Origin of the sequence: Paenibacillus segetis (assembly GCF_014639155.1) — a bacterium.
GTDB classification, from domain to species: Bacteria; Bacillota; Bacilli; order Paenibacillales; family Paenibacillaceae; genus Fontibacillus; species Fontibacillus segetis.
In genome coordinates this window covers 576,715-634,385 of record NZ_BMFT01000002.1, presented here as the reverse complement: position 1 = coordinate 634,385, position 57,671 = coordinate 576,715, and the positions used below count along the sequence as shown (strand labels likewise).

Annotated in this window: 46 protein-coding genes (1 of these 46 running past the window's edge); 1 reads left to right on the top strand and 45 read right to left on the bottom strand. The window is 41.4% G+C overall.

What is annotated here, in order from left to right:
- The 37 genes from IEW05_RS19010 to IEW05_RS18830 all read right to left on the bottom strand — a co-directional run.
- A protein-coding gene (locus IEW05_RS19010; protein ID WP_188541503.1) for a YitT family protein crosses the window boundary here: on the bottom strand, positions 1-695 show its 5' portion. 154 nt of this gene lie to the left of the window's left edge; the window shows 695 of its 849 coding nt (coding positions 1-695); it begins with the start codon at positions 693-695; its stop codon lies beyond the left edge, outside the window.
- A 144-nt stretch (positions 696-839) separates the two neighbouring features.
- Positions 840-1,953, bottom strand: a protein-coding gene (gene prfB / locus IEW05_RS19005) for a peptide chain release factor 2 (RefSeq protein ID WP_188541412.1) whose coding sequence is annotated in 2 segments (ribosomal slippage) — positions 840-1,880 and positions 1,882-1,953 — 1,113 coding nt in all. Because the reading frame shifts where the segments join, the coding sequence is not laid out codon by codon here.
- Positions 1,954-2,000: 47 nt separating this feature from the next.
- Positions 2,001-4,508, bottom strand: coding sequence for a preprotein translocase subunit SecA (gene secA, locus IEW05_RS19000; RefSeq protein ID WP_188541411.1), 2,508 nt, complete (start codon positions 4,506-4,508; stop codon positions 2,001-2,003).
- A gap of 218 nt (positions 4,509-4,726) precedes the next feature.
- Complete coding sequence (gene hpf, locus IEW05_RS18995) at positions 4,727-5,287, bottom strand: ribosome hibernation-promoting factor, HPF/YfiA family (protein ID WP_188541410.1); 561 nt, start codon at positions 5,285-5,287, stop codon at positions 4,727-4,729.
- A gap of 186 nt (positions 5,288-5,473) precedes the next feature.
- Positions 5,474-6,400: a DUF2920 family protein gene (locus IEW05_RS18990; RefSeq protein ID WP_188541409.1), complete on the bottom strand. Its 927-nt coding sequence runs from the start codon at positions 6,398-6,400 to the stop codon at positions 5,474-5,476.
- A gap of 278 nt (positions 6,401-6,678) precedes the next feature.
- Positions 6,679-6,876, bottom strand: coding sequence for a cold shock domain-containing protein (locus IEW05_RS18985; protein WP_188541408.1), 198 nt, complete (start codon positions 6,874-6,876; stop codon positions 6,679-6,681).
- Between the two features lie 145 nt (positions 6,877-7,021).
- A complete protein-coding gene (gene pseC, locus IEW05_RS18980; protein WP_188541407.1) occupies positions 7,022-8,218 on the bottom strand; it encodes a UDP-4-amino-4,6-dideoxy-N-acetyl-beta-L-altrosamine transaminase in 1,197 nt (398 codons plus the stop codon).
- Positions 8,219-8,245: 27 nt separating this feature from the next.
- On the bottom strand, positions 8,246-9,193 hold the full coding sequence (locus IEW05_RS18975; protein WP_188541406.1) for a dTDP-glucose 4,6-dehydratase: 948 nt from the start codon (positions 9,191-9,193) through the stop codon (positions 8,246-8,248).
- A gap of 102 nt (positions 9,194-9,295) precedes the next feature.
- Positions 9,296-10,342 (bottom strand): pseudaminic acid synthase, encoded by a 1,047-nt coding sequence (gene pseI, locus IEW05_RS18970; RefSeq protein ID WP_188541405.1) that lies wholly within the window; start codon positions 10,340-10,342, stop codon positions 9,296-9,298.
- A 44-nt stretch (positions 10,343-10,386) separates the two neighbouring features.
- Positions 10,387-11,070 (bottom strand): HAD family hydrolase, encoded by a 684-nt coding sequence (locus tag IEW05_RS18965; protein WP_188541404.1) that lies wholly within the window; start codon positions 11,068-11,070, stop codon positions 10,387-10,389.
- The gene (locus IEW05_RS18960) at positions 11,067-12,968 is read right to left on the bottom strand and encodes an NAD-dependent epimerase/dehydratase family protein (RefSeq protein WP_188541403.1); all 1,902 of its coding nucleotides are present in this window, start codon (positions 12,966-12,968) and stop codon (positions 11,067-11,069) included. Before IEW05_RS18960 ends, IEW05_RS18965 begins: the two co-directional genes overlap by 4 nt.
- Positions 12,955-13,539: a GNAT family N-acetyltransferase gene (locus IEW05_RS18955; RefSeq protein WP_188541402.1), complete on the bottom strand. Its 585-nt coding sequence runs from the start codon at positions 13,537-13,539 to the stop codon at positions 12,955-12,957. Before IEW05_RS18955 ends, IEW05_RS18960 begins: the two co-directional genes overlap by 14 nt.
- Positions 13,540-13,595: 56 nt before the next feature.
- Positions 13,596-14,324 carry a cytidylyltransferase domain-containing protein gene (locus tag IEW05_RS18950; protein WP_188541401.1) on the bottom strand — a complete coding sequence of 243 codons (729 nt, stop codon included), beginning with the start codon at positions 14,322-14,324 and terminating at the stop codon, positions 13,596-13,598.
- 11 nt (positions 14,325-14,335) lie between these two features.
- Positions 14,336-15,091, bottom strand: a complete 756-nt coding sequence (locus tag IEW05_RS18945) for a TylF/MycF/NovP-related O-methyltransferase (RefSeq protein WP_229753526.1) — start codon at positions 15,089-15,091, stop codon at positions 14,336-14,338.
- 27 nt (positions 15,092-15,118) lie between these two features.
- Positions 15,119-16,009, bottom strand: coding sequence for a class I SAM-dependent methyltransferase (locus tag IEW05_RS18940; protein ID WP_188541400.1), 891 nt, complete (start codon positions 16,007-16,009; stop codon positions 15,119-15,121).
- Positions 16,010-16,065: 56 nt separating this feature from the next.
- The gene (locus tag IEW05_RS18935; RefSeq protein WP_188541399.1) at positions 16,066-17,061 is read right to left on the bottom strand and encodes a UDP-N-acetylglucosamine 4,6-dehydratase family protein; all 996 of its coding nucleotides are present in this window, start codon (positions 17,059-17,061) and stop codon (positions 16,066-16,068) included.
- The gene (locus tag IEW05_RS18930) at positions 17,058-18,938 is read right to left on the bottom strand and encodes a motility associated factor glycosyltransferase family protein (RefSeq protein ID WP_188541398.1); all 1,881 of its coding nucleotides are present in this window, start codon (positions 18,936-18,938) and stop codon (positions 17,058-17,060) included. Before IEW05_RS18930 ends, IEW05_RS18935 begins: the two co-directional genes overlap by 4 nt.
- On the bottom strand, positions 18,935-19,531 hold the full coding sequence (locus tag IEW05_RS18925) for a DUF8042 domain-containing protein (protein WP_188541397.1): 597 nt from the start codon (positions 19,529-19,531) through the stop codon (positions 18,935-18,937). The genes IEW05_RS18930 and IEW05_RS18925 overlap by 4 nt, the downstream gene beginning before the upstream one ends.
- 126 nt (positions 19,532-19,657) lie before the next feature.
- Positions 19,658-20,473 (bottom strand): flagellin N-terminal helical domain-containing protein, encoded by an 816-nt coding sequence (locus IEW05_RS18920; protein WP_308420447.1) that lies wholly within the window; start codon positions 20,471-20,473, stop codon positions 19,658-19,660.
- Positions 20,474-20,590: 117 nt separating this feature from the next.
- Positions 20,591-20,890, bottom strand: a complete 300-nt coding sequence (locus IEW05_RS18915; RefSeq protein WP_188541396.1) for a flagellar protein FliT — start codon at positions 20,888-20,890, stop codon at positions 20,591-20,593.
- A gap of 112 nt (positions 20,891-21,002) precedes the next feature.
- The gene (fliS, locus tag IEW05_RS18910) at positions 21,003-21,392 is read right to left on the bottom strand and encodes a flagellar export chaperone FliS (protein ID WP_188541395.1); all 390 of its coding nucleotides are present in this window, start codon (positions 21,390-21,392) and stop codon (positions 21,003-21,005) included.
- A 21-nt stretch (positions 21,393-21,413) separates the two neighbouring features.
- The gene (fliD, locus tag IEW05_RS18905; RefSeq protein ID WP_188541394.1) at positions 21,414-22,898 is read right to left on the bottom strand and encodes a flagellar filament capping protein FliD; all 1,485 of its coding nucleotides are present in this window, start codon (positions 22,896-22,898) and stop codon (positions 21,414-21,416) included.
- A gap of 20 nt (positions 22,899-22,918) precedes the next feature.
- Complete coding sequence (locus IEW05_RS18900; protein ID WP_188541393.1) at positions 22,919-23,299, bottom strand: flagellar protein FlaG; 381 nt, start codon at positions 23,297-23,299, stop codon at positions 22,919-22,921.
- A gap of 25 nt (positions 23,300-23,324) precedes the next feature.
- Positions 23,325-23,564 carry a carbon storage regulator CsrA gene (gene csrA, locus IEW05_RS18895; RefSeq protein ID WP_188541392.1) on the bottom strand — a complete coding sequence of 80 codons (240 nt, stop codon included), beginning with the start codon at positions 23,562-23,564 and terminating at the stop codon, positions 23,325-23,327.
- Positions 23,565-23,990, bottom strand: a complete 426-nt coding sequence (fliW, locus tag IEW05_RS18890) for a flagellar assembly protein FliW (protein ID WP_188541391.1) — start codon at positions 23,988-23,990, stop codon at positions 23,565-23,567.
- Positions 23,987-24,385, bottom strand: a complete 399-nt coding sequence (locus IEW05_RS18885; protein ID WP_188541390.1) for a DUF6470 family protein — start codon at positions 24,383-24,385, stop codon at positions 23,987-23,989. Before IEW05_RS18885 ends, fliW begins: the two co-directional genes overlap by 4 nt.
- A gap of 37 nt (positions 24,386-24,422) precedes the next feature.
- Positions 24,423-25,310, bottom strand: coding sequence for a flagellar hook-associated protein FlgL (flgL, locus tag IEW05_RS18880; RefSeq protein ID WP_188541389.1), 888 nt, complete (start codon positions 25,308-25,310; stop codon positions 24,423-24,425).
- A 21-nt stretch (positions 25,311-25,331) separates the two neighbouring features.
- Positions 25,332-26,894, bottom strand: coding sequence for a flagellar hook-associated protein FlgK (gene flgK, locus IEW05_RS18875; protein ID WP_188541388.1), 1,563 nt, complete (start codon positions 26,892-26,894; stop codon positions 25,332-25,334).
- A 29-nt stretch (positions 26,895-26,923) separates the two neighbouring features.
- On the bottom strand, positions 26,924-27,427 hold the full coding sequence (locus IEW05_RS18870) for a flagellar protein FlgN (protein WP_188541387.1): 504 nt from the start codon (positions 27,425-27,427) through the stop codon (positions 26,924-26,926).
- Positions 27,428-27,436: 9 nt separating this feature from the next.
- Positions 27,437-27,721 carry a flagellar biosynthesis anti-sigma factor FlgM gene (gene flgM, locus IEW05_RS18865; protein ID WP_188541386.1) on the bottom strand — a complete coding sequence of 95 codons (285 nt, stop codon included), beginning with the start codon at positions 27,719-27,721 and terminating at the stop codon, positions 27,437-27,439.
- Between the two features lie 133 nt (positions 27,722-27,854).
- Entirely contained in the window at positions 27,855-28,280 is a 426-nt protein-coding gene (locus IEW05_RS18860; RefSeq protein WP_188541500.1) for a TIGR03826 family flagellar region protein, read from the bottom strand.
- A 120-nt stretch (positions 28,281-28,400) separates the two neighbouring features.
- Complete coding sequence (locus IEW05_RS18855; protein ID WP_229753524.1) at positions 28,401-29,267, bottom strand: ComFC family protein; 867 nt, start codon at positions 29,265-29,267, stop codon at positions 28,401-28,403.
- A 5-nt stretch (positions 29,268-29,272) separates the two neighbouring features.
- Complete coding sequence (locus tag IEW05_RS26135; protein WP_444543952.1) at positions 29,273-31,252, bottom strand: ATP-dependent helicase ComFA; 1,980 nt, start codon at positions 31,250-31,252, stop codon at positions 29,273-29,275.
- Between the two features lie 941 nt (positions 31,253-32,193).
- Positions 32,194-32,616 carry a vWA domain-containing protein gene (locus tag IEW05_RS18845; RefSeq protein ID WP_188541383.1) on the bottom strand — a complete coding sequence of 141 codons (423 nt, stop codon included), beginning with the start codon at positions 32,614-32,616 and terminating at the stop codon, positions 32,194-32,196.
- Positions 32,617-32,682: 66 nt separating this feature from the next.
- Entirely contained in the window at positions 32,683-33,414 is a 732-nt protein-coding gene (locus tag IEW05_RS18840; protein ID WP_188541382.1) for a response regulator transcription factor, read from the bottom strand.
- Positions 33,415-33,418: 4 nt separating this feature from the next.
- A complete protein-coding gene (locus tag IEW05_RS18835) occupies positions 33,419-34,579 on the bottom strand; it encodes a sensor histidine kinase (RefSeq protein WP_188541381.1) in 1,161 nt (386 codons plus the stop codon).
- A 51-nt stretch (positions 34,580-34,630) separates the two neighbouring features.
- On the bottom strand, positions 34,631-37,339 hold the full coding sequence (locus tag IEW05_RS18830) for a stalk domain-containing protein (protein WP_188541380.1): 2,709 nt from the start codon (positions 37,337-37,339) through the stop codon (positions 34,631-34,633).
- 625 nt (positions 37,340-37,964) lie between these two features.
- Between IEW05_RS18830 and IEW05_RS18825 the strand changes: the two genes are divergently transcribed.
- Positions 37,965-38,639, top strand: a complete 675-nt coding sequence (locus tag IEW05_RS18825; RefSeq protein ID WP_188541379.1) for a hypothetical protein — start codon at positions 37,965-37,967, stop codon at positions 38,637-38,639.
- 81 nt (positions 38,640-38,720) lie between these two features.
- On the opposite strand, the gene IEW05_RS18820 is transcribed toward IEW05_RS18825, so the two are convergent.
- From IEW05_RS18820 to IEW05_RS18785, 8 genes are all read right to left on the bottom strand, one after another.
- The gene (locus IEW05_RS18820; RefSeq protein WP_188541378.1) at positions 38,721-42,722 is read right to left on the bottom strand and encodes an Ig-like domain-containing protein; all 4,002 of its coding nucleotides are present in this window, start codon (positions 42,720-42,722) and stop codon (positions 38,721-38,723) included.
- A gap of 228 nt (positions 42,723-42,950) precedes the next feature.
- Positions 42,951-44,153 carry a methionine adenosyltransferase gene (gene metK, locus IEW05_RS18815; RefSeq protein ID WP_188541377.1) on the bottom strand — a complete coding sequence of 401 codons (1,203 nt, stop codon included), beginning with the start codon at positions 44,151-44,153 and terminating at the stop codon, positions 42,951-42,953.
- Positions 44,154-44,391: 238 nt separating this feature from the next.
- Positions 44,392-44,661 (bottom strand): alpha/beta-type small acid-soluble spore protein, encoded by a 270-nt coding sequence (locus IEW05_RS18810; protein WP_188541376.1) that lies wholly within the window; start codon positions 44,659-44,661, stop codon positions 44,392-44,394.
- A 125-nt stretch (positions 44,662-44,786) separates the two neighbouring features.
- A complete protein-coding gene (locus IEW05_RS18805; RefSeq protein WP_188541375.1) occupies positions 44,787-45,311 on the bottom strand; it encodes a hypothetical protein in 525 nt (174 codons plus the stop codon).
- 138 nt (positions 45,312-45,449) lie between these two features.
- Positions 45,450-47,972: a DUF4832 domain-containing protein gene (locus IEW05_RS18800; protein WP_229753522.1), complete on the bottom strand. Its 2,523-nt coding sequence runs from the start codon at positions 47,970-47,972 to the stop codon at positions 45,450-45,452.
- A gap of 468 nt (positions 47,973-48,440) precedes the next feature.
- On the bottom strand, positions 48,441-52,067 hold the full coding sequence (locus tag IEW05_RS18795) for an S-layer homology domain-containing protein (RefSeq protein ID WP_188541373.1): 3,627 nt from the start codon (positions 52,065-52,067) through the stop codon (positions 48,441-48,443).
- Positions 52,068-52,562: 495 nt separating this feature from the next.
- Positions 52,563-52,904 carry a hypothetical protein gene (locus tag IEW05_RS18790; RefSeq protein WP_188541372.1) on the bottom strand — a complete coding sequence of 114 codons (342 nt, stop codon included), beginning with the start codon at positions 52,902-52,904 and terminating at the stop codon, positions 52,563-52,565.
- Positions 52,905-53,044: 140 nt separating this feature from the next.
- Positions 53,045-57,232 (bottom strand): S-layer homology domain-containing protein, encoded by a 4,188-nt coding sequence (locus IEW05_RS18785; protein WP_188541371.1) that lies wholly within the window; start codon positions 57,230-57,232, stop codon positions 53,045-53,047.
- Between the last annotated feature and the right edge of the window lie 439 nt (positions 57,233-57,671).

The following is a 57,671-nucleotide window of genomic DNA, read 5'->3' as shown; positions in this document are numbered from 1 at the left end:
TAACCACCTTGCGCTGATAGCTTCGTAAGTCCACGATCCAGCTCATTTAACACCGCCTCTGTAATTTCATCCGTCTTATTCGCGATGATATATGCTACCTTCGTGTAGTTTAGTCCCAGCTCAATCATATCAATGATCTTCCCTGTAATATATAATCCAATCAACGCGTAAAGAGCCTTCTCTGGCGATAAAATAAATCCTGCCATCGTGATCACGATTCCATCCATCAACATGACACACACGGATAAGCTGAGTCCCGAATATTTCTGAATGATCTGTGCCAAAGTGGATAATCCACCGGTTGAACCACGGCCGCGGAACACAATACCTAGACCTATCCCAACTCCAATACCACCGTAAAGTGAAGCCAGTAACATATCTGTCGTCGGTACAGACCAATCTTTCGTCAAGTATACAAACAGAGGTAGCACAATGGTTCCCAGTAATGAGCGTATCGCATAGTTTCGCCCCAACGCCAGGAATCCTGCAACGAATAACGGGATATTTAATGCCCACTGTGTAAATGCTGGTTCAATTCCAAACAGCGACTGAGCTATAACCGATAATCCTGATACTCCCCCAGAAGCAATATGGTTCGGCACCAGGAATAAATTGAAGGCCAAAGCAGTAATAAACGAACCCACCAAGATCATCGACGTGTCTATGATATGACGTCCTGGTCCTGTAAGGGGCATTTTTTCTCTAATTCTCCGTATCTTTGGCGGCACTGTGCCTCCTCCTCACTGACTCCAAAAAAATTCCTACACATTCTGCAGTCTGGCCAGAAGTAGTAACTTCTTAACCGAACTGTTGAAGTGTAGGAATATTGTTCTTAAATTTTACTGAGTTTCAACTCGTATTTGACTTCGTAAGTAACCGTCGATAAAGGCATCCAGGTCCCCGTCCATCACAGCGCCAACATTACCGCTTTCAACCGATGTACGGTGGTCCTTAACCATACTGTAAGGATGGAAGACATAAGACCGGATTTGACTGCCCCACGCAATATCAGACTGTTCACCGCGAATCTCATCAAGCTCCTTCTGCTGTTCTTCGAGCTTACGTTCATATAACTTAGAGCGGAGCATGGTCATCGCCTGTTCCCGATTCTTGATCTGAGAGCGTTCATTCTGACAGGTTACTACGATCCCCGTAGGTAAATGTGTGATCCGCACCGCGGAATCCGTCGTATTGATATGCTGCCCGCCCGCACCCGTTGCACGATAGGTATCAATCTTGAGATCCTCCGTCCGAATCTCTACAGTCACATCATCGGTAATTTCCGGAACAACATCACACGATACAAATGAAGTGTGTCTCCGCCCGGAGGAGTCAAACGGAGAAATCCGTACTAAACGGTGTACACCCTTCTCCGCTTTCAGGTAGCCATAGGCATTATAGCCTTTGATCAACAGCGTAACACTCTTGATGCCCGCCTCATCACCCGGCAAATAATCCAATGTCTCTACCTTGAAACCATGCTTCTCTGCCCAACGAGTATACATCCGCAGCAACATTTGGCCCCAATCTTGCGACTCGGTACCACCTGCACCAGGATGTAGCTCAAGAATGGCGTTGAGCTTGTCATATGGTTCACTAAGAAGCAACTGGAGTTCGAAATCCTCTAATTTCTTCACCAGTGAAGCAACGGAATCGGAGATTTCTGCTCCTAGCGACTCATCGCCTTCTTCCTCAGCAAGCTCAAGCATCATCTCGGCATCGTCATATTCTTGCTGCAATCCCAAATACTTATCCACGAAAGACTTAACGGCATTCATTTCCGCGATTAAAGTCTGTGCCTTATCATTATCATCCCAGAAATCTGGTGCAGCCATCTTCTCTTCGTAATTCGCGATCATTTCCTGTTTGAGGTCTAAGTCAAAGAGACCCCCTAAGGTTGGATAATTTCATCGTAATCTCGCGCATATCGTGTTTGACACTTGGGTCGATCATGTTGCTTCGTCACCATCCTAAATTAGATAAGTTTCAGGCCGGCACTCTTATGCATTCTGGCCGTGGCAGTGTTTGTATTTCTTACCGCTACCACACGGGCAGAGATCGTTACGTCCGACTTGATCTCCGCGTTGAACTGGACGCTTCTCAGCTGGCTCACCACTAGTGGAAATCTTATCTTCGTCAACTACCGCTTGACGCTCTTGGTTCGTCTCTACTTGTGCCTTCATAATATATGTTGCAACTTCTTCTTGGATCGTAGCAACCATTTGGTTGAACATCTCGAAGCCTTCAAATTGATACTCGCGAAGAGGATCGGTTCCGCCGTATGAACGAAGGTGGATACCTTGACGCAGTTGATCCATCGCATCGATGTGATCCATCCATTTGCTGTCTACAGAACGTAGAGCAATTACTTTCTCAAATTCGCGCACCATTTCAGGTCCAAGTGCTTCTTCACGTTGATCATATTTTGTCATGACCTTTTCAAAAATATAATCAACGATCTCATTTGGCTCTTTGCCCCATAGCTCATCTTTCGTGATAGACCCTACATCCAGCAGCTTACTGGTTACATAGTCAACCACTTCTTGTAATTCCCACTCTTCAGGAATCTCTGAGCTTGTATGAGCTTCAACGATCCGTTCAATAACAGGTTTGATCATATCAATGATAATTTGCTTGATATTATCCGATTCTAATAGTTCACGACGTTGTTTATAGATAATCTCACGTTGTTGGTTCATAACGTCATCATATTGAAGGACGACTTTACGAACGTCGAAGTTGTTACCTTCAACCCGTTTTTGCGCCGATTCAACCGCTCTAGTGATCATCTTGCTCTCGATTGGCTGATCTTCTTCAAAACCTAGACGATCCATCATGTTCAGCACGTTATCCGCACCAAACCGCTTCATCAACTCGTCCCCAAGGGATAAGTAGAATTGTGTTGAACCTGGGTCGCCTTGACGTCCCGCACGTCCACGCAACTGATTATCAATCCGGCGTGATTCGTGACGCTCTGTACCGATAATGTGTAATCCTCCAACTTCGGATACACCTTCACCAAGCAAGATGTCGGTACCGCGGCCCGCCATATTCGTAGCAATCGTCACAGATCCAGGTTGACCTGCACGCGATATAATCTCAGCTTCTTCCGCATGGTATTTCGCATTCAATACTTTATGCTGAACACCTTTACGTTTTAGCATTTCAGAGACGCGTTCTGAATTCTCGATCGACACTGTACCAACCAATATAGGTTGATTATCTTTGTGACGTTTCACGATTTCTTCAACAACCGCTTTGAATTTGCCTTCTTCACTCTTATATACAACATCCGGCATGTCTTGACGCATGTTCGGCTTGTTTGTTGGTACTTGAAGAACCTCAAGACCGTAAATCTTCTTGAACTCTTCTTCCTCGGTCTTCGCTGTACCCGTCATCCCCGCTAACTTGCGGTACATACGGAAATAGTTCTGGAAAGTAATCGTAGCAAGCGTCATGCTCTCATTCTGTACTTCGATACCTTCCTTCGCTTCAATGGCCTGATGAAGTCCATCGCTATAACGACGACCCGCCATGAGACGACCCGTAAATTCGTCAACGATAAGAACTTCGTCTTCTGTCACTACATAATCTACGTCACGACGCATGATAACGTTCGCCTTCAACGCTTGGACTACATGGTGGTTAAGCGTAATATTGTTGTGATCGTATAAGTTCTCAATTCCAAAAGCACGTTCCGCCTTGCCGACACCCTTCTCCGTCAGAGACACAGCTTTGACTTTGATGTCCACTGTATAGTCTTCTTCCGGTTCAAGGCGCTTCACGAAGCGATCAGCTGCATAATATAGCTCAGTAGATTTCTGAGCTTGTCCAGATATAATAAGCGGTGTACGAGCTTCATCGATCAGAATGGAATCGACTTCATCAATGATACAGAAATGAAGCGGACGTTGAACCATCTGCTCTTTGTACAACACCATGTTATCGCGAAGATAGTCAAAACCAAATTCATTATTTGTTCCATATGTGATATCACAAGCGTAAGCTGCTTGTTTATCCACGTGCTCCATACCATTGAGGTTGACCCCAACCGTCATACCTAAGAAGTTATAGATTTGAGCCATCTGCTCGCTATCACGTTGTGCCAAGTAATCATTAACGGTAACGACATGCACACCTTTACCTGTGAGTGCATTCAAATAAACCGGTAGGGTTCCGACCAATGTCTTCCCTTCACCGGTTTTCATTTCAGAGATACGCCCTTCGTGAAGCGCCATACCTCCAACGAGCTGTACATCAAAATGACGCATACCCAGCGTTCTCTTAGAGGCTTCTCTAACAGTAGCAAAAGCTTCTGGAAGAATTTCTTCTAGCGTTTCTCCCTTTTCTAGACGTTCACGGAACTCCGCAGTCTTTCCTTGTAATTCTTCGTCAGAAAGCGCCTCAAATTTGGGTTCTAATGTATTGATAAGGTCTACCGTCTTCATGAGACGTTTGACATCACGTTCATTGATGTCGCCAAATATTTTCTTAACTAATCCTAGCATGATTAACCCCTTTCACGGCAAAACAGATCATTTGCCTAAATTGTAACAGTTTGTAAGGGTTGTCGCAACAGACACCATCACCACTGTTCCGTGGTAAACTCTTATATCTATTAATAAAGAGCCCTACCCGCAAGCGGATAAGGCTCGTTTCCTTAAAAATTCAATTGCAAGAATTTCCACCTGCATTCATACAATCGTCATGATTGGATACGTTATCACTAACCCTGCTCGATTAAACCGTACTTGCCATCGTCACGTTTATATACAACATTTACGTCCCTAGTGTCGATGTTAGAGAATACGAAGAAATTATGACCTACCATATTCATCTGTAAAATCGCTTCTTCAACATCCATCGGTTTCAAGAAAAAGCGCTTCGTACGTACTACTTCCAAATCATCCAAGTCATAGTCAGCTTCATCGACCATAACCGAACCGCTGGATGCACCTTCAACGAACAATTTCTTCAAACTACCTTCTTGACGGAACTTACGGTTAATTTTGGTCTTATGTTTGCGAATCTGACGTTCCAGCTTGTCCGCAACTGCATCCATTGATGCATACATATCTTCGCTTCGATCCTCAGCGCGGAGTACAACGCCAGTAAGAGGGATAGTTACCTCCACCACGTGCAAACCTCGTACAACACTTAGTGTGACGGTACCATCTGAGGTGGGGGGTGCATCAAAGTACTTGTCTAGTCTACTGAGCTTCTTGTCAACGTAATCTCGCAAAGCATCAGTCACTTCAATTTGCTGTCCACGAATACTAAAATTCATAGGGCACTCCTCCTTTGTTTGCACCTTTATTATACCATAGATGTTAGCCCAAAGTAAAAAGTGTAAATTCAAATTCAGCACATTGTAAAAAAATAAAGACCCTAGGTTCCCCCAGGGTCTAATGCTAGCGAATCTTCAATTGTTAACCATCGTACCGTTTATATGTAGGTCGGCTGTGCCGGATGATTATAAAATATACTCTAATGCTATTAGTCCAGAGGAAAAATCAAATCTATAGCCACACTTTTTCGTACTAAATTCCGTTCTAGATAATTCATACTTTTTATCTTTCTCAACTACACAATTATTAATTACCCAATCAAAGAGACGCAAAAAATCCGCTCCCAACCCGTGCTCTGTTGAGGAAAAAATACCACCAGAGGCAGTAGGATCTTTAATTAGATATATCGTACAATTCTTAATATCATTACAAAAACGTTCTTTATCCGAATGATGTATCATATTATCGTTGATTCCATGGAAGCATACAATATTAGCAGTATTGCAAAAATCTGTATATAAATATGGGAGATACAGAAGGGAGTCGTCCATTTCAATCCTTTTAACGAAATAATTAAAATTCAAGTTTAATGACGGAAGACATCGAGTTGCTTTCAGATACACCGGGTAGATATACGCGGAATTATCAATAATTAATGAAAACAAATCTGGTACAAATCTATTACATTGGAGAGCAAGATACCCCCCATGTGATTGACCGTAACAAATAATCTTCTTTTCATTAAAAACAAGATTATTCTCTTTCAACATAGAAATAACAGCTAGAACTGAAGTTATATTATCAAGTGACTGCATAATCGACATATCATTAAAATTATCAATACTTTCATGTTTAACTTCTGCCTGCATAAACTCATAACCAAAGTAATCACACTGAATACAAACCAAATTATACAAATCTGCAAATTGTTTTCGCATTTTTACGTATACATTAGAGCCTGCATGTCCACCGTATCCTGCAATAAATAATAATACCCCTGTATCTTCGTTTACCCCTGCATCTGGCTCACTAAAATAAACTTTCAAATCTCGATGCTCGCCGGTGTAAATATTTGGATGACCAGCCATAGTAAAATCATAATCTCTTGACATATTTCCTCCTGATCGTAAACTGTATTTCTACCTATTCCACTCAGTCCATTGTTCTATCCATACTCCAAGAGTATTCATATAATTATATCGGCTGATCCTTTACAGAAGGTTATTTTTTTCCTAGCTCTTCAAATCGTTTATGTAGCTCAGAGAATTTCTTATCAACAAAGTAGTTATTCCAAAAATAAAGACCCTAGGTTCCCCCAGGGTCTAATGCTAGCGAATCTTCAATTGTTAACCATCGTACCGTTTATATGTAGGTCGGCTGTGCCGGATGATTATAACTTGATTACGTTAGCTGCTTGTGGTCCACGAGCGCCTTCAACGATTTCGAACTCAACCGCTTGTCCTTCGTCCAAGGATTTGAATCCGTCTGTTTGGATAGCTGAGAAGTGTACGAATACGTCTCCGCCCTCTTCAGTTTCGATGAACCCGTAACCTTTTTCTGCGTTGAACCATTTAACTTTACCTTGCATGCACTAACATTCCCTTCGTTATCAAATAAGAGTGTGAATCTAGCTCACATTTCTGAATATACCACCCAAACTTCGTAGCTGTCAATTGGAAATGATTAGGTTTTACTGTAAATAAATTGTAAATCTTTGTCGAAGTAGTGAGCGCTTAGTTTAGACAGAAATGTGCATGTATTTTATTAACCGCTTTAATAACGTCTGAAACATCGGAATCTGTCATTTTTGGGAATAGAGGCAACGTTATTGCAGATGAATAGTATTTTTCCGCATTAGGACATAATCCCTGAGCGTAGCCCATTTTCTGATAATAAGGCTGCAGATATACAGGAATATAATGGACATGAACTCCTATTCCTTCGGTACGAAGCGCTTCGAACCAATCACGGCGGTTCCCGTGAAAATAATCTGGCAGAAATCGTATTACATAGAGATGCCAACTAGACTCTGCATCAGGATGTTGTCCTGGAATAACAATTCCCGGCAGCATCCCCAGCTTTTCATTATAAATCGCTGCTATTTCTCGTCTTCTTGCCACAAAAGAGTCCAATTTGTCCATCTGGCTCACGCCCAGCGCTGCTTGCATATCTGTCATCCGATAGTTATAGCCCAATTCCTGCATCTCATAATACCAAGGACCATCATTCTTAATTAATTTTTCTGGATCTTTGGTCATTCCATGACTTCGGAACAATACTAGTTTACGATAGTATTCTTCGTTATCGGTTGTAATTATACCACCTTCCCCAGTGGTTACATGCTTAACCGGATGGAAGCTAAACATCGTCATGTCAGCCCAAGCTCCAACTCTGCGCCCCGCATAACTAGCTCCTAATGAATGAGCGGCGTCCTGAATTAGTACGAGGTTATGGTCATGAGCAATCATGGAGATTCGATCGATCTCAACTGGCTGCCCAGTAAAGTCTACTGCTATAATGGCTTTTGTCCGCTCAGTAATTTTCGATTCAATTTCTGCTGGAGCGACATTATATGTATCCATGTCAATATCTACAAATACTGGCGTTCCACCTTGGTAAAGTACACAATTACTGCTAGCCAAAAAAGTAAGTGGGGTTGTAATTACTTCGTCCCCTTCACCAATTCCAGCGGCAAAGCAAGCAGCATGTAGTGCGGCAGTTCCATTGGTAAAAGCTACTGCATACTTAACCCCTACATAGTCTGCAACCTTAGTTTCAAATGCTTCAATTGCTGGTCCTTGGGTTATAAAGTCACCCCTAAGTACTTTTACCACCGCTTCAATGTCCTGCTCGTCAAGCCACTGCTGCCCATAAGGCAGTAGTGTTGAGCGAATTGGCTTGGACGATGATGGATCAGATGAATCTTTCATCACGGTCTCCTCCTTAGTCATTAACGATTAGTCGAGACCGCCGGACTTAATCCACTCGGTCGTACGTGCTATTCCTTCTTCCAAAGTAACTTCTGGTTCCCAATGTAGTAGGCGCTTAGCTTTGGTAGAGTTGCATAGCAGCTTTTGTATTTCGCTCTGAGGATGGATATGTTCTACATGCTTGATTCGTAAGGAATCTCCGGTAATTTGAAGTGCTAATTCATTGATGGAGATATCTCTACCAAGCCCCGCATTCACAATCTCGCCGTTGACTGTATCCGAAAAACCAGCGGAAACCACAAATCTAGCACAGTCTTCAACGTAGAGGAGGTCACGAGTCTGAGTCCCTTCTCCATATATATTTAGGTCTTTACCACTTAAGTGATTTTTAATGAAAATGGCTACAACCCCACCTTCGCCACCTGTCTTTTGAAAGGGGCCGTACGTATTAAACGGACGAATAACTACTGTCGGTAAATTATATGCATAGTAATAAGAGAGTACCATATTCTCTGCCGCTACCTTTGCACCAGCATATGGTGAAGCAGGTTTTGTCGGATGTAACTCTGTAATACCACCCTCATCGTTGCAACGGTCATAAACCATGCACGTGCTCATAAATACGACCTTCGTATTATGCTTGCGGCATTGCTCCAGTACAATAAATGTACCAACCGTATCGTTGTCGAATGTTGTCTTCGGATCATCAATTGAATCTTGTACATTGATCGATGCACCGAGATGGTAGCAAATTTCAAACTTATGTTCATCGAATAGACTAGTCATTAAGGCTTCGTCCAAAATTGTCCCCTTAATAAATTGCTGCAAATCGGGGTGAGTTTTAAATTCTTCTATATTGGCTTCGCGTCCGTTGGACAAGTCATCCAGTATCCATAACTGATGACCTTCGTCCAGTAATCTCTTGGCGACCCAGCGGCCGATAAAGCCGGCTCCTCCGGTGAGTAGGATGTTCATTCAATTAACCTCCTAAAATATCAGCTTCTTCTGACGAAGGAGTTCTGTTTAACCCCATTTTCCAAATTCAGGTCATCTCTCACAAACTTTTATCTTTAAACCTTAAATCAAATCCCAAGTAATAGCCGTACCTTTAGTAGCATCCTTACTAATCTTTCTTCCAAGCAAGTGATCCAAATACTTTGTTGGTAGTCCCATACCGGGTCGAATAGCCTTTATATTATCCCTAGTAAAAATATCTCCTTGTTTCATATTTTTAGAAATGTACAGTGAACGCCGATGTTTCATAGACTCTTTCTCTCGTTCCGTAGCACCATAAGTGATCGTACCCAATGACTGCCACGCTCGCTCCGATTCGGTTACTAAAGAGGCCATCTCTTCAGGCTCCAGTGAAAAGGTCGAGTCTACCCCGCCATCAGCACGCCGAAGCGTAAAATGTTTTTCAATAACGGTAGCTCCCAAAGCCACGCTCGCTACAGATACACCTACGCCCATTGTATGGTCGGAAATTCCAACCTGGCATTGAAACAATTGTTCCATATGAGGAATAGTTGTGATATTCGTGTTATCTGGAGGTGTCGGATAGGAACTTGTACACTTAAGGAGTACAATATGTTCAGCGCCTGCTTCTCTTGCTGCTCGAACTGTCTCATCCAATTCAGCAATGGAAGCCATCCCTGTTGAAATTATTAATGGCTTCCCCGTAGAAGCTACTTTTCGAACCAATTGGATGTCCGTGTTCTCAAAGGATGCAATTTTATAAGCAGGTACATTCAGTGACTCAAGAAAATCTACAGCTGTTTCGTCAAAAGGAGTGCTGAATGCTAACATTCCCAGCTCGTTACATCTTTTGAAGATGGGCCCATGCCACTCCCATGGTGTATATGCCTCTTGATATAGTCGGTATAAGGAATTCCCCTTCCAGAGACTACCCGGGTCTTCTATGAAAAAGTCTCCTTCATGAATATCTAAAGTCATCGTTTCTGCTGTGTACGTCTGCAACTTCAACGCATCAGCCCCTGCGCTAGCTGCAGCATCTACAATAGCTAACGCTCGATCCAACGATTGATTATGGTTACCTGACATTTCAGCGATGACAAACGGCTTGTGATTCTTGCCGATCCAGCGCTCCCCAATTTGAAAATCCATCACAAATCTCCCTCTCCCAACAAGACATCCCAAATCATTGATTATTAATCAGCACCTATTATTACCTTTTCTACTAATTCATCCAAAGTATCTATTTTTATATCAGCTTCATAATTTATCGGTTTTTGAATATCAGCGAATCCACCTCTAAGTAATCTAACGGTTTTAAACCCTAAGGGTTTTATACCTACAAAATCCTTATTTGGATTATCTCCAATGTAAACAACACTGGTTGGTTCAACCCTTTCCTTAGCGCAAATTTGCATAAAGCAATACGGTGAAGGCTTTTCGTTCTTAGTCCCAAATCTACGCGAGATGTAACACTTCTGGATACCTGGATGATCATATAGGCCAAGTGCCTTCAATTTCCGATATTGAACCCATTTGTTCCCGTCAGTAACGATATACAATGAAGTTCCCATCTCCTGTAATTGTTCTATGCACTTAATGGCGTCTTCATAGAGTTGAATCTGTGGATCATGCCTGCGGTATACACGGAGACATCCCCCAACATTTGCCTTTGAATATATCCCATTGTGGGCAAGCAAACGGTCGAAGACTTTGCCCCGACCACTAGTTTCTAATTCGCTAAGCATTATCCTCATGCTCTCATCTGGGTTAATGCAAAATTCCTGTAACAAAAACATCGCCACTGCCCGAAAGCCACTATGCACATATGTTATTTCATCATAAAGTGTATCATCGAGATCAAACACTATCACTTTCATTGGATAAGATCCTCAGTATATCGTACCAAACGCTTCTCCTTGGCTGGCCTAATGAATGGGTATTGATTCAAATCGTTGCCCTCCGCCTCAAGCAAAAACCAATAGAAACTATCCAAACCAGCCTCAACACTTAACCTGGAAGCACCACCAAAACGAGAATTACATTCAATAAAGTGATGCCCGCCATCCTGATCAATCATAACTTGAAAAACCGCATGCCCGTATAATCCTAATTTCTCCGCAAACTCGGCACATTGCTGCTCCAACACCTCATCACGGAATGTTGTAGTTATTTGTGATTCTCCGTTCACTACAAGCTCCCGCTTGCGGGCCACAACTGCCTTACATTCGCCACTCTTTTGAACATAAACATCAATACTTACTTCTATTCCCGTAATATAAGGCTGAAAGATCGGTTGCTCCAATGTCTGAGCATGATTCAACGCCTCAGCAAACTGTAGGTTCAAACCAATCGACTCTGAACCCGCCCCATATCGCTCTTTAACCACAAAAGAAGATGATTTTAAATTATCAAGCTGTTCTTCGGTAGGAATAACTGCAAATCCAAGCTCTAGCCCGCGGCGATAAAATTTAAGTTTATCCAGACAAACCTCAATTGCTTCTGGATCAGAGATCATGATGAAGATACCTTTGCGCTGCAGTTCTTGTTTATAATTAGCGAAAAATCTAAGTTCACCATCTCTTGTGGGAATAATGTACTTAATATTTTGTTCCTTACAAGTAGCCAACAATTGCTCAAAGTTCATCTGATCAAGACGTGGCATCAGCCAGAACGAATCGGTGAAATAACGCCCAATAGCATTAGGGTTACTATCCCCACCTACAACTGGAAATGATTTTCCGAGTTTTTGTATGCCTTTCATTACACATTTTAATAGGGGAACCTTTTTGGACACACTTGTTATCAGTACCGATCCAGTTTCAGCCGGTTGTAATAGAGTTCCCTCGACATTTCTATAATGGGTAATTAATTCAGGAATCGTATCTTCAATCTGCCTTGTTGGTCTCCAGCCTGTTAATGACTCAAAACGGGTCATGTCCGCCTGAGAAGCTTCGTATGGAATATCACTGTTACCCTCAACCATTTTTAAATTCGGAAAGTGCGTTCTCAATAAGTTTAATACTTCTTCCACTTTGCGAGCATGTCCATTTCCCAGGTTAACCACACCACTAGCTTCGCTAATAGCCAACCTTAACAATCCCTCTGCCACATCGTTCGCATAAATATAATCGAACATACCTTCTTTGCGGTACACTTGTATCGTTTCATCGTTGAGTAAAGCTTGGATCCATCGAGAAATGATATCTCTCGAATTTTTACCGTATACTCTGTATATTCGAGCAGATGCCGTAGTATAGTGTCCGGTTGAAAGTTGCTCCAAAAAACGAAGCTCAATTTCATGCATCAACTTCGCGGTACCACATAGATTACGCGGATAAATTGGAGCTAGCTCCGATAAACTTGTCGCAGAAGCTGCCGGTTGATCAAATTGATATAGTTCTGGGTTATAAATAAGATAACTTGATGCGAATACCACCCGCTCTAGGGAACCGCAATCCCTGAGACAGTCCATCAAATGGTGACTTAAACTTACGTTGTGACGCTCATTTTCTCCCCAGAACTCGTAGCTTTCTTCCGATCTCTCAAACGTGGCTGCTAGGTGAAAAAAATATTCCGGATCAAATTCCAGAAGCTCTTCTTTCGTAATTTCATTCAAGTCACCTTGCCGATAACGAATAGAGATAGGCCAATGGTTAGGTCTTGGCTTCAAGTCTCCTACAAAAATAGTAGCTCCCGCATCAGTAAGTTTACTTACTAGCTCAAGGCCTATTACCCCTGCTCCCCCGCTTACAAAAACTCGTTTACCCTTCAACATGTTCATAATACTCCTTTATACATCCATGTAGTAAAGAATCCACAAACCGACCATGAATAAACACATGCTCTTTCATCCGGCCCTCTAGAAGGAATCCATTATTCTGCAATATTTGTATATGTAACGGCCGTATATCAAATGTTTCTGTGTACAGCCGATTAAGTTCCAAATCATCAAAAGCAATTTTCTGAATCAAACTTAAAAAAGCAGAAAAATCCGCTGTATATTGGTCTGTATTAGCTTCTCTGCTCCGTTCCGTCTTTAGTAAATATGAGATTTCTGCTCTTTTGTTAATCCAATCAAGATTGGTCAGCCCCCCATATCCTATCAGTTCTTCATTCAATAAAAAACTGAACAACATAATACGAGTAGCTTGATCAGTGAAGGAAGGCATAATTATATGAGAGAAGTACAGCATCTGATCCTCATTCGTTAGAAGTTGACTCTGTCGAAGTACATCTATTTGTTCATTACGCCACTGCTTAATAGCAAGCATATCCTGCTCACGAATTGAAGTAACTCTATATGGACCTTGGATATAAGATTGCTGTTGTAAATGTATATACTTCATGTTTTTTTACTCCTATACCGGATCAATTATAAGAACTAACTAATAAACCCCACCCGTTATTCACCTAGCTCTTTCTGCCTTACTTCTGCATTGATTTGTGGTAATTTAGGCTCTCTTTCAAGCAGTTCAAGCATGTTCTTCCAATAAAAAATATCCCCGTTGTATAATGCATCATATATTTTTGAGATTAATTGCCAATCCTCATATGTATCCAGTGTTAATCTATACCTCGACTGATCTAAATGATTCGAGAAAGCATGAACCTTGAATTGCTCCGGATTTTGATAAATGTAAGGAGTAACATGCTCGAATTCATAATCTTTGGTTGCTTGCTCATGGGCTTGTTCCAACGCTTCAAAGGTAAACACCTCAGTATCTAAACCCCGAGGAAAAGTACGACTCAGACCGCTGCTAACATAATCATAGTCATTCATTAAAAAGTGAAGAATTACTTTCTCAGATACCTTTGGATCTAGTAATGGGCAATCAGATGTTATACGTACAACAACATCTGATTGTTCCCTTGTTGCAGCTTCATAATATCGGTTCAACACATCATCCTTACTTCCCCGGTAAACAGAGACACCATAATTTAAAGCTTCATCACATATTTCCTTGTCTTCATCTAAAGTCGTAGTTGCTACTACAATTTTGTTTATCGAGGGTATAGCCTGACAGCGTGTAATAACATGTCCCAAAACAGTACGATCTACAAGCTGTTTCATTACTTTTCCAGGTAAACGGGTTGACCCCATGCGCGCTTGAATAATAGCTGTAATATTCATATTAATTTCCTCTAAACTACTATATACGAACACAAAGGATTAAGAGGACTACGTTTAATTGCGTAAGTATTTAAACCTAATATTTCTTTTAAAGCCACAGTTTCACCTGGAAAGGCAGAACTATTCAATTCGTCAAAAGCAATAATTGACCCTTTGGTTGTATGTTCCATAATTGCCTGGAGGCAATCACGAGTCGGCTTATACAAATCAAAATCAAAATATGCCAATGAAACAATGGTTTCCGGATGTTTCTTTAAATAATCATGAATGGTTTCTGAAGCATCTCCTTTAACCAATTCATATTTTTTAATATGCGAAATTGGACTCTCACTCTCATGAAAATCTAATAACGCGCTTAGTTGCTCTTCATATCTATCGGTGACAGAATAGTCCCCGGTCTGAACCTTCTTCCCATCTTCTGGCTCTACACCAACAAAGCCCTGGAATGTATCAAATCCAACTATCTTACGATTATAGTTATATGGCTCATAAATTCCCCTAAGCGACTCAAATAAAGCTAAATTTTGTCCCCATCTTACCCCAAATTCTATTATAATCCCATGAACATCAACCATTTTTCTATAAAGTTCATCTATATAGAGAATTCTTGATAGGTTTTGTCTTCTTAAATAAAGGCCTAAATTATCTAATAATTCAGTATCAGGAATTGTAGAATTCCTCAATTGCTCCGCCACGGATCTCCGGCGATCTATTTCTCCCTTCTTTGCATTACTTAATACCTTTATCATCAAATCATCATTCTCCACAATATATCATCCTTTTGTAGTTAATATTTAATAACTGATTTTTCGATAAAAACCTGTAATCTGTCTTCCAATCCCTAACTCAGCATATATACGATATAGTTTATTCGTCTTTTCAACAGAAATACTATGAAGCATATTCTCAATCTCAATTCTTGAATTATGCGAGCTCGGACCTAATGTAGAATCTGCTTTATAATTGGAGTTAGGATTGAATAGATCAAAGTCAATAGCATAATCAGATATAATATCTAGACAATCTAACTCTGCATCTGAGCACAGATTAGTTAAACCATCTTTATTGAAATATGATATGTGGTCAGGACTTACTACCCAAAATTCTTCTTTAATAAATCCCTTTTCCAATAGTCTATTTTGAACAATTGAAAAATCGTTCGGAACCTCGATCACCAACACTCCTTGTTCTGATAACAGAAGAGAGCAATACTTTAATATCTCTAAAGGATTTTTTAGATGTTCTAGCACATTATCTAACCAGATAACGTCAAATTTTTTATTTTCCGAAATTAATTTCTTTAACGCAACCTCTGGCTCCCCTTCAGTTAAAAACTGAAGCATTTCTGGATGATGGATTGAGCATCCATATCCAGAGTACTCTAAACCCTTTACCTCCCATCCTTTAGAACAAAAAAAATCAAGCCCCCAACCTTCCCCACATCCGATATCCAAAAATCCCCTTGTATCACAGGAATGTATATTATGTTCCAGCAAAATGCTATATTTTTGCTCATATTTATTTTTGAAATATTGGATTTCTTCTTCTACATACGACTTTGAATAACTGCTTCTTGATTCTTGATAATAAATATTCTTGTAATAACTTTCTAATTCTAAATCATCAGGCTTATTTATCAATTCATAGTAGCCATATTGATTGATAGTAACTTTAGTATCATTCATATTTGTTAAGACTTCCTTTCAATAAATATTCCTTCTTTTTAATGTAAACGGTTCTGTCATAATATTAATGAGTTCAAATCGGTTAAATTCATTGGTGCATAGCTATGTGAACTATAACTTTGCACTTTTGCAGGTACTGCATTTAAATAACTATGCTGTTCTATAAATGTATTCCGTATAATGAACATACTTGCAGTTTCCAGAGCGTTCCTTGATTCTTCTTCAGTCATTAACTCTTCGTACATTTTTTCTCCCGGGCGAAGTCCTATCTGTTCGATTATTATACTTGTCGGATCAATGTTCAACCTATTACAGGTCTGATCAATAACTATTTTCGCTAGATCGATAAGCTTAATAATTGGCATCTTAAGTACAAAGATTTCTCCACCTTGTGCCAATTCCATAGCTTTTAACGTTAATTCGGTGGCCTGTCTTAAAGTCATCATAAATCGCGTCATTTCCTTGCAAGTAACTGTAATCTTTCTCTTCTCCTCAATTTGCCATTGGAAAAGCGGAATTACAGAACCCCTCGAACCCATAACATTACCGAAGCGCACAGCTGCAAATTTAGTTAGTTTAGATCCTGCCTGGTATTGTGCAGCCGCAACAAGTCTCTCAGCCATCAGTTTGGAAGCCCCATAGGTATTTGTTGGTGAAATAGCTTTATCTGTACTTGTAAAAATCACCTTTTTAACATCACACGCTAATGCAGCTTGAATTACATTTTGTGTGCCTAGCACATTTGTCTGTACCGCCTCAAATGGATTATATTCACAAGCAGGAACATGCTTCATTGCAGCGGTATGAAAGACAAAATCGATATCCTGCATCGCTCTTTCTAAACGATTGTAATCTCTTACATCTCCGATTAGATACCTTATATTACTATACTCTTTGTATTCTTGCTGCAATTGAAATTGCTTATATTCATCGCGACTAAACACACGGACTACCTCAGGACCGTCCACAAGTATTTCACACAGCAGGCTTTGTCCAATGGTACCTGTACCTCCGACAATCAAAATCTTCTTACCTCTAAATTGACTGTTCATGAAGTTTTCTCACCCTTTTCATCCAGTAAACTGTTTAAGCGATTTATGGCATCACTTAATATTTCTATCAACTCAGGAGTGAAATCATCCATCACTCTAACTAGTGTCCCCAGATGGTTCACGATAAGCGTTGACTTACTACGAACATTTTCAGTCTCTACAATCTCGGTAACATGCTTCATATAATTATTGATGTAATGCCTCAGAGAAAATGAATATACCGTTTCAAAAACGGGTTGTCTCGTAATCCGAGTCCATAATCTATCTATTTCAACTAACCTACTAGATATCGTTTTGATATTACTATTAGCTAACTTGTCTGCTAAAGTATTAATATTTGAAAGTAAATCTTTTATACGTTTTCCAAAATCTTTCGTTTGTTTAGACAACGAGTTGAACTCAACTTTCAATTGATTCAGCTTTACTAACTTCTCTTCATCTGTTAAATGTATAAGTAAGCTATGCAAATCAAAATCTACCTTTGGTAACCTCCCCCACCGTCTAGCCAAATCATCCATAGCGATCCATTCGGTTCCTTCTATGACAGCCCCATGTCTCGAAGAGTTAATAATTTTCACATTATTAAGAGATATTAGTTTAATTTGAAGTTCCATATCATCCAACGTTATTTTCATTTTCATTGTAGTGGAGTTTTGTCCACCATCCACATTGGGTATTAGCTCGGTAGCATCGCTGAGCAGTTCCGCGATTTGTTCCTCAGAAATATGTGTTACGCCCGATGAATAGAACTGCTTGTCTGGGTAAGATAGATCCTGGCCCATTAGAACGATTTCAGTAGCCCCCATATATGCAGCAACCTGAAGTGCTATTCCAGTTACCGATGTTGCTGATCTAAACACTGGAATAGCCTCAGCTTCGACAAGTTTCGGAGTAACTGAATCATAACTAAGAGCTGCCACAATTAATGGAGCATCAAAATGTTCCAATACTTTATGATTAATTTGAGGAGAATATAGTAACGGTGATTTACTCGTATCTACATTCTCAAACACTTTATAGTTCCAAATCCCTCCATCGATAGACACAACCATATGGGGAATAATGCCGTGATGTTCTAATGCTTGTATGCTCGATCCAGCTGCAATAACTAGACATTTTGACTGCAAATCACGAAGATATGAAATATCATATTGTAAAGAAGGACCCGAACCCACTATAATGACGGGCACATCCCTAGCACCTCCTTTTAACTTCGATGCAGGAGTACTTATCACAACATAAGGCAGGTTATATAAAATATTAGCCACCCATTCCCTCTGAAAAGTATCCATAGTTACTTGATTTACCATTTGAATATAAAGAGATTCTTTCATTTTATGTTGTACATTATCAATGATCGAATGAAACAATTTATTGTAAATCGGAGGAGCAATGATACTCATCGATTTATTGGCATACTCAGAAATATGCATCGTAAACTGAGTCTGAAGTAGGTCGTCCTCTCCTACTACAAATAATCGAATTCTCTGATTCGTCAATACCTTCTGAACATCTCTAGAATGTACCCAGGCGTTAAAAATATGAATGTCAGGTTCATAAACATATATGTTGGATGCTGTCGAACACTCCAGCACTTCATCCAAGTAGTATCCCATACCACAGCCAATAATAAGTAAATGCTCTACTTGGAGTAGTTCTGCACCTAAAGATATTATCCACTTCTTCGCTTCTTCAACAGCATTATATTTACTATGCAAATAAAAAGTTTTATTATCCTTAACTAAAACCAAATTAGGTTCTTGATTTTTCGTTACAGTTAGTTCATATCCAATATGCTCCGCATTTCCCTTCACTACTTTTAACAACTCGGGATAATTGGCTCTCAAATACTTGATATTATTATCTATTATTTTCATGAGAGTTCGACCTTTATCCCCCCAAATTCAATTTTATATTTCTCTAAACAGGGCACCAATTCATATTTGATGAGATCTGCGACAGCTACCAAGTCATCTCCTGATAGATTCGCATCAAGATCTTTTATAATATTTTTTAAATTGGTATAAAAGTTTGCCAGAATAGAATAATTCAACACATCCGGATTGTATAAAAATTCTAAAAACTCAAATGATTTCACAATCCATTGCAGCCCTTCTAAGCCCGACGCCAATTCTCCCCATAGTTCTGCATTCATATCTCCGTACATCCGATCAGCTATTGCATTCATTCCAGGAACAAACTTGTTCAAATACTGGGACATTTGCTCCTCAGTTTCTTGTATACTCTCAAGCTTTGAAAGCGTCTTAATTTGGATATGCTTAATTTGTTGAAGGTGTTCATGAATAAATTCCTCGTACTGGTTATATAAAACTTGACCGTCAATATCCACACTATAAATCAAACGCTCTGCCTGATAAATTTCGGATGTACATTCTAACCAGATTTTATCGAATTCCTTCTGTACTGTAGAAATAACTCTCTCTTTTATCTCATCAATTGTTATTTTCATCAATTTAACACCTCTATTATATTCTTATAATCATTTATATCGGTCTAGTGACAATAGCAATGTATAGAAAGACAAAAAAATAAGCCTCCAAAATATGGAGGCCTATTTTTTGTTTATCTTTAGGTATTATCCCAAAAGTTTCAGAACTGCTTGTGGTGCAGAGTTAGCTTGTGCCAACATTGCAGTACCAGCTTGAACCAAAATTTGGTTCTTTGTGAATGCTGTCATCTCAGTAGCCATGTCAGCATCTTTAATACGGGAGTTAGCAGCCGACAAGTTTTCGGAAGTTACACCCAAGCTGTTAATTGTGTGCTCCAAACGGTTTTGGTAAGCACCAAATTGAGCACGGTTTTCAGATACTGTGTTAATTGCAGCTGCAACTGCAGACATAGCTGCTCTCGCATTAGTGACAGTATCCACCTTAACAGCATTAACTCCCAAAGTCGTAGTATCATTCTTCTTCAAACTTACAGAAAGTTTTTCTGCATTTGAAACACCAATTTGGAAGTCTACAGTAGCTGAAGCACTCAGCAGGCTAACACCGTTAAACTTGGAGTTAGTAACAATACGATCAATTTCTGAAACAAGTTCATCAACTTCAAGTTGAATTTTATCACGGTCAGTATTTTGGTACGTTCCGTTTGCCGATTGGTTCGCCAACGTATTCATACGTTGCAACATGGAGTGAACTTCAGTCAAGTCACCTTCAGCTGTTTGGATAAAAGAAATACCATCTTGAGCGTTACGTTGAGCTTGGTTCAAGCCATTGATTTGGTAAATCATTTTCTCGGAAATTGCCAATCCAGCAGCATCGTCGGCCGCACGGTTAATGCGGTATCCGGAAGACAATTTTTCCATTGTCTTACCCATTTGTGTATTGTTGAAGCTCAGGTTACGGTTAGCGTTAATTGCGCCAACGTTAGTGTTAATAAACATACCCATTTGAAATCATCCTCCATGATTGGTTTTTATTGGCCACGTCCTTGTGGCCTATTATATATATCGGTGGAATTTTCCTTTTGTTTAGACTTTTTCAAAAAAAATTGAGAGGAAATGGAACTATTTTTTTGTATCGAAATAAAGTGGGATCTGATCAGGATTTTCCATGCCATAGTAAGCATTCATTAGCTTTCGTTGTACTCTAGCATGCCTTAAGTCAGTTCCTGTGTGTTCTGTTGATAACTCGATCAGCCTTTTAGCTTCCTCCACATTCGAAGTAAGTTGCTGAAGAAGACCCACAAGATCTTGTGAAACATATGATTGGTCTAGTCGCTTAGATTTTAGAATATTTTGGATCCCATCAATTTGTTGAGTACATTGATTCCATTCTTCAATTGAATCGGAAAATAGGCAGAACAAGTTCTCTTCCTCCCTGTCAGATGACAATAAAGATATTTGTGTCTCAGTACACTCGATCAACCTCAGAAGGAGCAGTTGTCTTTGTTCAATTAATGCAGAATATTCAACAACCTCACCCAAGCGTACCACCCTTTCCAATCTCAACCCATGCGGACTGCAATTCCTGAAGCAATGAAATCACTTCATCAATTGAGGAAGACTGTTTCTTAATATTCCCTTCGATTAAGCGGTCTATCATATAAAAGTACAGTTTTTTAAGATTAGAAGCAATCTCCCCGCCTTCCTTCTCATTGAGAGAAGATAGCAGTTCATATACGATATCTTGTGTCTTCGTAACATTCATATTCGTCCCTGCGATATCACCATTATCGATAGCCTCTTTAGCTTTACTAGCAAATTGAATTGCTCCGTTATACAGCATCAGAGTCAATCGATGTGGCGATGCAGTTTGAAATTTATTCTTTTGATAGGCCTGATAACCGGCCAGATTGGGTGATACCATTCGCATTATCCCCCTATTCCATTAATCTGAAGATTTAGTAAGAGTTTTTAACATATTCGAAACGTAATCAGACTGACTCTTTAAACTGGACAACATCACTTCCATATTTGCGTATTTCTTCTCCAAAGCCGCTTGTTTCATATTTAGCCTGTCACTCATACTTGTAATTTGTTCGCTCAAAAATGATATTTCAGAACTATAGCCTTTAATTTTTGTAGTAATAAGTCCATCAACACTATCCGTCCATATCTTAAGGTTATCCTTGAAAAGGCTCCCCATTCCACTGCTCATATCTTCAGTCGTAGAAGTTCCTGACAGCATTTTTTGTACCGCTTCAGGATTTTCTAACATTTTCTTCTTAAATAACTCACTATCAAAGGTGATTTTACCTGTCATCAGCGAAGCGCTGGTTACGCCCTTATCAATCTCTAGGCCGATATCGGACAGGAGTTTAAAACCATCTGTGTCTCCCATTTGTTGATTCATCCAACTGTTTAGCTGAGATTGCAAATCACGCAAGAGAGAATCCCCTTGCAAAGTTAGGGAGAGGGAACCATCGCTGTTCTGAGTAGATTTCGCGGTATTATCTCGAATCATCTTAACAATATCATTATATGCTGTTACAAATGTTTGAATCTGGGAGGTTAAAGCATCAACGTCCTGACTAACCTTGACCGTAGATGAACCAGTATCGGAGAGCGTTAATGTAACTCCTTCTATTGCATTTTCAATTGTATTAGATTTGCTTGTAACTTCAAGCCCATTAATTGTAAATTTAGCATCTTTAGCTTCTTGTGACTGTGTAAATATCCAATCTGAATTGAGAGTAGCAAGCTCGCTAGTAAAAGTAATTTCATTACTTTTAGAAGCCGTCAACACTAAACTTTTGTTTCCATCACTAGTTTGAATTACAGATGCCTGCACTCCCACATCCGTTAGCCCGTTAATTGCCTTTGAAATTCGGGATAGAGCATCCCCCATTGCTGTTGCATCTTCAATTCCAAGGCTTGTTAATTTATTTAATTCATTTTTTTTATCTTCATCCCCTGCATCTTCCGCGTCTTTTATCGCAGCTTTTAATGCATCCTCTGTTAAATATATCGTTTGCCCATTTATTGTCATTGTAGATGCAAATTTGCTATCTCCAAAGGTTTGGGTTGCACTAATCCCCTGGCTCGCTACAGTCTGGCTTTGAGCAAGTTGTGTAACCTTGACCGAATAACTCCCCGCCGCCGCCGATTTTTCAACAGATGCCGATAATATATTAGTGTTTGAACTAGTAGCAGCATACTTACTATACGAACTGATATCCGATAAAGCAGTAGCCGCGTCCCTTAAACTAGCCATTTTTGTATTTAAAGCCGTAAAAAAATCCTTATATGCTGTCGTGATTTCTTTTTTCGTGTTAAGGCTATTTAATGGAATTTTCTGCTCATTCATTATCGCTGTAATTAACTCTTTAGTATTTATTCCCGACCCTGATAATCCCGTTATGCTTACTCCCATTTTTGTCACCTCTTCATTGGTTATATTTTTTCATCAAAAAACATCCCGATCATTTCCTTCATTTTTAAAGAAAGATCTATTAGAAATTCTGGGGGAAGACTAGAAACGACCTCTTTTGTTTCTGAATTCAAAACCTCTACATACAGTTCATGAGCTTCATCATTATATTTAAACTTTAATTCCTTGCCTGAGGCAGCTATCGATTCGTTCAGTTTCTTAATTTGTTCCTCTAGCTTCGCTTGCTGTTCTTTCGTGTACTCCTGCGCCTTTTGATCGTTGATCTTTTGTTCGTTTACATTTGTTTTAATGTCTGACTGTGATGAGATTGCCTTTGGAGCATAAGACTCTAATGACCTAATTTTGTCAGCTGTCACACTTGATTCAACACGGTTAATATTCATCCTAAACCCACCCTCTTCAAAATGGCTACATTTTAAAATTTTTCAGCAGGTTCAGGATTTGTTCTTGCTGCATTTGACTTAGTTGCTCCTTAGCTGCCATATTCTCGGCAACGATTCCTTGATATAATTCCTGACGCAATATTTGAACCTCTTTGGGAGCCAAGAATCCTAATTTAATTTGATCGCCTTCAACTCCGAGGACTTGTACCTGTATGTCGTTACCGATCATTACGGTCTCCCCAATCTTCCGCCTTAGTACCAACATCTATCCGTCCCCCTTCTGCACTAGAGGATACCGGATCGATAAGTCTTGATCTTTAATCACATATTGACACCCTTTTAATGAATGCGGGGAGACTAGGATTGGAGCCATTAGATTCAGATAGAGTTCATCCTGCTGAATATTTACGATCAGCATGACCCCTACATCCTCCGGCGCATTTATTTCTAACAAACTAACTGCATCCTCTGCAAGTCGAAAGCTGTAATCTTGGATAGCCTGCTCAGCTGGAATTAAAACGAAACTTACTTCTTCATCTAGAGCATGAAGTATAAAGAATGGGGTATCTTCCATTGGAAACAACCCATATTGTTGTATATTCGGTATACCTAAGATGCCGGCTTCGAACGAATATAATTGGTTATCTTCAAATTCGAGCAAACCGTATGCCGTACTATGAATCTGTCTCATTTGGGGAGGACCCCTCTCGGATCAACTTGAATTTCAGGTGGATAAATGCGAAAGTCAATGTAAACTCCTTGCCTCGGAAGGGCTTCGAGTGTAACTTCCTTCTGGCCATTTCGCATATAACGTTCATGTGCAATATGACCAAATACATTTTTTTCTCCCGATGATATGTTCGCCACCCTGTCACCTTCCTGTGCCTTCAAAGCAATGTTACTCAAATATATCCCTTGCGATTGCTGTCCTATTTCATTCATTAATGAATCCGGACGTTTAAGACCTAGATCATCAAACACACTAGTCCAATCTGTTATCATTTCAGGTGACGTGAGACGAACGGTAAGCTCCGCGGGTCTATATTTCCCCCAATCACTTGATAATAATGGTTGAATCCCCGACATATCCACGCCCCCCCCTTACGCACCTACAATAGTTAACCTATCTTAGAAAATCTAATAGTGATGTCTGCATCACACGAGCCCCTGTAGAAAGTGCAGCCTGAAGTACATTTTCTTTGGTCTTCAGATCCGTAATCGCTGTCGCAAAGTCTACATCAGCTACATTAGAACGCTGTTCCTTCAAGTTCACTTGCTCACCTGAAATTCTATTCTCCATGAGCTCAAATCGGTTCATCCGTGCTCCGATTTCTGCCCAACTGACCAATAACCGGTCAGCTGCAGTATCGATCTTATCAAGACTGGCAGACATCCCTGCAGTATCATTATTATCTAATGCAGCTGTAAGATCATCTAACACTTTAAAGGTATTATCTGTTCCAGCCTGACCAAAAACGATTTCTCCAGTAATACTTACTGGAACTTTGACAGCAGGGCTAACATTTAAATAAAACAACCCCGGATCCGTAGGCTCACCTGCCGCTCCGGTAGATGTATAAGGAGCTACATCCGTTTTCTGCCCATTAAATAAATACCTACCATTAAAAGTGCTGTTACCGACAGTGACCATTTGTTCCTTCAGCTGTTTGATTTCAGCAGATATGGTGGCTCTTTGCTGAGCATCATAGGTGCCGTTAACAGCTTGTAAAGTAAGCGTACGGGCCCGCTTCAAAATATCACTTGCTTGCTGAAGCAAGGAGTCCATCGTTTTAAGAATTTCTGTACCTGTCTGGGCATTGGTCATAAACTCATCACTTCTGGCCAAATCGGTATCGTAACGCATTTGATAACCAACACCTACAGGATCATCACTTGGCTTATTAATGCGTTGACCTGTAGCAAGCTCTTGCTGGCCTTTGGTCATTGAAGTACTGATGTTCCGTATGTTACGAAGCAATTGGATATTTTGCATGGATCCTGTTACGCGCATGTTGTTCTACCCTCCTATTATTTACCGTCCTACTACACCCATCTGATTAATTACCCGGTCCAACATTTCGTCAACAGTCGTCATGTTACGTGCAGCAGCATTATACGCTTGTTGATAACGGATCATATCGGCAAGTTCTTCATCCATCGAGACTCCGCTTACGGATTGACGTTGCATCTCTAAATTGTCTACCATGGCCAACTCGTTCTCGTAGTTACGTTCAACGTTACTTGCCCGGATACCAAGGTCTCCTACTAGTGCTCGGAAATAATCATCTATTGAACCCTTCGAGAGAGAGGTAAGATTTGCCGGGAAGGTGAATAGTGCATCACGCATGCTTGCCAAAGCATTTGCAACATCGCTGTTACCGCGGATTACTTTGCCGTCAGTTCCAACTTTGGATGAAGCAGCAATATTATTCGTATTACTAAGGATGTCTGGATTGACACGAATATCATCAATCGTAAACCCTCCACCCGTTGATACAAAAAACGGCATACCAGAAGTCGGCGGTTCGGTGAGCGTATAACCTAGCTCATGAAGCCCATTGAATCCCTTCACCATGACATCCATGGATGTAGCGATTCTTGAGCCCGCTGGAATAGCTTGTCCCGCTGGAATTACTGTTCCGTCTTCTAGCTTCACCTCATTTAATGCAGTCATCTGCTGAGGCGTTACATAACCATTGCTTAAAGTAACTTTTATGTCACCCGTGACCAAGGTGCTAACCATAGCATTCAACTGGTTTCGAATTGTATCTGTTTCTTGAAGGGACTTCGTATATCCCTCTAATTGACCAGCTGTTGCTGTAGCTGCGTTCGCTGCCGTTAGATACGTCACCGCTTCGCCGTTAAGCACATCTACACCCGCTGCATTAATGTTAACCATCCCTACTTCATCCTCAGAAAACTGGATATTGACGATCGTAGACAATTGGTCTATCAGCAAATCACGTTGGTCGCGATAATCGTTAGCGTTATCTCCAAAACTTTCATTATCACGGATGATTACATTCAGCTTGGCAATATTGTCGAGTATATTGTTAGCTTCCATTACTTTCTTATCGATGTTAGAAGTAAGGTCGCTTGTCAAATTATTTAATGATTCGCTAATATGTTGCAGTGTATCTGTCATGTTACTGGCAGCACCAGCAACAGCTACCCGAGCACTTAACAGAGAGGGATCTCGATTCAGCGTTTCCCATGAATTCCAGAAATCATCCATAACCGTACTAAGCCCGCTACCAGATGGTTCATTCAAGATATTCTGAATAGATACCATACTCGCGTTCAGCACTTCCCAAGAACCTAGGAATTGATTTTCCCGCCGAAACTGGGTATCTAAGAAACCATCTCTAATCCGGGTAATACTTCCGTACTCTACACCAGTACCTAATTGACCCGGTTGCTGGCTCTTGGTCATTCCCATTGCCCAAATTGGCCTTGCTTCCGTGACATTCACCCGCTGACGTGTGTAGCCTTGCGTATTAGCATTAGCTATATTGTGTCCCAGAGTTTGCATTGATGTCGTGTTAACAAATAAGGCACGCTTACTTGTCTCTATTCCATGAAAAGTGGAGGTCATCTTCATTCTCCTTTAGTAATGCAAATATTCTATCCTCTCGTGTCGAACATGTTACTTCTAACCGATGTCTTCTTATCCTGGCTTTGGGGTCTAGAATAAGTTGCCTCATCCTCTTCCCCACCTATCATCAAATTCAGGGAATAATCGATAAAAGAAAGCGACTGACCAATAAGCTCCTGATTTAATGCGTTTATATGTTTCAAATCCATCAGACGTTTCTCGATTCTGATCCTAGTGTCGTTCAAGTGTTGCTTCTCTTCTGGATCAAACACGAGCCTCATGATTTCTGTAATTGTAAGTTCCAACTGCGATTTAATACCTTTGGATTGCAGAAAGACCTGAGCGGAAGCAAGCAGTTCCTTCTCCTGTTCTTCAATTTTCTTGAGCAACTTCGATTCATGGGATAACGTAAGAACCAGTTGGGTATAGTCATTACTTATAACTGCCTGTTTCTTATCTTTCATAATTTCAAGCAACTTGGCATACGACTCATCCATTTGATCCAGCGACTCTAATAACAATTGAACTGACATAGCAGCCCCCTAATTCTCGGTGTATGACTTGAAGTATGGAACTAACTTCTCCGCAATTTTGCCGGCGTCGACTTGATACGTACCTGTAGAGACTTGTGACTTCAGATCTGCGATACGACTGAGACGTTCCGGATCATTCCCGATTCCCTGAGCTTGTAGTAATTCCTTAGCCTCAGCAGAGATGGAAACCTCATCCTTACGGCGAGCTTTGCGATCTGACTCGTGGCGCATATTTTCGACTTGACGTTGGTAGTTATTTAAGGCCCCGACCCGTCCTGTATCATTAATTTTCATGGGCTCCACCTTTCCTTCCAAAATAAAAAAACCGATAATCTTTACTAAGTTTATCGGCGAAGGTTTAAGCTTTATTAATAGCGAATGATTGGATTTTGAAGAATATTATGCCTCTACGTATGATAATTTGTCGTTAAGAGTTGCGGAACTTGTCAACAGCTCCATAAGCTCCACCCTTTTTGGTGTTATCTTTGGACTCTTGATTCCCCTGCATCTGCGATTCCCCGCTTGTTGCCCTGGTAAACGATTTGGTAAGATGATTCCGGCATGAATCGCACATATTATTCTCGTAAATGAGAACTCCACATATTTCACATGGATACATCATATTCGGATTGTCGGCGACTGATATTCGACCTTCCTTAATAAACTTCGTAATTTGCTTGATAGAAACTTCGGTAGCTTCTGAGACTTCATTAATCGTGGCTGTCTTCTCCTTACGCAAGAATTTCAGACACTTCTCATATTCTGACTCTATATCTTTTATGCAAGCTGGACAGATATCTCTGAAACTTTTAGCAAATAATTTGCCGCAACGCGGGCAATTTCCAAGATTCATCGTCATTCGGACTCTTCCCTTCAAATAACGTGTGTTTGATGATAGATTACCCTATAATATGAGGCCCGTCCATATTTTCATACAAATTAATATGTATATTACAGTCGAAATATGTAAATTTCAGGAACGCGCCCAAGTTAAGCAGTAGACTTCTCCTTTACGGCCAAGTAGGGAACAGACTTTCAGCAACACTACTGAACATGCGTCCACTGTGCTCCCTGTCGTGTACACATCATCTATTAGTAAGAGTTTCAGAGGAGTTTCTGAAAGATTAGATAGACTACCATTCTTACCCTCACCCTTTCTACGTCGAAATAAAAAAGAAGAATCCAGCCAAGAGAGAGGTTGAGGGGCAGACACTACGGATTCTAGTCTTTCTACTGCATCGGGGAGGAACCCGAAGAGACCTTCCATATCATGAAGTCGTTCATGCCGATTCTTGAAGCTCTGCTTCTCCGTATGCCTAGTACGTTCCAGTAGGGGGAGAAGCGGAACGTTGCCGGTAGCTGCTGCTCCTCGGGCTAACCATTCCGCCTGATTAAATCCACGTTCTGCAAGTCTTGTTGCGCTAATCGGCACGAAAGTCACAGCATCAAATTGAACAGAGGCTCCCTTCTTGCCCGAAGCAAGCTCCCGCAACATTCGCTTCATTGCCCATCCCATCATTCGTGATAATACAGGACCATACGCCTCATGCCCCCGAAATTTATATTGTCCAAGCCACTCCCGCATCGTCGCATTATATGACACAGCGCTCCGGTTGAGGATGAATCCTCGAGAACTTTGCCCATGGCGACTACAATCTGGACAACCTACTGGTCGTCCACAAGTGCCACATCGAGGATTGACGATCCAAGGGATCGCAGCATAACAGGACTGGCATAATTCCGGGTACCCTCGGACTGCCATCGAAATGACTTTACCACAGGTTAAACAAGAAACTCCCCTTGGGGACAATAGATTATGCAGTGGCGTGAGTATCGTCATCTTTGTCATCCCTCCCTTTTATCCCACAAAAAGCCATTCTTTCGCGCGATGATATTCATCGATTTAATCTGGCGACAAGCCCCTCGCTGTGACTTGCTCCATTCCGGAGAAGCAAACACAACAACACCTGCCGGATCATCCTTGGACCGTCCTGCACGTCCGGCCATCTGCACCAAAGATGCTTCATCAAACAATCCACTATCTGCATCTAAAATGTACACATCACTTCGAGGTACCGTTACACCGCGTTCCAAGATGGTCGTTGTGATTAGCATCCTTATTTCCCCCGCTCGAAAAGCAAGGACTTTATCTGTTCGTCCCTCGTCTTGTGAGGAAGTCCCCTCAATCGCAATATTCGGGAAGTGTTGCCTAAGCAAAGCAACTAGAGGCGTAATGTGGCGAATACGAGAAACAAACACAAATATTTGGGCACCACGGGAAATTGACACTTGTAGAGAGCGGATTAGCGACGAAGAAACGGACTGACGATGTAAGCAGTCCTCGACCGACTTCATGGTGATATGGATAGGTAAAGGTAGTGGATGTCCATGAAAACGAGCAGGCACTTTGGCATGAGGTAAACGTCCAGCGGCAATCTCCCTTTGTAGGGCATCTGGAGGTGTAGCTGACAGATACACAAAACGCCCATTCCATTTGCAACATTGCTCGGCTGCATAAGCGAGCATCGGATCATTATGGTAGGGGAAGGCATCAAGTTCATCGATAATAACCAGATCAAACGATTGATGAAACCTTAACAATTGATGTGTCGTAGCCAGGAAAAGTTGTGCTTTGACCCACCGCTGCGGACTTCCACCGTATAGGACGGCGATCTTCTCATCGGGAAAAGCTACAGCAAGCCGAGGTGCCAGCTCCAGCACAACATCCCGACGAGGTGTTGCTACTAGAACCCGTCCACCCTGGTCCAGTACATATCTCAGCAGCGGAAAGATCATTTCCGTCTTACCTGCGCCGGTGACGGCCCAAAGCAGGAAGCTTCGCGGTGGCGGTGGCGAAACCTCACCTGATCGGCCGCCGCCACCGCGAAGTACTATGCGCGCGCATGATGCCGCGCGCTGGAGAACCCCCGCCCCGCGTGACGCATGGGCGGGCATACCCGCTTCCTGTGGCTCCGCCAGGAAGCGCAGTGCCGCCCCCGCAGCCATGCGCTGCGCGGGACTGAGCCCCCACCGATCCAGTAAGGACTCGGTGGGGGTACACCGTGCCGTGCCGCCTCCAGCGGGCGGCACGGTGGCCCTGGCGCTGCCGCGAAGCAGCAGCGCACAAGAGCGGCTGCGCCCGAGCGCGAGGCAGGCCTCGCAGTAAGCGCAGCTGCTTGTACCGCACGACCCGCAGGGCGTGCGGCGATGCACTTCGCTGCCGCAACGCCGGCAGCGGGGTGCCTGGGCCCGGCGCCGCGATAGCGGGCGCAGGGCTTGCCCTGGGCGGGCGGTGGCGGATGCCACGCCCGCAGTGAATTGCACGCGCCCTTGCAGGTGCGCGAGCTGAGCCGCGGAGAACCACGCCGCAGATGCAAGGTGCGGCGCGGTCTCCGCCAGCAGTTGCTGCAGCTCCGACTCCAGTAGCGAACGGCCTTCTAACGCGGAGGCCAGCCACTCCGCTTCCTCAAGCAATTCACTCCGCTTTCTTGAATCTACTACATATGACCCCTCACTCGATTTCCCGCTCCTATCACTCTCTTGTTCTGTCAGAACCATTCCTAACGGAGATAATCCTCTTCCTTTGAGCCATACCCAGCTAGGTTGGCCCACTACTATTAAATCCCACTGAAGTGGCCTATTTCCGTCATTCACCGACTTCCCTTCCAAGGCCAGCTCTTCTTTTAATCCTTGTTTCATATAGCTAGCCCAGTCCTCTAGCTCCCAGCTATCCATAGTAGCTTGATGGATAAACCTTTCCCGCAATGAAATCGCCCATCCCAGTGGCATAGATTCTGAAAGTAAAACCATCGCTTTTACTTCCATTCTAGGTTCACATCGAATACTATCTTCACCTCTATCTTCACTACTATCCACTCTACCAAGCAATCCTCTCGTTACTTTCTCATTCCTATCTACCGACCTCCCTTGGCCCTCACCCACTACCCACCATCTCACATCGACCCTCAGATCCAGACTCACCCCAAGGTTCCAGCCCTCCGCTAGCCTTACTGCATATAGACTAATTCTCATTTCGTTACCCTCCCTTCATTAACTCAAAATAACCATTTCCAGCCACCCTATAGTTCGTATACGCCCTTCTCTATTTCCCTCAAGTACGCTGACCTTCATTTCTCCAGTATTCAAATATCCGGCCTCCGCTTCTAAACCAGTAGTTGCACAAAGTACAACTATTTCGAACAGAACATCGTTGTGAAATACAATAGTTGCATATAGTGCAATTAAAATAGGCCAAAAAGGCCGAAGTCAGCGAATCTAGTATATTTAAGTGTAGTTTCTGCAATTAATATCAGTAACTTGGCAATATAATTAAGTTTAGTTGTACTTTGTGCAACTACTTGACCTCATTCCTCAGCTACTTGGTCTCTATCTTTAACTATTTGATCTCAGTCCACAGCTACATGCTCTCTTTCTGGAGCTACTTGGCCTCTCTTTACAATCACATGGCCTCACTCCACTGCTACACGTTCTCTTTCTTTCTGCAACTACGTAGCCTCCTTCTTCTGCAACTACCCAAATCCCATCCCCAAAACAATCTCCCCTTCTCACCTCAGTCCCATTTACTCATTCCCACCACTCACCCCTCCCCCAGACAACGCAAAAAAGCACACTCCCCGCCCATTAGGCTTAAGAGTGTGCTTCACACTTTCATTCGCTTCGGCTTATTTGGCTTTTGCTGTTTCTTCTGCATCCGCTTAATTCGCTTCCACCTTTTCTTATTTAATTGTTGTTGCGCTTGTTCTAACTCAGATATGAACATATGGAATTTTGGCCGCCTCCTGTGGTAGCCGAAGGTCGATATACTTCGCATCTTCGCCTTCAACAGGAGATGTCTGCGCTCTCATTTCCTCTTCATTCTGAGTTGCCGTAATACCGATCACCGTTAGTTCCATTCCACTCATGTTCTGCATCCGCTGCATGATCGCCAGCGTATCGTCCTGTGATTCTTCATCCAGTACAGTTACGCGTAGCGACTCCCCACGCAACCTGGCATACCATGACAGAGCTCTCAAATACCATTCCATCTGATTCTCATGATTATGAGTCACCAAAATATAATGAATCTGCTTGCCTGTGCGTTTGCTCCGCGAGTATCGGTTGTGAAGCATATGCACCAACACTGCAGCCAAACCATAACAGAGCAGAATCCAACCCATGTAGGGAATCATGGAACTCACCTCCCTTAGCGACAATATATGCCGCGTAGAGGTCGTCGGTTACTGGGCTTATTCAGATTATAAAGTGACCCAACCAAATTTAATGGCGTTAATAACCGCTTGGGTCCGATCATCCACGTCCATCTTTTGCAGAATACTACTAACATGATTCTTAACCGTCTTCTCACTAATGAACAAATGCTCGCCGATCATCTTATTACTACGACCTTCTGCCATCAGACGAAGCACTTCAGCTTCACGACGCGTCAGCGGATTATTATCCCCTGCCACGAATTTGACGCCAGCTTCACCCCGGTTCACATTCGCCTCCGCAATGGCACCCGTCTCACTCAAATACTCCATACGACGGAGTTGCTGAATTAACTTACCCGTTACTTTCGGATGGATGAAGCCATTGCCCTCTGCAACTGTACGGATCGCATTAATTAGCGATTCGGCCTCCATATCCTTCAATAGGTAACCCGTTGCACCTTTACGTAACGTCTCAAAAACATAACTTTCATCATCATGAATCGATAGAATAATAACCTTGATCTCAGGGAGCGTCTCACGTAGTTGAGCCGTTGCGTCAACCCCATTCAGGATTGGCATATTAATGTCCATCAGGACGATCTCTGGTAGGTATAACTGGCAGCCTTCCATTACCTGAGAGCCATCAGAGCACTCCCCCACTACTTCAATATCTTCTTCCATATTCAAAATTCGTTTAAGTCCTTCACGAAACAGTTGGTGATCGTCAGCTAAGAGAACTTTAATTGTTCGTCTATTACCTAACACAAGATTATCCATCCGATTACTCCTCTCTCTTATCTGTATTTGTTGGGATGTGGATGATGATTTTGGTACCCATATTCGCTGTTGATTCGATTTCCATTCTACCGTCCAGCAGCTCCACTCTTTCCCGCATTCCGATCAATCCAAAGTGGGAATGTTCCTTCGTCTTCTGCTCAAGTTGGTCCACTTTGAAACCAAGACCATTATCTTGGACCATGATCTTCACCATTTTTGTCTGATAAGTGATCTCTACACCAACAAAGGTTGGGCAAGCATGTTTGGCAGCATTGTTAAGTGCTTCTTGTATTAGCCGAAACACTGCCGCCTCCATTGGAGAGGAAAATCTAAATTCTTTGCCCCGTGTTTCGAAGGTAGCTCTAATTTTCGTCTTCTCTTCAAAATCATGCACGTATTTGCGCAGTGTTGGAATAAGTCCCAAATCGTCTAACGCCATAGGCCGCAAATTAAAAATAACTTTTCTCATTTCCTCTAGGCTTGAGCGGACCTGACTCTTCAAATCTATTATTTCGTCTTGCACTAGCTTAAATTCCTGCTTTATAAGCATTCTTTCTACAATTTCCGTCCTAAGCACTAGATTTGCAAGCAATTGGGCAGGACCATCGTGAATCTCCCTCGAAATCCGCTTACGTTCTTCTTCCTGTGCCAGGATAATTTTCAGACCGATGAGTTGCCGGTTTTTGGCCGATTCTAAAATACGTGTGACCTGTCCAAGCTCACCAGATAAGTATTCTAGCACAACTCCCATTTGCGTACCGATCGTCTCGGCTCGTTCGACAGACTTGTCGACATTTCGTGCTCTCTTCTGCAGATCATCACGACGCGCCTTTAAGTACATTTCCTTCTCACGATAAATAAGCAGGTCGAGCTGCAACTGGGTCGCTTTCTCATAGGCCTGCTTGATATCCTCTTCCTTATACCGCACGAAATCCCGGCTGACTTCTGTCAGCCGGATGCGGGAACGCCGATAATTCACTTCGAGTTGATCCACCTTCTCTACAGTCTCCGCAGTTTCCTTCATAACCTGCTGAAGCTCAGTATTGAGTGATTTCAACTCATTACGTGCTGTTTCCAGAATTTCGAGTATTTGCAGTTTGCTGTTCTCCATTACTCCAACAGCATTCTTTATGACACGATCTATTGCATCTGCTTGAAAATCCACTTAGCACACTTCTCCATTCCCTTAAATCGTCAGATATCTTAATTTATCATATCACGATTTAAGGGTGATAGATTTGGTTATCTTTTCCCATTTTACATCAATTCCTAATTGCTCTGATACTAGACGTAACGGGACTAAAGTCCTGCCATTCACAATGATAGGTGCAACGGAAGCTTGTTTCTTAGCTCCATTCAGTAGATAATCTTTCTTTCCTACCGTCAGTTCAAGCACAACATTACCTCGTGTCACCATAATCTTCTTGGCAGTATTATCCCAGCTTGCTGCTCCACCAAAAGCATCTAGTACATATTTAATTGGAACATAGGTTGCATCACCCTTTAGTAAAGGGGCTACTTCCAAACTCACTTTTTTTCCGTCTACCGTCATCGATTTTTGACCAATTATCATCACCGCTGTAGCACTCGGTAAGCCAGTATCTCCCTCTGTAGATGGAGCCTTGAATTTAATATTGTCAAAAGAAACACTGCCCGTCAAAGCCCGCTCATCCTGACCATCCTCCAGATTCACGAGGTACAAACGTTTCAGCTTAGCCGGTTGTTTGAGTCCTGCTGCAGTTAGATCAACGTTAATGGTCTTCCAATTCGAGAAATCAGCCATACGAGTCAAGTCCACATACACGCTCTTACCATCTGCATCTGCAAATTCTGCTCTGATCCAATTCAAGCTAGCGTCACCCAGGACGTCGATCGACATCGAAGTAGCTCCATCTGGAATTGCTTTACCTGTAGTTCCATTTATCTGAGCATATGCAAATCGATTACCTGTTCCATTCGTGAAGTCATAGTCCAATTTCAACACTTTACTGTTCGCACGGTCTCCAGTACCTTGAACAACCGCTGCTGCTCCTCTTGTCTCGGCCGGTAAGCCTGTGAACGAGATTGGGTAAGATACATTTTCAAAGTTCTCCCAAATTTGTTCCGCTGATGCTGAGAGCACAATTGGCGTTCCGGTAAATCCATCATATTTTGGAGTAGCGTATGCCACTTTGGCACCCTTGTTCACAGATTGAACTGTCAATACACCGTCTACTACACTTGCCTTCATACCAGTAAATTCCCATTTCAGTGATTCAGCAGGTACATCGAGTTTATTTCCATTCTTCAGCTCTGCTACCACCGGTACGGAAACTGTTGTGCCCGCCTCAAGCGCAGCAAACGTCGTGCCTGAAGTAAGACTCGCAAGGTCAGAACCGCCGAGTACGGTTACCTTCGTGCTACTCTTAGCATCGCCACTGATTGCTGTAATTTGCGAGGTTCCCGCTTTAATAGCTTTGAAACTATCACCAGTCCACTTCACATTATCATTATCTGATTTCCAGGTAGGCGTGATTCCAGAAGTATCCATTGGGTTATAGTAATTATCGTAACCTTTTAAGGAGTAAGTTGCTGTTTGTCCAATGAGAAGTGAAGATGTACCACTAACAATAAGTCCCTTCAATGTACCTTGTGGCGCAATGGAGAACACGCCCAACCCATTAACCACCGCACGTTGTCCTGCGGATCCATTAGAGGTCGTAAAGGTCAATCCAGCATAATTCTCTGCTAATGGACGAGTTACCATCGTTGTCGAACCGCCACCGTCAAGATTCAAACCTTTCCATACACCGATGCTAGTCATGAAATTCTGTAGTTCAGCGAGTGTGAGCCCACTGCTGTTACTGTTCTTCTCAGCAGTAATAATATAAGCCTTCTTGCCATCTTGTGAGTAACCTACGGCCGTTCTAGCCACCGGACTACTACCACTGATCGACGTTGTTGAACGTGTGAAGGCTGAAGGCTTTCCTTGATCGACAAGTAAAGTATGACCACCGATCATGACTTGTAGATTCGTTGGGTCCACTTCTTCCCCACTAGTTAAAGAACGAAGCCGATAGGAAGCATCCACTCTTTGTCCAATGTTCATATGTGAAGCGATGAAATCTGCTGCTTGTCCATGAGCACGAAGAATATATCCATCCGAAGGGATAGGATCTAGAATAGGTGCTTTGAGGGAAATCTGCTGAATGACGCCCCCCTGCACTAACACCTCAGTAGGTGTTGTAGCGCTAGCCGCTGGACGATCTAGTGCTTTCCACGCACTCGTGTAAATAAACATGTTATTCACATGGCTATAAGCTTTATCTGGCTCTGTGGTATAGGATTCCTGGTTAATTCCCGTGAGTGGGAACGTCGAACCATCCTCCGTGATCACCGTACCATTAAATTCAAAACGATCAATAAGTGGAGTACCATCCGTCTTCACCGCAAAAGAGTACATCCCCAGAAGCTTGGCTGGGCTCGTCACGACCGTTCCTTGCGAAACCGCTGGACCCATCGCTACGCCCATTCCACTCGTCGCAAAGAAGTCGCCGTTAACCCCTGCGACCGCTCCGGTCTCCTTGGCCATTCCCTCAACCGATTGTCTAGTCGTTACTTGCCCGCCCTTACCCGTCATTACATTCAATTGAACATAGGGATTGGTTAAATCTACTTCGATCACATCCGTAAGTACGGTTACACTTTTGCCTGAACGCGTTGTCGTATATTTATACTTTACAAGTTTTGCACCTGACGTAATGATATCTTCACTCGTCTTAACCGTTTGGTTCGACGCTGCCTGAGCAATAGAGGAATTCCCGCCAAACCATTCAAGACTAATCACAGGTTGAATCCATATCAGACCAGCCAAACCTACTAGAGCTAATTTTTTCCCCTGACTAACCACGATCCGGGCCAATTTCGTTTCTTTGCTAACTACCATAGTAATTTATAACTCTCCCATCTTCATGCTGAAATTGTATCTTCTCTCTCTATCCCTAAAATCTATCACCTAATTAATAGACTACAAAAATCCGGAAAAGTTACGAAAAAAGGCTAAATTTTATGAAATCTATCCCTTCGCTACCACTATTATTTGCATATTAAAAGATAGAGTCATCTTCCGTCCAGCTATCTTCCATCTATCAATTAGTCGCTCTGATGCTCCCAATAGTTGCAGATAGTGTATCTAAATTTATCCAATTGGCACTACGCTTAGCTTTAATTGCACAAAGTGCAACTAAATCAACAAATACACTCCTCAGCTAACTTTAGTTGCACAATATACAACTAATTACTGGAAAACTCTCGTATTTCTCTGCTCCACCTACTTTTAACTGTACTTAGTACAACTATTTCCCCCTAGCGCGCCTCATTAAGCTAAATAAGTGTATTTTCTACAACTATTCGACAGTGTGACGACCCTCGCCCAGAGGATTAACATAAGTCTGGTCCATCTGGAAATATCTTGATATAATCATAGATATATCAGTGACGAAGAACGTCCTACCATCTATATGATGAGTGGGGCGTTTTTGCGTTTTTTATGTGACTAAGGGGGAAGTAAATTGAAGAATTTTGAAGCGGAGCATCAGCTATTTCTTCAGCAGCATTTAAATCGACGTTCTGGTGAGAGGAAGGGGAGGCTTGAGCGTGGACACAGCCATGGAGAAATCCTGTTTCTAAAAAAAGTGTGGTGGCCTGTCTATGACAATTTTGATGGATTGCATCCTGAATATGAAATTGTAGATTGGCGTGGTCGATCCTATTTTGGCGATTTTGCCTACTTAAAGGGACCCTTGAAATTTATAATTGAAATTAAAGGTTATGGTCCCCATGTGCGTGATATGGACCGCAAAAAATATTGCGACGAGTTAAATCGCGAATTGTTTCTACAGTGTGTTGGTTATCGCGTGATCTCTTTCGCTTACGATGATGTATCTGAGCGACCTGAGTTATGTAGAAGCTTACTGCAAATGCTATTCAATCGCTATGTCGCCCAAGACCAACCAACACAATGTTCGACAATAATTGAGAATGAAGTTATTCGTCTAGCATTAGCACAGGCACTGCCACTTACCCCCAAGAAAGTAGCCAATCATTTCGACATTAACTACCGAACCGCTGTTAGGTTACTGCATTCACTGTGTACGAAAGGTTGGCTGTCTCCAATAACCTCCGGTGCTGGGGAACGTATTCATAGATATGAGTTACAACGAGGAGCATGGAGCTCAATTGAATAGATCGATGAAGCTTGAACTCTGCATCACAAAAACTCCCAATACCGTTTATCCGGTACTGGGAGTCTCTTTTTCCACTTACAATTAATCCAATTTGTCTAATACACGTTTCAGCATAACTACAGCTTGAGCGCGTGTTGCATTACCTTGTGGTTGGAAGGTATTCGAGGTCATCCCTTGAATAATTCCCTCTCTTACTGCTTTAGCAACTGTTTCTTTGGATTGTATTTTCGAAGCATCCTTAAATTTTGATAGTGTCTGTGTTGTCGTTCCGTTATTTGAAACACTATACCCGGTGTACTCCATCGCTCGTACCATCATGAGGGCCATTTGCTCGCGGGTGATGTAACTGTTTGGCTTGAACGTTCCATCGGTGTAACCAGTAATAATACCAGCCTTCGCTGCAGCGCCGATATATTCCCCAACCGCCCCCGTGGATACATCCGGGAAGCGACGTGACATGTCGCCAGAGAGTCCCAATCCTTTTGCGATAAATACTGCGAATTCCGCACGGGTAATATTCTTGTCAGGTTCGAACTTATCGTATGAACCTGAACGCGGCTCCACAATCAGTTTACCTGCTAGCTCAGAAATAGCTTCTTTTGCCCAATGTTTAGTTGTATCACTGAAAAAGCTATATCCAACAGCTGGACCTATGATAGAGTTCCCATTAACCTTACCGCTAAATATCATAGATGCTGAGCTACCAATTACACTCGAAGGCATAAAAGAAAGTTTACTTGTAGCTACATTATACTTAAACAGTGCCACTTGATTGGTCGATGGCAAGCTACCTGATACGCGGAAATAAAGCTGTCCAATATGTGAAACTTCCCCCGCATCCATATTAGGTCCATTGTTTGCCGTAACATACAATTGAACTGGATCAACCAAAGGGGTCGTCGTAACAGCATTATTGGAGGTTGTCACCGCTAGTTGAGCCCTCGATATCGCTTCCAGCTGAACCGTCAGATTAGCCGCGCTCATCGTGGACGATCCTAAGACACGTGAAATTTCCGTATAGGGAATTTTATCAATAGGGAGCTCGTACATATAATCCTTATATTTAACAGCAAATGAGCCAGTCTTCCCACTACTATATACTTCCAGTAATGCACTCAGTGGGATGTCAACTTGAGCTGCCTTTTCTGTAGACGGGACCTCAAACACGAGCATTTTACTCACGTTATTATTCGTTACATATTTCATTCCAGCCAGTACCTTTGTACTATCAAGGCTATATTTCTTAATGCTCTCTCCATTGCGCGATAGGCTCTGTAGCGCCTGTGCTACACTGATATTCAGCAAATAACCACTTTTTCCAAAATCACTAGCAGACATCTGTGTAACATAATTAGGTTGTTCAATACCGCCTGGTGTCGATGTCGTCGTTCCCTTATCCGTCACATTCTGAACCGGCATATTGGTGTACGCTTTGAGAATAGTACCCTGATTATCATACAACGGTGTAGAACCTGTCATATAAGATAACGACACGACTTGATTAGCTGTAACTGCCGAACTCAACTTTAATGTGACTGTATCCCCACTTACTGTCGCAGTTTGTACGCCTCGATTAACTTTATCGACTGACACATCGAACTGGTTAACCGGTAAGAAGGACGTTGGCTTCAAAGTATTATTATATACGACTGTTATAATATCGCCTTTCACTGTTGCGTAACGTATTCCTTCCATCAACAAGCTATAAGTGATCGGTTGCAAATCGATATACCCTGCCAAATTTCCATTCAAGTCTGCAATCCCACCGTAACCAGACACATACGATAACGTTACAACTTGATCCTTAGTAAAAGATGACGCGAGTGTAAGCACCACGCGATTGGACACAACCTCTATATTCGTCACATAAACAGCCGTATTATTCACCAATACCGAAAATTGACTCTTCATCGGAATGTTTGTCGTTTTCAGTGCCTCGTTATAGGTAAGAGTTATTTTATTGCCGCTACCCTCGATCTCTGTTAATTCTGGAGGCTTGGTGTCGTAGGTATTACGAACAAAATAATCACTAAAGGCCGATATATTCTGTCCCCGAGAATCCTGAAGTGGGTAAGATCCTGGAGAGTAGGACACTTTTACAATCTCTCCATTGGATACCGAACTAGACAAATATAATGTAATCGTACGGCCACTCTGATAGATACTATTAATTCCTTTGGAATATCCGTCAGCTGTTACGCTAAACTGATCATAGGCATATCTACTGGATAAGCTCTTCAAGCTTTCACTAAAGGTTAAAGTCAACGTACTTCCAGAGACAGAACCTTCAACAGGCTTCGGCAACACCGAATCAACACCGTTCGTCACTTCTCTGTTTGAAAAAGATGCCGCAGGATTCTTAGACAAATCCTGTACTGGTCTTACACTATTACCACTGTAACTGATTCGAATAACCTGACCAACAGCCACGCCCGTATCTAAAGTAACGTAGACACTCTCACCCGAGACATAAGCACTGCTGATTCTTCTCGTCTCTCCGTTGACTGTCACTGCGAAGCTGGAAGTCAACAAATTGATCGTCGAATCAAGCGTTTTATTATACTGCAGGCGAATCACCGAATTACTATACATCGTTGAACTCTGAATGACTGGTGCTGTCTTATCCGAAACTAGTGTCTGGAAGGTCCAGCTTGATGCTCCATCTAATCCTCTAAATAACTCACCTGTGCTCTGATCCTTAATAGCTCCACTTGCGATATCAACATAATATGTCGTTCCCTCCTGCAGATTGGCAGATGGGATAATGATCAACTGCTTACCTGAAGTGCTGACTCTAGCAGTAATAGGAGTGGTTGTACCTTGCTTCATAAGTTTAATTCCTGTAGCACCCGAAGGATCCGTTAAGGAAATATCTCGATTAAATGTAGCTACTACATTCGTTGTAATAGCGTTATTCAAACTCCGATCCAGCGGAGATAAAGAGTTCCATGTCAGTGCCGTCGATGTCGTCGTTCCCGTCGAGAAGGACAAATCAACTTTTGGTGAAGGATTATTATCACTATCTTTAAAAACTCCTGCTAAAGCAGAGAGTGAATATCTCTGATTATAGGATAGAGTAGGAAGAGTAATCGTTATTTTGTTCGTGCCCCCACCCTTTACTTCTGAGGAAGTGACATTAAACTCCTTAACCGAAGTACCTGATGAATCTGTTAATCTCAGACTGAGATTTCCACTATCCGGATATACCGGGCGACTGAAATTCAATTGAACGGTCCCTGTGTTCGAGATACCTGTAGCTCCATTAGCTGGTAGCGTAGGTGTTGAAGTAGCCCATGTCACTGGATTCCCTTTAACATTGAAATACCATTCTTGTGCACTACTGATCCCTTCAAAGGGATGATCATCTAAATCCTTGAATGCACCTCTGTCAATCAGAACATAATATCGTTCACCACGACTTAGACCGCTAATGGGCCATGAGACTTCATTGTCCATATCTCCTTCTATCTTAGCGTCTTGGGGAGATAGTTTGATAAAATTTTGGTTATCTGACGCTCGATTTACATAAATAAATCCTATACCTTTATTAATTGTCTTATCAAAGGTTATCTTTAACTCCTTCGCCTCATCAGTTATAATCTCTCCTCTACCTGGAGCTACATTACTAATTACAGGCGCTGTGCTACCTTGGGCCGAGATTGTTTTAAATGTCATTCTTAAATTATCCGATTGAATCGAAGTTGCATTCGCATCAACAAATGTTCCAGCAGTACCTTTCACGTAATACATAGTTCCATTTGTTAAAACCCCTGTAGGTAATGAAATATCATATCGACTCATTACATAAGGTTGAGGTGTAATAGGTTGTGTCACTACTGTTGTTTCACCTGTATTATCTACTTTTGTAACCTCTATTGTTCCCGTCCCCATTTTCACATCTCGATCAAACTTCAATTGAATTTGATTGGTCTCGATTGGAACCCCCTTGGCTCCATCGGCTGGCGACATCGTTATTACAATCGGGCTCCCCCCAGCTACTGGGTCAGCTGCCGACACAATGGCTCCCAGCAACATATTCACTACCAGCACGAATATAATTCCCATCGAAATCTTCTTTCTCATTACTTCCGTTCCCCTTTCAGTTCAATAAGCTATGTAAAAAAATACGTCACTCTATCATTAAACACACCTATATATATTAACGGTTAGAATCGCTTACAAGTTTAGAAGGGGATGTATTTTGTCTATTATAAGATGTTTTACTTGAAGCGAGTATCCTTATGGCATACAAAAAAACGGATATCCTCACGCACTTGGCGGAAGGTATCCGTTTTAATGTACAACACTATTTTATAATCCAGCTTGCGCCTTCAATACTTCAGCCTTATCCACTTGCTCCCAAGGAAGCTCAATGTCTGTTCTACCAAAGTGACCATAAGCAGCCGTCTGACGATAGATCGGACGACGAAGGTCCAACATGCGGATAATACCTGCTGGACGCAGGTCGAAGTTCTTACGAACCAATTCCACAAGCTTCTCTTCAGCAATTTTACCTGTACCGTACGTATCAACGTTAATCGATACTGGGGTAGCTACGCCAATTGCATAGGCCAACTGAATTTCAACTTTATCAGCCAAGCCTGCAGCGACAAGATTCTTCGCAACGTAACGTGCAGCATAAGCAGCCGAACGGTCGACCTTCGTTGGATCCTTACCGGAGAATGCACCTCCGCCATGACGCGCATAACCACCATATGTATCTACGATGATCTTACGTCCTGTTAAGCCTGCATCACCTTGTGGCCCACCGATGACGAAACGACCCGTTGGATTAATATAATATTTCGTCTCTCCGTCCAGTAATTCCGCTGGAACAACAGGAAGGATAACATGCTCTTTAATATCTTGTTGGATTTGTTCCAACGTGATTTCTTCGGCATGCTGCGTGGACACAACGATCGTATCAACACGTGTAGGCTTACCATCGATATATTCAATCGTTACCTGCGTTTTGCCATCTGGACGAAGATAGTCCAATGTACCGTCCTTACGCACTTCAGATAGACGACGTGCAATACGGTGAGAAAGAGCAATAGGTAACGGCATGAGTTCAGGAGTCTCATTCGTTGCAAATCCGAACATCAAACCTTGGTCACCTGCACCGATATTTGCTGTTTCTTTATCCATTTGAGCCGGATCCCGGTTCTCTAGCGCTGCATTTACACCTTGAGCAATATCTGCTGACTGCTCATTCAATGATGACAACACCGCACAAGTGTCGGAATCGAAGCCATATTTAGCACGTGTATAACCAATCTCTTTAACCGTTTTTCGCACGATGGCAGGAATATCTACATATTCTGATTTCGTACTAATCTCACCGATTACGAGAACAAGCCCTGTAGCCACAGCAACTTCACAAGCTACACGAGCATTAGGATCATTCTCCAGGAATGCGTCAAGAACCGCATCGGAGATTTGGTCGCAAATTTTATCCGGGTGTCCCTCGGTTACGGACTCGGAAGTAAATAAGTGTCTTCCTTGTATAGACATTTTAAAAAATCAACCTCCCCATATGGATAGTATGGCAACAGCCTAAATATCCAATACTATAAATACCCCACCAGATAACAAGAAGCAATGAGGATGCATGTCCAGTGTGGTTGTCCCCTATCAAAAAATGAACCTTTTCCATAGCGGAAAAGGTTGAATTGACAATCCTCAAAAGTCATATTAACTTATTTGCCAACCCGTGTCAAAATAATCAAGGTATTTTTATATAAAAATTTGATTAAAAAAGTCCTTCTTGGGCCTTCGCAACCAATCGTTTCGTAATCTCTCCACCAACCGAGCCGTTCTCGCGGGAAGTTAGATGTCCCCAGCTTCCGCCATAACCGCTGCCAGTTCCCATTGCTCCGAGTTCACCAGCAAACTCTGTGTCGGCAGATCCAAGACCCGCGCCGCCACCTACTGCTAGTCCAAACTCTGCAGCGATTTCATATTTCCATTGTTGTAGTACATGACGACTTTCCGGGATGATTTTACTATTGCTTCTTGCCATGAACGATACACCTCCTGATGATAGTTGCTTCAGGAATAGTATGTGTCCTTTTCATGTACCTACCCGTATTAATGATTGTTACTTTTGGTAAAATAATATCGCTATTGCATATAATGCTTAATCCATTACTTAATTTGATATCCACCCCGTACGATGACAGTCAGGTTATGAGTATCGCCTTCCTTCACCTGTATTCCTCGACCCTCTCTCGGGAAAAGAAGCAGGTGGTTGTTGACAACCGCATTGCCGCCTATAATGTCTTTGCCATCCGTCAAATCAGATATACCATTCTTATCTTCACTATATACAACTGCCTTACCTGCACGAACAATAAACTCAGTACCTGCAGAAGCGATCAAGATCTGTCCTGGTTTAACATCCACAATCTTCATATCTTCCGTAGCAGAGGAATCACTACCGCCAGTAGAAGGCGTTGGTGGTGCTGTAGGTGTTGTTGTGCTTCCACCGCCACCCTTCAGCGCTTGCTGAATTTGTTGATCCACGTAGCTCTTCGTAACAACCGGATCATCAGCGGTACCTGGTTGGTTAGTTACTCCAGCACCTTCAGCCTTCAAATTTAGTAGCGAGCCTGTCCATAGACCTCCGCCGATCAATACCACAGCCGCAGCCACTTTCCACGTTCTCTTCATGATGTTCCTCCTTAAGGTTTGGTTAGGTTTACTTTAGGCGATTAATTCTATCAATTCTCTTTCTATCAATGATAGAGGTTTTGATAGAGATGAACAAGCAAAAATCCCTTAGCGAGGGATTTTTGCTTGTTTCGTATATTACTCTTTATCATAATTCGACGATAAATAATAGAAACCTTGACTCCCGAGTTTCACCTTCTGACCTTGGAACAAATCGTATATGTTCAATTGGAAGGTACCCCCTTGTCTCTTATCAAAAACGATATCATCAAAACTGAAACTTGCGCTTGCACTTTTAGATAATTTTAGATCCGTTTCCGGTATAAATTCCTTCTCAAATGTGCGATTACTTGAATCGACTACTTCAAACAAATATTTATGTCCAAATTCCCCGATTGCATATTCCATATTTCGATTTTGGCTGTAATCAAATGTTAGGCTAACTGATGTCGATCCACTTAGAGTGGCTCTCACATCCCTCACTGTTAAGGAATACGGGAATAGATCTAAATCAGCCAGATTACCTCTTACATTCGGTGTTGAGATGTTTAATTCTAGTGCGGCAGCATTTACATAACCGGTTGGTACCCCTTTAATTGGAGTCATTTTATTATCAGTGATACCCTCACCCACAACCAATTTCATATCTGTGGTAGATACCTTTTTCGGAATTTTAGCCCAGAGTGCTACTACGCTCTTCTCTTCTGGACCAGCCGAAGTGTCGATTTGGCTAACAGTTGCTTTGTATGTCTGTCCTCCAGAAGCCTTAAAGGAACCTGTAATTTGCGAGAGGTCGATCTGATGATCTTCCATGTTCTTCTCTTCAAGTTCTGCATAGATTAAATCTGATGAAGTTCCCGTATAAACGAAGGAGCGTAGGACTTTAAGTTCTTGCTTACGTCCTGAAGTATCTATCTCATAACTTGAACCACTAGTAATTGTTGTAAGTTCAGGCAGCGCGCCTGCATGGCTAAACTGCATCCACTCCGAGCTTCCTTCTCCAACTTTCTCAAGCAGCGAAATTTGTAATTGGCTGAAGTCGATATTGCTAGGTACCTTGGATATGATATATACATCCGTTGATGAATTTGCACCTAGTAATCCAACACTTTGCGAAGTAATCAATTTTGTATCTGCTGTTAATTTCGCCGAATCAATCTTAATTTGTCCAAGCAGCTCAGGCAACAAAATTGTTTTTGATCCCGTATTACTGATTGTAATTTTAGCCGCTACTTGATCACCGTCACTCCAAGGTAATCTTTGTAAGGAGGAGAGTTCAAATCCAACAATTCCTTTACCCGTCTGTACGTATTGCTTCTGTCCAATCATGTTCTGCACTGGCTGTGACTCTGGAAGTGTAAATATAGCTACCGGATATTTGAAATTATCCTTACTGTCTGAAGCAGAAGGGAGATTCATGAACAATTGTGAATTATCTGCTTTGACGTTAGCTGGTATGGTTACAGCTAGTGAAAACACCTTTTCTTCAAGCGGCTGCAGAACTACATTCTCTATTGCACTCGATGAAATTGGTAAGCGATAACCATCTGATGTTTGTAACTCAAATTGATACTTCGGTAATGTAACCGTTGTACCACTAGTATTACGTAATAGCACCCGAACTGATAGATCATGTTCATCGAAGCTTTGATTCATCGTCATTCCACTTACACTTGCTGTGATCTTTCCACTACCCAGAGAAATAGACTTCTCTTCATTAGCTTCTGTTGCCAAAGATTTATCAGCTGCACCTGGTAATTGCATTGTAGCTACTGGAAGACTCATCTTAGCCGTCTCATCATCTTGCACCCATTGCAATTCCATATTAGTCAGCTTAATACTCTTGGGTATCGCTGTCATTAAGTTCAACGTCTTATTATCTTGTGGTTGAATCTTGTATTCTGTACTAGTCGAATCGGCAGACATCGGGTAACTTGCCCCATTAGAAGTCTTAATCACAAACTTAACTTTGGGATCTTCAAAGATTCGGTATCCTATATTTTGTAGATTTAATCCTACACTGACATAATTATAATCGCCTGATGTGTATGCAGCGACTTGTTTCACCATCGCCTTTACAGGAACATCAGAAATCCGAATTGTCTTCGATTGATCAGCTGGTGTGGAGGTCAAATAATTAGCCGGCACCTTAAATTGGCCTTTCAGTGCTTCATAGCCTGGTTGGCTGAAATCCCATTTAACAACTTGAAATACCAAGTTGCTGATTTTCATATCCTTCCCTACTTTAGCTACATAAGTAAGCGTTGTGGATGATCCAGCAGATAATTTCTTCTTATCCTTATCCTTCGACATCAGAGATGTACTATAACTCGTCCCACTCGCGGTTTTCACTTTAGACCAGTAATCAAGTAAATCTAGAGGCTTATTATCACCATTCTTAATGGTTAATGTATACGTAAGTATACTTTCTTCATCTTGGGTTAGAATATTAACATCCGTTAAGCTTACTGTGCTCTTCGCTGTTATTTTAACAGCAGACAAATTTGCTAAGGTATGTACTACAGGTTTCTTAGTAGTCTCTTTTGCTGTTGGTTTTGTAGTCGTTGTTTTATTAGTCGCGCTTGCCGCCATTGCTTCTGGAGCACTAGCAAGCAACAATGAAATACTCAGTGCGGCAGCTGTTACTGGAATCTTCCTCAACTTATTTCCTCCCATACAGAAATGTTCTTATAAATATAAACGTTACTGAATGGAAAATGTTTCGTGTGGTGAAGATATTGTAATCAAAATAATAAATTAATCGATTAGGATTTTGTATTGAATTTAAACTACCTCTAACTCTTCACTGACCCCTTATTGGATTTTCTAGTAATTCAACATTCATTTCCTCACTGAAATAAAAATAGCCCATATTCCACGACAGGAATTTGGGTTGATGTTCTTCTTATCTTTAAGATTAATATGCTTATAATTATTTAAAATATGTATTAATGATTGATACTTATGGAAAAGATAAATTATGACAATAATAAATTAAAGATTGCCATAACTGCTCTCCATCTAATAGCATTAGTGTCTACGATTAACGATATAAATTAAAAGCAGCAGATTAGAAATTCCTTTCTAATCTGCTGCCAATGAATCAAAAACTCAGTATTACTACTACAATTAAGGAGCTACAGTAATATCGATTGCAGCAGCACCAGCTGGAATAGTAATTGTAAATGTTTTTACAACTGGTATTTCAGTTCCTTTTGTAATAGTTGCTTCCAAAGTAACTGTTTGTGAAGAAGCAGTTCTAGCTGGAGTAACAAATGTAGTTGCAGTGTGTGCAAGTGCATTTGCTTTCCAAGTGATTACAGATCCGTTAGCACCAGTTGCAGGAGTTGAAACTGTAATATTAGCAGTGATTGCTGCAGCTGGATCAACTGTAGTAACAGCAGTTACTAAGCTTGTTACGTCTGCTGCTAATGCTTCAGTATCAGAAGGAGCTGCTGTACCAACTGTTACTTTTGCAGCTGCACTTGCAGGGATAGCTGGAGCGCCAGTAGCAGGGTTAGCTGCAATCGCTGCAATACGAACATTATAAGTTCCAGCAGCTAGACCACTAATTTCAGTACCTGCAGGAACTGCTGTATAAGCAGATACAGGTGCACTTTCTAGTTTAATTTCATAATTTTTTGTAGCATCTAGACCTGTGATCTTACCAGAATTTGCACCCGTGAAACCAGTGTTAACACCTGTTAGACCCGCTGGAGCTGCGGTTCCAGTTACTACTGCAGTAGGTACAGAGAAGTCAGCCAGTTCATTGTCAGCAACGTCTGTAATGAATTTGCTGTTCTTGATTGATACAGTATAGTAAGTATCAATTTCTCTGCTAGAGCTATCTAGTAATTCAATTGTAAATGTACTAGTTGTAGCACCTGCAGTGAATCCAGTAACAGTATAGTCAACTTCTGCTTTCAATTTCTTTTGGTCAAAGTTACGTGTGATTTCCAATTCAGCTGCTACAACTTCGTTACTTGTAGCTTTTACTGGTTCGGACAAGTTAACAACAACATTATTGCCACTAACTAGCAAATTATCATTTGCTGTTAAAACAACTGATGGTTTAACTTCATCTTTAACATTTGCTGAAGTCACATTAAACGAACCTGCGCCAGCTGGACCACCAGCAGTTGTTGTCAAGTACGCTAAGTTTACAGCAAAGTTAAGGTCACCACCATTAGTTTGAAGATCATTAGCAAATCCAATAGTTACAACAGATGTTGAATCTACATCAACACTTGTAATAGGGTTAGATGTGTTGGAAACAAATGCATAAGATCCAGCAGCAATGATACCCGCATTGAATTTAACTTTAACAGTTTTTCTATCAACTAACTTAACATTTTCTGCCAATCCAGTGACAGTGCTAGTTTTTAGATCAACAAAGTTAGTGTTACTGTTGTCGGCGAACTCTTGCAATACATTACCGTTAGTATCTTTAAGATTTAACAATCTAAGCTCTGTAATATAAGTTTTGCCAGCAGCACCTACATTGGAACCCAATACAGTTACTTTATTTCCGATGCTGTCAGCAAATTTAATTGCAACAGATTGACCGTCTTGCAATACAGTGATTTCAGCAATATCGCTAGTAAGTGATTGAACTTTATTGTCGATCACAACAAGGTAGTTAGAGTAACTAGCTAAAGATTCAACATCCATCTTTTTGTCAAAAGTCACAACTACGCGTTTGTCTACAGTGTTAACCACTTTGCTGTCGATTTTAGGAGCTGTTTTGTCAGCTAGACTTACTTTACCTGTGTAATCTAGAATTGTGTTTTGTAATTTAGTGTTATCTTTCAAGTTTTGAATAGTAAGTGTATTGTCACCACTTACAGACAACTTCGTGTAAAGATTAACTAGTACAGTTCTATGTTCTAGATCAGCTGGATCAAGCTTTGCATCTTTTACAGCAATCGCTTTACCGTCTTTATCTTTAACAATGTAGTTAGCAACTACTCCAGCACTAGCAGCGTTAATCTCTTTAGACAATACGATTTTGATTTGAGTTGCACTTTCAGCAGTTACTTTCTTAACTACTGGACGAGTTTGGTCGATTTCTGGTGTAACTACTACAGAAGTGTCTTTAGCAATTTCGTTACCAGAATAATCTTTAACACCTTCAACGAAGATTGAAACCGCACCAGTTGGCAATGATCTAGCAGGGCCAAATGTGAATTTCACTTTATTGTCAGCTAATTGTTTTTTGCTTACAGCTTTGATTTTATCAGTGCTGGATTTCCAGTACACGTTATCAACTTTTACTGTGTCATAATCTACATCTTCTGAGAAAGTAAGTGTTACACTTTCCAATGTAGCAGATGCTTCAGTAATTGTTGGAGCGTCTTTGTCTTCAACTACAGTAATGTCAGTTGTAGAAGCAAGAGACACGAAGCCTGCAAAATCTTTCACACCACTTACATTGATTTTATGTTCGCCAACTGCAAGAGCTGATGTATTGAACGGAGTCAATATAACTGTTCTATTATTAGCACTTACTGATACTTTACCGAAGAATTCTTTTCCATCAATTTTAAAATTGCTTTGAGCTACGCCATTTACTGGTTCGCTGAATACAACTTTAACAGATTTTGTACCCAAAGATTTCACACTCGAAACTTCTGGAAGAACATTATCAACCGTTGTGAACTCAAGGTTCTTAACACTAACAGTTTTATCTCCAGCTTTGATGTTAGAAACGCTAACAGCTTCAACCTTGTTGTTTGAAAGAACACTTCCTTCTGCCAATAAGATTGTTGCTGTAAGTTTATCTTCACTCAAAGATACAGAATCAATCAATTTACCAGATCTGAGGGAGTAGTTAGCTACTTCTTCAGCAGACTCTTGATCAACTTCACCATCAAATGTAACTACTACTTCTTTCAAGTTGGAAGCAGCAGCTTTCTCAACTTTAGTTGCAGTTGTTACTACCCAAGTAACTGTGTACTTAAGTTCGCGACCGTCTGCAGCTTTGTAAGTAAGTTCTGTTGCTTTGTTAGCTTCAAGAGCTTTCTCAAGAACTACGTCAACAACTTCGCCAGTGGACAAAGTCAATTTAACGTGAGTTGCATCAGAAGCTTCAGCTTTAACTACTTTGAAGTTGTTGAACTCATAAACAGCGTGTGCTGCTACGATCACTTGTGAACGAGTAGCGTTAGCTTGATAGTTCAATCCAGCATCTAGGTAACCAGCTTTGATAGCTGCTTCTACATAACCTTTAGCCCATTCAGTAGCTGTGTTGTTAGTATCTGCTGGAACTTCAAGTTTCAATGCAGAAACCAATACTTTAGCCAATTCTTGAACTGTTACGTTACCAGTTGGATCGAACAATTTTTTCTCAAGGTTTTTACCTTCAAGGATACCAGCTTGAGTTGCTGCTTCGATGTAAGGAGCTGCCCAGTGAGAAGCTGTGTAATTCTTGTCTTTGTAAGTTGCTACGCCAGTGATTGGTTCCAAATTGATCGATTTAACGATGATTTTTGCCAATTCAGCGCGAGTGATGAATTTGTCAAGACCAGCAGTACCATCTGGATAACCAGTAACGATACCAGCGTCTTTCAATACGTCAAATTGTTGTTGAGGCGTCAGCTTAGCTGTATCAGCCCCGAATGCTACAGATGCAAACATTGAGAATGCCATTGCTGTAGACAAAGCTACGGATAAAATTTTCTTCATAACCTTTTTTTCTCCTCCTTGAATAACTTTCATATGAGAGTTTTCTTTAAATGAATAGCTCGTGTTACTCATTAGCCATTGCACCCCCTTTCTAGAGCTTGAGCGATTTCCTATAAATTAGGTCTGCGACAATGCCGCAGAAACTTGTAAACGAATTTAATGATAGGAATGTAGAAATAGAGTAGTTTCCTAATCCTACCTAAACATTATACAATGGGTCCTAAGCTCCGTAAAGCTAATTTTTCTAATAGATAGACAAGTTTCCCCTTTAGGGATAAGTTGGAATGCCTATCTGAACCCTCATTGTCATGTGTTCTACATCTTAAACGCAGCAGAATTCAAAAAGTTGCGGCATTTCGAAAATAAATTGCGAGATTGTAACTATTTCTAAGGTTCCCCTCAATTACAACTTATTTACTCGCCTACCTTCTGACGGAAATTAGTATAACACTCCTGAATATGTCAGTCATTAATCATATTTTACCAATTCAATACCCTTAACTTATGTAAGTTAAACACAAATAAGACGTCCACATGGACGCCTTATTTAACAATTCTCTAAAAATCTTATCTTACCTTCATAGCTAGTTGGATAATACGGGCACGCATCTTCGGATCTGTGTCCAATTTTGCATACATATCTTCAATAGCTTGTTTATTATCTTTGTAAGTCTTCTCATGTTTCATTGTTACATGTGACCATTCAACCAATTCGTTCTCGGCCACACGTAGTTCGTTAAATGCATCATGGAAACCTGATTCTACTACAAGACCTTCCATAATCTCTTGAGTCACTTCCTGAAGTTTAGCCATTTCTTCAATTTTCTTCTCTAAAGCCCTAGATCTATCCTCAAATTTATTCTTTGCCTTCATATAACCTAATTGTGCCTTTGATAAGATCGGTTTCATTGCTAATACTCACCCTTTTGCGAAAATGTCTCTTACTATTTATTATTGTACCGTAATCTCCAGCAAATTACAAAACTATGTAGCTGGAAAAAGAGAACCCTTCCCGCAAAACGCTTGCGGACAAGGGTTCTCTAAATTAATCAACTAAAATTTTTAGGGAAGATGTTTGTACTCTTCTTCAATAGCTCTACTGCGATCTTACCGGCTTCTGCTCGAGTCATATCACTTTGTGGATTGAAATTAAATGAGGCTTTTTTCGCTCCCGGCAAAGTAACTGGACTTCCAGACATAATCTTGGCTTTCGTTACTGCTTCAACAGCCGGAAGCGCATAGTAGTCAATTTTTCCTGAATCTAAGAAAGATTTGGCCACGCTGGATTTCAGCTTCGCGTCGTTCAAGGAAAGCTTCAGTTTAAGAGCACGTGCAATCATAACCGCAGCATCCTGTCTCGAAATCGTTGTATTAGGTGAGAAGAATCCTTCAGTTCGACCTGTTATAATACCTGCTCTTGCTGCCGTCTCCAAATGTTCATAATCCCATGTCGCTGTCTTTGCACCGAAAGGAACATCAAAGAACGTCTGCTTCTTATCTTCTGGAATGAGCGGTAAGCTCAAACCTTTCACTAGTAATGTAGCAAATTCTCCTCGAGTAGTCAGATCATCCGCTCCAAAAGCATCTGAACGTAAGTATTCCATAATTCCCTTAGAATACAAAGCGTTCAGAATATTACGAGCCCATGGGTGATTCGTAATATCAGAGAAGCTACGATTCAATTTGTAGACTGCATAGTAACCAAATTCATCAAAAGGAATAGTAACGGTGTGAGCCTTCGTGTTCACTTCCCCAGGCACACGGGTCCATCTACCTTTACCACCGACCTCAGTATATTTAAACACTGTCACTAGAGATCCTGCTTCATCTACAACATTGCTGTTATAAGTTAATTTCAGGCTCCCTCGTTGTGAAGGAACAATCTCACGTTCCGCCTCAAACTTGGTAAAGAATCCCTCAGTTGAATACGGAGCCAGACCATTTGTCGCTGGCTTATAACCCGTTGTGACACCTTTATCTCCAAGTTCCCCAACTCCACCGCTGATCCAGTAAATATTGGATACACGTGTAAAGTTGAATGTATCTGCTGTTGTAGTGAAATTACTCTTAAGAGAATCTAACAGATTATTGTTACCGCTGATTTCAGTATTATTATTAAAGTAAATACCGTAATCGTTACGACGTTCCACTACTCCATCATTAGGATCTGCAATACCAAACAATAATTTTGTATCCGGATAATATTTAGTAACACTATTGGAATTCATACTTGCGGATTGCATAATCGTTCCTTTAGGGAACGATAATTCAAGTTGTTTATTAAATACTGAATACTTATTAGTTACCTTTTCCGCCATGAATTGGGTATCTATCCCCACTTGACTGGTGTAATACACTTCAATGGTGTCATTAATTGTATCTTTACCACGTACAATTTGAATTTTAATTTTGTTCAATTTATCAGGCTTCAATCCCACATAGTCGTAGGTGAAACGGTTCTTCTTATCAGGTTCTGTGCGAGGGGTTGCCTCATCTTTACCAATAATAACCTTAGTTGCTCCTTCAGCTTCAATGTCAAAGCGAACGAAGTTCTTATTAACTACATACTGATCCCCTACAGTCGGTTGCGGTGCAAGCAATCGATATGGTGCAACTTCCCGTGTAATTTCCATTCGTTGATTTGTACGTGCACCTGTCTCATTAATCAGCTCTAAATTATAGACATGTGTGCCTGTCGTATCCTTCGCAAATTGGAAGTTCCCCAGGTATTTCACGTTCCCATTAGCGTCAATCTCTTCATTATTTCTAATTCGAAGTAAAAAGTCATTACTATTACCAACTACCTCATAATAATATTCCTTCGTGGTTTCTGGGTAAAAACCATTCACAGCAGTGAACTTATCTGCAATTCCCGGAATATCAATTGAAAATATCTTCTCAGAACCAAAATAAAGGTTGACCTTACTTGTACCACTACCACGGATGATTACATCATAGCTTTGTTCACTTGTCGTATATTTTCCGTCTTTCAGTGTAAATTCTGTTGGAATCTCTATTATTTTGCGTATAGCTTCATCAACAGCTTCTCTGAATGCGTTATTTGCAGGCAACATAAAATCATCCTGCGCCGGGAACGGCGGTCTCTGTTGACCTGCTACACCGGCTTGTGGAACCTTACCTGGGTGAAATTGTGTAATATCCGCCACATTTTCATCGACAATATAAATCCGTAAACTTTTAACAATTGGTACATAATTCCCTGCTGCATCTTTGTATCGTCCTCTAAATTCAATCGTGTTCGCCCCTGCCACGAGCGGTCCTTCTTTTGAAATATTCAGGGACAAACTAAATTTAGGAAATTTAGGATCTGTAGTAGTATCAATTAACTTAGTGTCACTACCATATTTTGTAGGGTCAGTCTCTTTCTCGATGTTTATCCCGTTAACTGAATACTCTGCATTAAGGTCTTTAATCTTATCAGGGGTACTTACATCAAACCCAAAATATTCACCCGAAACAACAAGTTGTGTGATGCTCGTGCCGCCATCAAGTTTCGAGTTATATTTATAGGTCTGTCCATCAACCAAATTATCCACCAGAATACCACTGATTGACGAATAGGAAATCGTCGCATCATAGGTAGAAGACTTCGATGGATATTCGAATCTTACTTTTTGCACTCCATTGGCAAAGCCAGTGATTTTATAAATGTAGGTATTAGTTATATTAACACCATCTTTATCTAGAGCTTGTATTCCCGTTGTTGAAATTGACAATTCCTTAGTTCCTAACGGCAGGTATTTAGCCTTCAATGCATCTGCAGTCGTTATCCCACCATCTGTCTCCACCATGATATAAAAGTCGCTACTGTTAACAGCTGCGTTATTCAAAGGAAGCTTACTGGTAGCACCTACTTTACCATTATCACCACTTACATAATCAGGCAAATAATAAATATTCTTAATGGATGTCAGATTAGACAATTTATAAACTGGGGTATAGGAAGACTCGAAGCCCCATGTTGTTACAGGAACAGGATCTGCTGAAACCTTACTTCCATAGTTCACTGTAATCTTCGGACTTTGTGTAGCTTTTACCGATCCGTCTGACTCATGTTGAAAAGGGACACCCTTAATTTGAAAAGTTACGAGCCGGTAAGCTGGCCCAGTCGAATCTTCAATGATAACATCCTCAGTCGAACCTGTAGTTGGTACTATAAATTCTCCCTTGTCATTATAGAGATTCGCTGAAAGCATTACAATGGAAGCAGGGTTTACTGGGTTAGTATCTATACTTACTTTGTAATCCTGTGCGAATTCCTTTGTTCCCGCAGAGAAAGGAATCATCATCTGCACAATTACATCATTATCACTACTACCGTTCTTCAAGGTAGGGATACTCGTCAATAAATCATACGGCTTCGAGCTATTATTGTTATCCAGGACATGTATATCAATAAAAGGTTTCTCGTCAGTGAAGTAATATACCTCACGAGTAATTTCCAACGAGTCCGATCCATTGGTCAACTTGATTGCCAACTTATTCAGACCTGGGGACAATTTAATAGAAGGCGTAAACAATTCATTATTAAATACATCCGTTGACAACTCTTTGCCATCAATCGTAACAGTCACTTTGGACGTATTATAGACTTTACCCGTCAACGAAATCTGTGGACTTTTAACTACTACACGAGTTCCTTCGTTCAAACTAATATCAGATAGAAATCCGCTACCTGTAATAGCAATCCCTGTGTAATACGGAACTTTATCATATAATACATAGAAAGTTTCTGAACCTTCTACAAGTCCAAATGACCCTTTAAGGGTAATTCGGTTCAATCCAGGAAACAGAGTCAAATTAGGAGCATTAAATAAATTGGAATTGCTGTTATCAGGCAACACGGCCCCCGGAGCACTATGGACACGGTCGACAACCCATGTGCCCTTACCGTTGCTACCACCATTGTTATCCCATGACAATAAATCAACCTGTGCACTCAAGGTATCACTAGATACTTTGGAATAAGAACCCGTAATAGCTATTGTAGGACTATAGGTAACTTTAACCTTCTGTCTTAGGTCAGTGCCGTTACCTATAGCGCCAAGCTCAAGGTTAGCTGTCTTTAGAATATCTCTGTCATCGGGAGCGAAATAAGTAGTTGCTTTCAAGTCTGCTGCATAAGCCTCTGAACCTCCCACTCCCATGGCAGGAATCAATGAAATAAGTAAAGATAGCAAACTCAGCCATACGAGCGGTTTCTTAAAACGCTGCATGTATAAATCTCTCCTTTGTTAGTTAATTTAGTTTATTCCTGCTATTCGTTGCAGAAAATCGCCTCTAAGCGCACTTAATTTATTTATCGGCAATCAAGTTACTATATGTTAGGGAAAACGATAAACCCGATTGATACATATCCTACATTTAAAGATTCAATTTCCATTTTATTACTATAAGTATAACTTGGATAAGCGTGTAGCTGTAGAAAGTACACTTAATTTTCGATGGAACATGAATTTTTCCAAAATAGTTGTATTATCTACACTTACTTTCGCCAGAAAAGAGTTTTTCTTCATCGTTTATAAGATTTAGATGTACTTTATACAACTAAAGGCAGTGAATCTACTCAGAGGTCAAATTTAAGTGTAGAAAGTACATTTAATAAAATGTTCCTAACGCAAAAAAAACAACCCCCCGCTACGCCGAAGCGCAAAG

Bases quoted from the DNA above. Each gene is read 5' to 3' on its own strand.
- secA (WP_188541411.1), bottom strand. From the start codon at position 4,508: ATGCTAGGATTAGTTAAGAAAATATTTGGCGACATCAATGAACGTGAT.
- hpf (WP_188541410.1), bottom strand. From the start codon at position 5,287: ATGAATTTTAGTATTCGTGGACAGCAAATTGAAGTGACTGATGCTTTG.
- IEW05_RS18990 (WP_188541409.1), bottom strand. From the start codon at position 6,400: ATGTCAAGAGATTATGATTTTACTATGGCTGGTCATCCAAATATTTAC.
- IEW05_RS18985 (WP_188541408.1), bottom strand. From the start codon at position 6,876: ATGCAAGGTAAAGTTAAATGGTTCAACGCAGAAAAAGGTTACGGGTTC.
- pseC (WP_188541407.1), bottom strand. From the start codon at position 8,218: ATGAAAGATTCATCTGATCCATCATCGTCCAAGCCAATTCGCTCAACA.
- IEW05_RS18975 (WP_188541406.1), bottom strand. From the start codon at position 9,193: ATGAACATCCTACTCACCGGAGGAGCCGGCTTTATCGGCCGCTGGGTC.
- pseI (WP_188541405.1), bottom strand. From the start codon at position 10,342: ATGGATTTTCAAATTGGGGAGCGCTGGATCGGCAAGAATCACAAGCCG.
- IEW05_RS18965 (WP_188541404.1), bottom strand. From the start codon at position 11,070: ATGAAAGTGATAGTGTTTGATCTCGATGATACACTTTATGATGAAATA.
- IEW05_RS18960 (WP_188541403.1), bottom strand. From the start codon at position 12,968: ATGTTGAAGGGTAAACGAGTTTTTGTAAGCGGGGGAGCAGGGGTAATA.
- IEW05_RS18955 (WP_188541402.1), bottom strand. From the start codon at position 13,539: ATGAAGTATATACATTTACAACAGCAATCTTATATCCAAGGTCCATAT.
- IEW05_RS18950 (WP_188541401.1), bottom strand. From the start codon at position 14,324: ATGAATATTACAGCTATTATTCAAGCGCGCATGGGGTCAACCCGTTTA.
- IEW05_RS18940 (WP_188541400.1), bottom strand. From the start codon at position 16,009: ATGAATGATACTAAAGTTACTATCAATCAATATGGCTACTATGAATTG.
- IEW05_RS18935 (WP_188541399.1), bottom strand. From the start codon at position 17,061: ATGAACAGTCAATTTAGAGGTAAGAAGATTTTGATTGTCGGAGGTACA.
- IEW05_RS18930 (WP_188541398.1), bottom strand. From the start codon at position 18,938: ATGAAAATAATAGATAATAATATCAAGTATTTGAGAGCCAATTATCCC.
- IEW05_RS18925 (WP_188541397.1), bottom strand. From the start codon at position 19,531: ATGAAAATAACAATTGATGAGATAAAAGAGAGAGTTATTTCTACAGTA.
- IEW05_RS18920 (WP_308420447.1), bottom strand. From the start codon at position 20,473: ATGGGTATGTTTATTAACACTAACGTTGGCGCAATTAACGCTAACCGT.
- fliS (WP_188541395.1), bottom strand. From the start codon at position 21,392: ATGGTATCACCCAATCTGGCCGGTTATCAGGCCTATCAAAAGAATAAA.
- fliD (WP_188541394.1), bottom strand. From the start codon at position 22,898: ATGGGAGTAAGCATAACGGGATTATCAGGGTCGGGAATAAATACTAAA.
- IEW05_RS18900 (WP_188541393.1), bottom strand. From the start codon at position 23,299: ATGAATATTAACCGTGTTGAATCAAGTGTGACAGCTGACAAAATTAGG.
- csrA (WP_188541392.1), bottom strand. From the start codon at position 23,564: ATGTTGGTACTAAGGCGGAAGATTGGGGAGACCGTAATGATCGGTAAC.
- fliW (WP_188541391.1), bottom strand. From the start codon at position 23,990: ATGAGACAGATTCATAGTACGGCATACGGTTTGCTCGAATTTGAAGAT.
- IEW05_RS18885 (WP_188541390.1), bottom strand. From the start codon at position 24,385: ATGTCGGGGATTCAACCATTATTATCAAGTGATTGGGGGAAATATAGA.
- flgL (WP_188541389.1), bottom strand. From the start codon at position 25,310: ATGCGCGTAACAGGATCCATGCAAAATATCCAATTGCTTCGTAACATA.
- flgK (WP_188541388.1), bottom strand. From the start codon at position 26,894: ATGACCTCCACTTTTCATGGAATAGAGACAAGTAAGCGTGCCTTATTT.
- IEW05_RS18870 (WP_188541387.1), bottom strand. From the start codon at position 27,427: ATGTCAGTTCAATTGTTATTAGAGTCGCTGGATCAAATGGATGAGTCG.
- flgM (WP_188541386.1), bottom strand. From the start codon at position 27,721: ATGAAAATTAATGATACAGGACGGGTCGGGGCCTTAAATAACTACCAA.
- IEW05_RS18860 (WP_188541500.1), bottom strand. From the start codon at position 28,280: ATGAATCTTGGAAATTGCCCGCGTTGCGGCAAATTATTTGCTAAAAGT.
- IEW05_RS18855 (WP_229753524.1), bottom strand. From the start codon at position 29,267: ATGACGATACTCACGCCACTGCATAATCTATTGTCCCCAAGGGGAGTT.
- IEW05_RS26135 (WP_444543952.1), bottom strand. From the start codon at position 31,252: ATGGAAGTAAAAGCGATGGTTTTACTTTCAGAATCTATGCCACTGGGA.
- IEW05_RS18845 (WP_188541383.1), bottom strand. From the start codon at position 32,616: ATGATTCCCTACATGGGTTGGATTCTGCTCTGTTATGGTTTGGCTGCA.
- IEW05_RS18840 (WP_188541382.1), bottom strand. From the start codon at position 33,414: ATGGATAATCTTGTGTTAGGTAATAGACGAACAATTAAAGTTCTCTTA.
- IEW05_RS18830 (WP_188541380.1), bottom strand. From the start codon at position 37,339: ATGGTAGTTAGCAAAGAAACGAAATTGGCCCGGATCGTGGTTAGTCAG.
- IEW05_RS18820 (WP_188541378.1), bottom strand. From the start codon at position 42,722: ATGAGAAAGAAGATTTCGATGGGAATTATATTCGTGCTGGTAGTGAAT.
- metK (WP_188541377.1), bottom strand. From the start codon at position 44,153: ATGTCTATACAAGGAAGACACTTATTTACTTCCGAGTCCGTAACCGAG.
- IEW05_RS18810 (WP_188541376.1), bottom strand. From the start codon at position 44,661: ATGGCAAGAAGCAATAGTAAAATCATCCCGGAAAGTCGTCATGTACTA.
- IEW05_RS18805 (WP_188541375.1), bottom strand. From the start codon at position 45,311: ATGAAGAGAACGTGGAAAGTGGCTGCGGCTGTGGTATTGATCGGCGGA.
- IEW05_RS18795 (WP_188541373.1), bottom strand. From the start codon at position 52,067: ATGAGTAACACGAGCTATTCATTTAAAGAAAACTCTCATATGAAAGTT.
- IEW05_RS18790 (WP_188541372.1), bottom strand. From the start codon at position 52,904: ATGAAACCGATCTTATCAAAGGCACAATTAGGTTATATGAAGGCAAAG.
- IEW05_RS18785 (WP_188541371.1), bottom strand. From the start codon at position 57,232: ATGCAGCGTTTTAAGAAACCGCTCGTATGGCTGAGTTTGCTATCTTTA.